At 71.7% G+C, this 56598-nt stretch carries 49 protein-coding genes (1 of these 49 only partly in view); 19 read left to right on the top strand and 30 right to left on the bottom strand.

Annotated elements, in window-relative coordinates:
• A protein-coding gene (locus ABZV31_RS15190) for an ATP-dependent DNA helicase (protein ID WP_355893178.1) crosses the window boundary here: on the bottom strand, window positions 1-3199 show its 5' portion. Its footprint begins 122 nt before the window's first position; the window shows 3199 of its 3321 coding nt (coding positions 1-3199); the start codon lies at window positions 3197-3199; its stop codon lies beyond the left edge, outside the window.
• Between the two features lie 293 nt (window positions 3200-3492).
• Entirely contained in the window at window positions 3493-3879 is a 387-nt protein-coding gene (locus ABZV31_RS15185) for an MGMT family protein (RefSeq protein ID WP_355893176.1), read from the bottom strand.
• 180 nt (window positions 3880-4059) lie between these two features.
• Between ABZV31_RS15185 and ABZV31_RS15180 the strand changes: the two genes are divergently transcribed.
• From ABZV31_RS15180 to ABZV31_RS15170, 3 genes are all read left to right on the top strand, one after another.
• Entirely contained in the window at window positions 4060-6855 is a 2796-nt protein-coding gene (locus ABZV31_RS15180) for a lysylphosphatidylglycerol synthase domain-containing protein (protein ID WP_355893173.1), read from the top strand.
• A gap of 73 nt (window positions 6856-6928) precedes the next feature.
• A complete protein-coding gene (locus ABZV31_RS15175; RefSeq protein ID WP_355893171.1) occupies window positions 6929-8470 on the top strand; it encodes an alpha/beta hydrolase in 1542 nt (513 codons plus the stop codon).
• 133 nt (window positions 8471-8603) lie between these two features.
• Entirely contained in the window at window positions 8604-10160 is a 1557-nt protein-coding gene (locus tag ABZV31_RS15170; protein WP_355893168.1) for an alpha/beta hydrolase, read from the top strand.
• Between the two features lie 71 nt (window positions 10161-10231).
• Here ABZV31_RS15170 and moeZ read toward each other — a convergent pair whose 3' ends face one another.
• The 12 genes from moeZ to ABZV31_RS15110 all read right to left on the bottom strand — a co-directional run bounded on the left by moeZ (window position 10232) and on the right by ABZV31_RS15110 (window position 25308).
• A complete protein-coding gene (gene moeZ / locus ABZV31_RS15165; RefSeq protein ID WP_355893165.1) occupies window positions 10232-11410 on the bottom strand; it encodes an adenylyltransferase/sulfurtransferase MoeZ in 1179 nt (392 codons plus the stop codon).
• Between the two features lie 63 nt (window positions 11411-11473).
• Window positions 11474-12223 carry a spherulation-specific family 4 protein gene (locus ABZV31_RS15160; RefSeq protein WP_355893163.1) on the bottom strand — a complete coding sequence of 250 codons (750 nt, stop codon included), beginning with the start codon at window positions 12221-12223 and terminating at the stop codon, window positions 11474-11476.
• On the bottom strand, window positions 12211-13173 hold the full coding sequence (locus tag ABZV31_RS15155) for an NAD-dependent epimerase/dehydratase family protein (RefSeq protein WP_355893160.1): 963 nt from the start codon (window positions 13171-13173) through the stop codon (window positions 12211-12213). Before ABZV31_RS15155 ends, ABZV31_RS15160 begins: the two co-directional genes overlap by 13 nt.
• Before the next feature lie 250 nt (window positions 13174-13423).
• Complete coding sequence (locus ABZV31_RS15150; RefSeq protein ID WP_355893157.1) at window positions 13424-14764, bottom strand: hypothetical protein; 1341 nt, start codon at window positions 14762-14764, stop codon at window positions 13424-13426.
• Window positions 14761-16533 carry a DUF3492 domain-containing protein gene (locus tag ABZV31_RS15145; RefSeq protein WP_355893154.1) on the bottom strand — a complete coding sequence of 591 codons (1773 nt, stop codon included), beginning with the start codon at window positions 16531-16533 and terminating at the stop codon, window positions 14761-14763. Before ABZV31_RS15145 ends, ABZV31_RS15150 begins: the two co-directional genes overlap by 4 nt.
• 190 nt (window positions 16534-16723) lie before the next feature.
• Window positions 16724-18343: an ABC transporter ATP-binding protein gene (locus ABZV31_RS15140; protein ID WP_355893151.1), complete on the bottom strand. Its 1620-nt coding sequence runs from the start codon at window positions 18341-18343 to the stop codon at window positions 16724-16726.
• Complete coding sequence (locus ABZV31_RS15135) at window positions 18340-19338, bottom strand: ABC transporter permease (RefSeq protein WP_355893148.1); 999 nt, start codon at window positions 19336-19338, stop codon at window positions 18340-18342. The genes ABZV31_RS15140 and ABZV31_RS15135 overlap by 4 nt, the downstream gene beginning before the upstream one ends.
• Window positions 19335-20414 (bottom strand): ABC transporter permease, encoded by a 1080-nt coding sequence (locus ABZV31_RS15130; RefSeq protein ID WP_355893145.1) that lies wholly within the window; start codon window positions 20412-20414, stop codon window positions 19335-19337. The genes ABZV31_RS15135 and ABZV31_RS15130 overlap by 4 nt, the downstream gene beginning before the upstream one ends.
• Before the next feature lie 31 nt (window positions 20415-20445).
• A complete protein-coding gene (locus tag ABZV31_RS15125; RefSeq protein WP_355893142.1) occupies window positions 20446-22164 on the bottom strand; it encodes an ABC transporter substrate-binding protein in 1719 nt (572 codons plus the stop codon).
• 197 nt (window positions 22165-22361) lie between these two features.
• On the bottom strand, window positions 22362-22454 hold the full coding sequence (locus ABZV31_RS15120; RefSeq protein WP_355893139.1) for an Ms4533A family Cys-rich leader peptide: 93 nt from the start codon (window positions 22452-22454) through the stop codon (window positions 22362-22364).
• 56 nt (window positions 22455-22510) lie between these two features.
• Entirely contained in the window at window positions 22511-24097 is a 1587-nt protein-coding gene (locus tag ABZV31_RS15115) for a DUF3152 domain-containing protein (RefSeq protein WP_355893136.1), read from the bottom strand.
• Window positions 24098-24105: 8 nt separating this feature from the next.
• Window positions 24106-25308 carry an alpha/beta hydrolase gene (locus ABZV31_RS15110; RefSeq protein WP_355893133.1) on the bottom strand — a complete coding sequence of 401 codons (1203 nt, stop codon included), beginning with the start codon at window positions 25306-25308 and terminating at the stop codon, window positions 24106-24108.
• Between the two features lie 248 nt (window positions 25309-25556).
• Here ABZV31_RS15110 and ABZV31_RS15105 point away from each other — a divergent pair, with 248 nt between their 5' ends.
• The 4 genes from ABZV31_RS15105 (at window position 25557) to ABZV31_RS15090 (ending at window position 27505) form a co-directional block, all read left to right on the top strand.
• Window positions 25557-25769 (top strand): hypothetical protein, encoded by a 213-nt coding sequence (locus ABZV31_RS15105; protein WP_355893130.1) that lies wholly within the window; start codon window positions 25557-25559, stop codon window positions 25767-25769.
• A 275-nt stretch (window positions 25770-26044) separates the two neighbouring features.
• On the top strand, window positions 26045-26689 hold the full coding sequence (locus ABZV31_RS15100; RefSeq protein WP_355893127.1) for a TetR/AcrR family transcriptional regulator: 645 nt from the start codon (window positions 26045-26047) through the stop codon (window positions 26687-26689).
• 145 nt (window positions 26690-26834) lie between these two features.
• Entirely contained in the window at window positions 26835-27062 is a 228-nt protein-coding gene (locus tag ABZV31_RS15095; protein ID WP_141358638.1) for a DUF3107 domain-containing protein, read from the top strand.
• A gap of 173 nt (window positions 27063-27235) precedes the next feature.
• Window positions 27236-27505 carry a hypothetical protein gene (locus ABZV31_RS15090; RefSeq protein WP_355893123.1) on the top strand — a complete coding sequence of 90 codons (270 nt, stop codon included), beginning with the start codon at window positions 27236-27238 and terminating at the stop codon, window positions 27503-27505.
• 131 nt (window positions 27506-27636) lie between these two features.
• On the opposite strand, the gene ABZV31_RS15085 is transcribed toward ABZV31_RS15090, so the two are convergent.
• Window positions 27637-28383 carry a ferritin-like fold-containing protein gene (locus ABZV31_RS15085; RefSeq protein ID WP_355893120.1) on the bottom strand — a complete coding sequence of 249 codons (747 nt, stop codon included), beginning with the start codon at window positions 28381-28383 and terminating at the stop codon, window positions 27637-27639.
• Window positions 28384-28869: 486 nt separating this feature from the next.
• Between ABZV31_RS15085 and ABZV31_RS15080 the strand changes: the two genes are divergently transcribed.
• On the top strand, window positions 28870-31611 hold the full coding sequence (locus ABZV31_RS15080) for a DEAD/DEAH box helicase (RefSeq protein ID WP_355893619.1): 2742 nt from the start codon (window positions 28870-28872) through the stop codon (window positions 31609-31611).
• Window positions 31612-31868: 257 nt separating this feature from the next.
• Entirely contained in the window at window positions 31869-32759 is an 891-nt protein-coding gene (locus tag ABZV31_RS15075) for an alpha/beta hydrolase (RefSeq protein WP_355893118.1), read from the top strand.
• On the opposite strand, the gene ABZV31_RS15070 is transcribed toward ABZV31_RS15075, so the two are convergent.
• Window positions 32756-33661, bottom strand: a complete 906-nt coding sequence (locus tag ABZV31_RS15070) for an NYN domain-containing protein (protein WP_355893616.1) — start codon at window positions 33659-33661, stop codon at window positions 32756-32758. The two genes, ABZV31_RS15075 and ABZV31_RS15070, sit on opposite strands and share 4 nt — an antisense overlap.
• A 216-nt stretch (window positions 33662-33877) precedes the next feature.
• Here ABZV31_RS15070 and ABZV31_RS15065 point away from each other — a divergent pair, with 216 nt between their 5' ends.
• The gene (locus ABZV31_RS15065; RefSeq protein ID WP_355893116.1) at window positions 33878-34030 is read left to right on the top strand and encodes a hypothetical protein; all 153 of its coding nucleotides are present in this window, start codon (window positions 33878-33880) and stop codon (window positions 34028-34030) included.
• Window positions 34031-34134: 104 nt separating this feature from the next.
• Here ABZV31_RS15065 and ABZV31_RS15060 read toward each other — a convergent pair whose 3' ends face one another.
• From ABZV31_RS15060 to ABZV31_RS15050, 3 genes are all read right to left on the bottom strand, one after another.
• Window positions 34135-34740 (bottom strand): MarC family protein, encoded by a 606-nt coding sequence (locus ABZV31_RS15060; protein WP_355893113.1) that lies wholly within the window; start codon window positions 34738-34740, stop codon window positions 34135-34137.
• Window positions 34741-34798: 58 nt separating this feature from the next.
• The gene (locus tag ABZV31_RS15055; RefSeq protein WP_355893110.1) at window positions 34799-35656 is read right to left on the bottom strand and encodes a PHP domain-containing protein; all 858 of its coding nucleotides are present in this window, start codon (window positions 35654-35656) and stop codon (window positions 34799-34801) included.
• A gap of 176 nt (window positions 35657-35832) precedes the next feature.
• Window positions 35833-36474 (bottom strand): DUF6758 family protein, encoded by a 642-nt coding sequence (locus tag ABZV31_RS15050; RefSeq protein ID WP_355893107.1) that lies wholly within the window; start codon window positions 36472-36474, stop codon window positions 35833-35835.
• A 215-nt stretch (window positions 36475-36689) separates the two neighbouring features.
• Between ABZV31_RS15050 and ABZV31_RS15045 the strand changes: the two genes are divergently transcribed.
• A complete protein-coding gene (locus tag ABZV31_RS15045; protein WP_355893104.1) occupies window positions 36690-37982 on the top strand; it encodes an MFS transporter in 1293 nt (430 codons plus the stop codon).
• A 45-nt stretch (window positions 37983-38027) separates the two neighbouring features.
• On the opposite strand, the gene ABZV31_RS15040 is transcribed toward ABZV31_RS15045, so the two are convergent.
• Window positions 38028-38612, bottom strand: coding sequence for a suppressor of fused domain protein (locus ABZV31_RS15040; RefSeq protein ID WP_355893101.1), 585 nt, complete (start codon window positions 38610-38612; stop codon window positions 38028-38030).
• A gap of 520 nt (window positions 38613-39132) precedes the next feature.
• On the opposite strand from ABZV31_RS15040, the gene ABZV31_RS15035 reads away from it, so the two are divergent.
• Window positions 39133-40248 carry a magnesium and cobalt transport protein CorA gene (locus ABZV31_RS15035; protein WP_355893098.1) on the top strand — a complete coding sequence of 372 codons (1116 nt, stop codon included), beginning with the start codon at window positions 39133-39135 and terminating at the stop codon, window positions 40246-40248.
• Window positions 40249-40280: 32 nt separating this feature from the next.
• Window positions 40281-40793, top strand: a complete 513-nt coding sequence (locus ABZV31_RS15030) for a hypothetical protein (protein WP_355893095.1) — start codon at window positions 40281-40283, stop codon at window positions 40791-40793.
• Between the two features lie 91 nt (window positions 40794-40884).
• Here ABZV31_RS15030 and ABZV31_RS15025 read toward each other — a convergent pair whose 3' ends face one another.
• Entirely contained in the window at window positions 40885-41631 is a 747-nt protein-coding gene (locus tag ABZV31_RS15025; RefSeq protein WP_355893092.1) for a hypothetical protein, read from the bottom strand.
• Window positions 41632-41883: 252 nt separating this feature from the next.
• Between ABZV31_RS15025 and ABZV31_RS15020 the strand changes: the two genes are divergently transcribed.
• Genes ABZV31_RS15020 through ABZV31_RS15010 form a run of 3 tightly spaced genes read left to right on the top strand, consistent with a single transcriptional unit; the run spans window position 41884 to window position 44948 of the window.
• A complete protein-coding gene (locus tag ABZV31_RS15020) occupies window positions 41884-43182 on the top strand; it encodes a CBS domain-containing protein (protein WP_355893089.1) in 1299 nt (432 codons plus the stop codon).
• On the top strand, window positions 43172-43771 hold the full coding sequence (locus ABZV31_RS15015; RefSeq protein ID WP_355893088.1) for a DUF1003 domain-containing protein: 600 nt from the start codon (window positions 43172-43174) through the stop codon (window positions 43769-43771). The genes ABZV31_RS15020 and ABZV31_RS15015 overlap by 11 nt, the downstream gene beginning before the upstream one ends.
• 43 nt (window positions 43772-43814) lie before the next feature.
• Window positions 43815-44948 carry an Mrp/NBP35 family ATP-binding protein gene (locus tag ABZV31_RS15010; RefSeq protein WP_355893085.1) on the top strand — a complete coding sequence of 378 codons (1134 nt, stop codon included), beginning with the start codon at window positions 43815-43817 and terminating at the stop codon, window positions 44946-44948.
• Window positions 44949-45022: 74 nt separating this feature from the next.
• Here the strand turns inward: ABZV31_RS15010 and ABZV31_RS15005 are convergent, their stop codons facing one another.
• From ABZV31_RS15005 to sigE, 5 genes are all read right to left on the bottom strand, one after another.
• Entirely contained in the window at window positions 45023-45694 is a 672-nt protein-coding gene (locus ABZV31_RS15005; protein ID WP_355893083.1) for a hypothetical protein, read from the bottom strand.
• Window positions 45695-45989: 295 nt separating this feature from the next.
• On the bottom strand, window positions 45990-46457 hold the full coding sequence (locus tag ABZV31_RS15000) for a sec-independent translocase (protein ID WP_355893080.1): 468 nt from the start codon (window positions 46455-46457) through the stop codon (window positions 45990-45992).
• A gap of 244 nt (window positions 46458-46701) precedes the next feature.
• Window positions 46702-49119 carry a trypsin-like peptidase domain-containing protein gene (locus ABZV31_RS14995; protein WP_355893078.1) on the bottom strand — a complete coding sequence of 806 codons (2418 nt, stop codon included), beginning with the start codon at window positions 49117-49119 and terminating at the stop codon, window positions 46702-46704.
• A gap of 231 nt (window positions 49120-49350) precedes the next feature.
• Window positions 49351-50370 carry a zf-HC2 domain-containing protein gene (locus ABZV31_RS14990; RefSeq protein WP_355893075.1) on the bottom strand — a complete coding sequence of 340 codons (1020 nt, stop codon included), beginning with the start codon at window positions 50368-50370 and terminating at the stop codon, window positions 49351-49353.
• A complete protein-coding gene (sigE, locus tag ABZV31_RS14985; protein WP_355893614.1) occupies window positions 50367-51068 on the bottom strand; it encodes an RNA polymerase sigma factor SigE in 702 nt (233 codons plus the stop codon). Before sigE ends, ABZV31_RS14990 begins: the two co-directional genes overlap by 4 nt.
• Window positions 51069-51302: 234 nt before the next feature.
• Here sigE and ABZV31_RS14980 point away from each other — a divergent pair, with 234 nt between their 5' ends.
• Window positions 51303-52001, top strand: coding sequence for an O-methyltransferase (locus tag ABZV31_RS14980; protein ID WP_355893612.1), 699 nt, complete (start codon window positions 51303-51305; stop codon window positions 51999-52001).
• A 214-nt stretch (window positions 52002-52215) separates the two neighbouring features.
• On the opposite strand, the gene ABZV31_RS14975 is transcribed toward ABZV31_RS14980, so the two are convergent.
• Window positions 52216-52383, bottom strand: a complete 168-nt coding sequence (locus ABZV31_RS14975; RefSeq protein WP_003966491.1) for a DUF3117 domain-containing protein — start codon at window positions 52381-52383, stop codon at window positions 52216-52218.
• A 374-nt stretch (window positions 52384-52757) separates the two neighbouring features.
• Between ABZV31_RS14975 and ABZV31_RS14970 the strand changes: the two genes are divergently transcribed.
• Window positions 52758-53561, top strand: a complete 804-nt coding sequence (locus tag ABZV31_RS14970) for an enoyl-CoA hydratase-related protein (protein ID WP_355893072.1) — start codon at window positions 52758-52760, stop codon at window positions 53559-53561.
• Between the two features lie 36 nt (window positions 53562-53597).
• Here the strand turns inward: ABZV31_RS14970 and ABZV31_RS14965 are convergent, their stop codons facing one another.
• Both ABZV31_RS14965 and ABZV31_RS14960 read right to left on the bottom strand, forming a co-directional pair.
• The gene (locus ABZV31_RS14965) at window positions 53598-54179 is read right to left on the bottom strand and encodes a DNA-3-methyladenine glycosylase I (RefSeq protein ID WP_355893069.1); all 582 of its coding nucleotides are present in this window, start codon (window positions 54177-54179) and stop codon (window positions 53598-53600) included.
• Window positions 54176-54526: a DivIVA domain-containing protein gene (locus ABZV31_RS14960; protein ID WP_355893609.1), complete on the bottom strand. Its 351-nt coding sequence runs from the start codon at window positions 54524-54526 to the stop codon at window positions 54176-54178. Before ABZV31_RS14960 ends, ABZV31_RS14965 begins: the two co-directional genes overlap by 4 nt.
• 128 nt (window positions 54527-54654) lie before the next feature.
• Between ABZV31_RS14960 and folP the strand changes: the two genes are divergently transcribed.
• Window positions 54655-55515, top strand: a complete 861-nt coding sequence (gene folP, locus ABZV31_RS14955) for a dihydropteroate synthase (RefSeq protein WP_355893066.1) — start codon at window positions 54655-54657, stop codon at window positions 55513-55515.
• 188 nt (window positions 55516-55703) lie between these two features.
• Here the strand turns inward: folP and ABZV31_RS14950 are convergent, their stop codons facing one another.
• A complete protein-coding gene (locus ABZV31_RS14950; RefSeq protein ID WP_355893064.1) occupies window positions 55704-56462 on the bottom strand; it encodes a TIGR00730 family Rossman fold protein in 759 nt (252 codons plus the stop codon).
• Window positions 56463-56598 lie beyond the last annotated feature (136 nt).

Below are 56598 nucleotides of genomic sequence, written 5' to 3'. Positions count from 1 at the left end.
CCAGCAGCTCGCCGACCCACTCCCCCTCCAGCGGCTCCTGGGTCTGCACCTTGGGCAGGCTGTCGCCGCCGTCCCGTTTCGCCGCGCCCTGGCGCAGCTGGACCAGTTCCGCGCCGCCCGGATCGGGGCGTATCCCGTCGAAGGCCTCGTCGACCGCGCCTTCGCGCACAGCGAGCTGGTAGACGGCGAGCTGCGGATGGCGGGCCACCTCGGCTGCGGTGGGTGCCTGCTTGCCGGTCTTGAAGTCGACGACGTAGGCGCGGCCCTCGCGGTCGGCCTCCACACGGTCCATGGAGCCGCGGATGCGTACCTGGTAGTCGCCCGCCCCGAGGGTCACGTCGAAGTCGTGCTCGCTGGCCACCGGGGTACGGCCGGTGCGCTCCAGGACGTGCCACTTCAGGAAGCGTTCGAGCGCCACGCGCGCGTTCTCCTTCTCCTGCGCCGACTTCCATGGCGCGTCGAAGGCGAGCGCGTTCCACACCGACTCCAGGCGCTCCATGAGAACCGCCAGGTCGGCGGGCGTGCGACCGGAGGCGACCTCGTCGGCCAGGACATGCACCACGTTGCCGAAGCCCTGCGCGGCGGTCGCGGGGGCGTCGGCCTTCACCTCGCGGCCGAGGAACCACTGCAGGGCGCAGGTGTTGGCGAGCTGGTCGAGGGCGCTTCCGGACAGCACGACGGGCTGGTCGCGGTCCCGCAGCGGCACCTTGCTCTCGGTCGGCTCGACCATGCCCCACCAGCGGTACGGGTGCGCCGAGGGCACCAGCGGACGGCCGTCCTCGTCGGCGAGCGCGGCGAGCCGGGCCAGTCGGCGGGCGGCGGCCTCCCGGAGGGTGTCGGACACGCGCGGGTCGACCGTCGTGGCCCGCAGCTCGGCGACCAGAGCGGCCACGGACAGGGGGCGGCGCGGGCGACCCGTGACCTCCCTGGGTTCCACGCCGAGCTCGGTGAGGAAGCGGGAGGGCTGGTCGCCGTCGTCCGCGGGGGCCTTCACGGCGGTCACGACGAGGCGTTCCCGCGCGCGCGTGGCGGCCACGTAGAACAGGCGGCGCTCCTCCGCCAGCAGCGCCCCGGGGGTGAGCGGCGCGGCGAGTCCGTCGCGCCCAATGCGGTCGGCCTCCAGCAGGGAGCCGCGCCGCCGCAGGTCCGGCCACAGCCCTTCCTGGACACCCGCGACGACCACCAGACGCCACTGAAGCCCCTTGGAGCGGTGCGCGGTCATCAGGCGCACGGCGTCGGGGCGTACGGCGCGCCGCGTGAGCGTGTCGGCGGCGATGTCCTCGGCCTCGATCTCCTCCAGGAAGTTCAGGGCGCCCCGGCCGCCGGTGCGCTCCTCCGCGCGGGCGGCGGTCGCGAACAGCGCGCACACGGCGTCCAGGTCCCGGTCCGCGTTCCGTCCGGCGGCACCTCCGCGCCGGGCGGCCCGCTCCAGGCGCGCGGGCCACGGCGTGCCCTCCCACAGGTCCCACAGCGCCTCCTCGGCCGTACCGCCGCCCGCCAGGCGCTCCCTGGCCTTCCTGAGCAGGGCGCCGAGACGCTGGGCGCCGCGCGCGTACGTCGGGTCGTGCACGGCCAGCCGCTCCGGCTCGGCCAGCGCCCGTGCGAGCAGCTCGTCCGAGGGCGGCGGCAGGGGGTTGCCCGCGGCCCGCTCCTCCTCGCGCAGCGCGCGGCCGAGGCGGCGCAGGTCGGCGGCGTCCATGCCGGCGAGGGGCGAGCCGAGGAGGGTGAGGGCGGTTTCGGTGTCGAGCCAGCAGGTGTCCGGTTCCGCCTCTTCGGAACGAGGCTCCTCTCCGGGGCGCTGCGCAGCTTCCGCCGTGGCAACCGCGCGCAGCGCCGTCAGCAGCGGCGCCACCGCCGGTTCGTGGCGCAGCGGTAGGTCGTCGCCATCGACGTCCAGGGGTACGCCTGCGGCCGTGAGGGCGCGGCGGACCGTCGGGATGGTGCGGGCGCCCGCGCGCACCAGGACGGCCATCTCGCTCCACGGGACGCCGTCCTCCAGGTGGGCCCGGCGCAGGATGTCGGCGATGTTGTCCAGCTCCGTGCCGGGCGTCGGGTACGTGTAGACCTCGACGCGGCCGCCGTCCCGTACCGGGGTCAGCTCCCGGTGGGCGCGCACCTTGTCGGCCGGGAGACGGGTCAGCGGCATGCGCTGCGCGAGCAGGCGGGTGGCGGCCAGCAGCGCGGCGCCGGAGCGGCGGGAGGTGCGCAGCACCTCCACCGGTGCGGGACGGCCGTCCGCGCGGGGGAACGCCTGCGGGAACTCCAGGATGCCGTTCACGTCCGCGCCCCGGAACGCGTAGATCGACTGGTCGGGGTCGCCGAAGGCGAGCAGGGTGCGGCCGCCGCCGGCCAGGGCCTGCAGCAGCCGTACCTGGGCCGGGTCCGTGTCCTGGTACTCGTCCACGTACACCGCGTCGTACTGCGCGGCGAGCCGCTCGGCGACCTCGGGGCGCCGGGCGAGGAGCACCGCGCGGTGGACGAGTTCCGCGTAGTCGAGCACGCCCTGCAGGTCGAGGACGTCGAGGTACTCGGCGAGGAAGGAGGCCGCGGCCTCCCAGTCGGGGCGGCCGATGCGGCGGGCGAAGGCCTCCAGGGCCTCGGGGCCCAGACCCAGTTCGCGGCTGCGGGCAAGGACCGCGCGGACCTCGTCGGCGAAGCCGCGGGTGGTCAGGCAGGCGCGCAGCTCGTCCGGCCAGCGCACGTGCGCGAGGCCGAGCCGTTCGAGGTCGACCTGGCCCGCGAGGAGCTCGCGGACGGTCACGTCCTGCTCGGGGCCGGACAGCAGCCGCAGCGGCTCGACGAACAGGTCGCTGTCCTGGTGGGCGCGGACCAGGGCGTAGCAGAACGAGTGGAAGGTGGTCGCCCGGGGCGCGCGGGCCGCCCCGGTGCGCAGCGCCATGCGGTCGCGCAGCTCGACGGCCGCCCTGCGGCTGAACGTCAGCACCAGGATGCGCTCGGGGTCGCCGCCGCGGGCGATCCGCGCGGCCACGGACTCGACGAGCGTGGTGCTCTTGCCGGTGCCCGGACCTGCGAGGACGAGCAGCGGACCGGCCTCGTGGTCAACCACGGCGCGCTGTGCGGCGTCCAGACGAGGGGGATCCGGTCGGGCCGGTGGGGTACGCACCAGTCGGTAAGCGCCACGGTTCCCCTGTCGCACCTGGGGGTGCGACGGGCGCCTGGTGGAGGAAGAGGAGCTCACGTGGTTCGCCGGTCCTGGTGGGTGTACTGGGGTCTGTCACTGCCGGCGCGAAGCGCCGTCGTCGAGGGGGCGGACCGCCGTGTGGGGAACGCGGTGGCCGCGGGATGAGGGGGACATGTGCAGCCGACGCTACGCCGACGGCCGGTGCGGAAGCAGGGCTTCCCCTTCTTCCCTCCCAGCGCTTTCGTCACGTGTGTCCCTCGACCCACAAACGTACGACATGCCGCCGACGTGCCCCGATTCCCCCGTACGGGCCACAGGCTCCCCCCGAGGCCGTCCAATGGCGGAAGCTGTCAGATGTGACGCTCCGCACGTTCGCCGCCGTCCCACCGGGCCCGCTTCATGTCGATGCGCGGCAGGTGGCCCTCGGCCGCCCTGCCCGCCTCCTTCAGGGGCGTGCCCTCCGTGCGGTACTGGGCGAGCGCGCGCAGTTCGTGGCCCGGGAGCAGGGCCCCGTCGGCGCGTACGACACGCCACCACGGGACGGCGCCGCCGTAGAGGGCCATGACGCGGCCGACCTGGCGCGGGCCTCCCTCCCCCAGCCATTCGGCGACGTCCCCGTACGTCATGACGCGCCCCGGCGGAATGAGTTCGGCGACCTCGAGGACGCGCTCGGCGTACTCGGGCAGCGCGTCCGGGAACTCCGGGCGAGCCTCGTCCGGAAGGCTCTCTTCGCTCATCCGCCCCATCCTGCCACCACCGACAGTGTGAGCGGCTGGCGACCGTGCGTGGCACTCGCCCCCGAGCGGTGCTTCGGGCAGACTGTGCGCCCCCGCATTTGCACCCTGATGCCCCGTGTGTCGGTGGGTATGCCACCATCGTGCGGGCGGTGACCGGTGATACGAGACCAAGAAGAGACCATGAAGCAGCAGGGTGTGCACCCCGACGACGCGGAGGGCACCTCTGGGGTCTCGTCGCGCCCGGGCACCGACGACGCGGACGGCACGAAGGCTGATGTCAGGTCCGACGACACAGGCGGCACCAAGGCCGACGTCAGGTCCGACGACACGGGTGGCACCAAGGCGGACAGGAAGCGCGCCGAGGACGCCGAGGTGACGCACATCGACGAGCTCGAGGGCGACGAACCGCTGCTCCCCGCGCGCGTGCACCGTCCCTCCGACCTGATGCGGCTGTTGGTGGGCGTGCTCGCCATCGTGGTGCTGCTGGCGGTCGCCGCGTTCGCCCATGGCACCACTTCGGGCCTCGAACAGGACATCAACAAGGGCACCGGGCAGGCGCCCGATCTGCTCATCAAGATCGCCGGGCTGGCGTCCAGCATCGCGATCCTGCTGGTGCCGGTCGCCTTCGCGATCGAGCGGCTGATCAAACGGGACGGGCTGCGGATCGCGGACGGCGTGCTCGCGGCGGTCCTCGCGCACGGGGTGACCCTGGCCACCGACCTCTGGGTGGCCAAGGCCGCCCCGCCCTCGATCCAGGCGGCGCTCACCCAGCCCTCGCCCGGTGACATCCACGCCCTGACCGACCCGGTGCACGGCTACCTCGCCCCGGTCATCGCGTACATGACGGCGGTCGGCATGTCCCGCAGACCGCGGTGGCGCGCGGTGCTGTGGATCGTGCTGCTGCTCGACGCCTTCTCGATGCTGGTCACCGGCTACACGACACCGTTCTCGATCATCCTGACGGTGCTGATCGGCTGGACCATCGCCTACGGCACGCTGTACGCGGTGGGCTCGCCGAACGTCCGTCCCACGGGACGGACGCTGATGGCGGGCCTGCGCACCGTCGGTTTCCACCCCGTGAGCGCGGCTCGCGAGGAGACGGCGGAGACGACGGACAACGGCGACCGCGCCCGACGCTACTTCGTCACGCTGGAGGACGGCCCGCCGCTGGACGTCACAGTCGTCGACCGCGAGCAGCAGGCGCAGGGCTTCTTCTACCGCGTGTGGCGCAATCTGACGCTGCGCGGCTTCGCCACCCGCAGCAGCCTGCAGTCGCTGCGCCAGGCCCTGGAGCAGGAGGCGCTGCTCGCCTACGCGGCCATCGCGGCCGGCGCCAACGCCCCCAAGCTGATCGCGACCTCCGAGCTCGGCCCCGACGCCGTGATGCTCGTCTACGAGCACACCGGCGGACGCACGCTCGACTCTCTGGCGGACGAAGAGATCACCGACGAGTTGCTGCGCAACACCTGGCACCAGGTGCAGGCGCTGCAGTCGCGGCGCATCGCACACCGCAGGCTCGCGGGTGACGCGATTCTGGTGGATCGTTCAGGCAGAGTGATCCTCACCGATCTGCGCGGCGGCGAGATCGCGGCCGGTGACCTGCTGCTGCGCATGGACATCGCCCAGCTGGTGACGACGCTCGGCCTCAGGGTGGGCGCCGAGCGCGCCGTGGCCAGCGCGGTCGGCGTCCTGGGTCCCGACGCGGTCGCCGACTGTCTTCCGATGCTGCAGCCCATCGCCCTGACGCGCGCCACGCGCGCGACCTTGCGGAGGCTGGCCCGGGAGCGGGCGCAGCGGGAGCGCGAGGCGGTCCTGGAGGCGTCCCGGCAGGCCAAGCAGGCCCGCCTGGAGGCGGCCGGCGGGGATGCCGGGCCCGCCGTACTCGAAAAGCCCGACAAGAAGGCCGTGCGCGCGGAGGCGCGGGCGGAGAAGCGGGCCATCGACGAGGCCTTGGAGGAGGCCCGTGAAGAGGATCTGCTCACGCAGATCCGCCACCAGGTGCTGCGGATCAGGCCGCAGGCGCCGGTCGAGCCGGCCCGGCTGGAGCGGGTGCGGCCGCGCACCCTGATCAGTTTCATCGCGGGCGCCATCGGCGCGTACTACCTGCTGACCCAGCTCACGCACATCGAGTTCGGCACGCTCTTCGCCAACGCCCAGTGGGGCTGGGTCGTGGCTGCGGTGCTGTTGTCGGCGCTCAGCTACGTCGCGGCGGCGATGGCACTGCTGGGCTTCGTGCCGGAGCGGGTGCCGTTCCTGCGGACCGTGGCGGCGCAGGTCGCCGGGTCGTTCGTGAAGATCGTGGCGCCCGCCGCGGTCGGCGGCGTGGCCCTCAACACGCGGTTCCTGCAGCGCGCGGGGGTGCGACCCGGGCTCGCGGTCGCGAGCGTCGGCGCATCGCAGCTGTTCGGGCTCGGCTGCCACATCCTGATGCTGCTGTCCTTCGGCTATCTGACCGGCACCGAGAAGACGCCGTCGCTGTCGCCGTCCCGCACGGTCATCGCGGGCCTGCTGACTGTCGCGGTGCTCCTGCTCGTGGTCACCTCGGTGCCGTTCCTGCGGAAGTTCGTCGTCACGCGCGTGCGGTCGCTCTTCGCGGGGGTGGTGCCGCGCATGCTCGACGTGCTGCAGCGACCGCAGAAGCTCGTCACCGGCATCGGCGGCATGCTGCTGCTGACCGCCTGCTTCGTGATGTGCCTGGACGCGTCGATCCGGGCGTTCGGCGACGACTCGACCTCTCTCAGCATCGCCAGCGTCGCCGTCGTCTTCCTCGCCGGCAACGCACTCGGTTCCGCCGCCCCGACCCCGGGCGGTGTGGGCGCGGTCGAGGCGACCCTCACGGTCGGTCTGATCGCCGTAGGCCTCCCCAAGGAGGTGGCCGCGCCCGCGGTGCTGATGTTCCGGCTGCTGACGCTGTGGCTGCCGGTGCTGCCGGGCTGGCTGGCCTTCAACCACCTGACACGGAAGGGCTCCCTGTAGGGCGCGGACCGCGGCGTACCTCGGACGGCCCGCGTCCCGCGCGGGTGGCCGCCGGCAGCGCAAGGATGGAGGTATGCCGAAGCCGCGCGGGCTGCGCGCCGCCGCCCTGACCGCAACCGCCGTCCTGTTGTCCTCCCTGCTGGCGGGCTGCAGCGGCGGCTCCAAAAACGAGGATCGCACGGCCCAGAAGCTGGACTGGACGGACTGCCCGGCCCCGTCCGAGGCGGAGGGTGACGGTGCCGCCCCGTCACCGCTGCCCAACGGCGACAGGTGGCAGTGCGCCACCCTGAAGGCTCCCCTGGACTGGAGCAACCCCAAGGGCGACACGATCGGCATCGCGCTGATCCGGGCGAAGGCGACCGAGCCCGACAAGCGCATCGGCTCGCTGATCTTCAACTTCGGCGGCCCGGGCGGCTCGGGCGTCATCACGCTGCCCGCGTTCGGCCAGGACTACGCCGCACTGCGCACGCGGTACGACCTGGTGAGCTTCGACCCGCGCGGGGTCGGCCGCAGCGCGGCCGTCACGTGCGAGAGCGACGCCCAGCTCGACCAGTACTTCCAGCAGGACGCGACGCCCGACGACACCGCCGAGCGCACCACGTTCCTGAACAACACCAAGCAGTTCAACGCGGCCTGCGAGAAGCACTCCAAATCGATCCTGCCGCACGTGCGCACCACCGACGCGGCCCGCGACATGGACCTGATGCGCCAGGTCCTCGGCGACGCGAAGATGCACTACTTCGGCATCTCCTACGGCACCGAACTCGGCGGCGTCTACGCCCACTTGTTCCCGAAGCACGTGGGCCGTGCCGTCCTCGACGGGGTCGTCGACCCCACGCAGAACCCCGAGCAGGTCTCGCTCGGCCAGGCCAAGGGCTTCCAGCTCGCGCTCGACAACTTCGCGCAGGACTGCACCTCGAAGACCACCGAGTGCCCGATCGGCTCCGACGCGCAGGACGTCGAGAACCGCATCGCCAAGCTGCTGAAGGATCTCGACAGCAAGCCGATCCCGGGCGTCTTCCCGCGCCAGCTGACCCAGACCGCCGCGACCAACGGCATCGCACAGGCCCTGTACTCCAAGGACTTCTGGGAGTACCTCACCGAGGGTCTGGAGCAGGCCTACGACGGTGACGGCAAGATCCTCCTGCTGCTGTCCGACTCGATGAACGGCCGCAACGACAACGGCGAGTACAGCAACATGGCCGCGGCGAACGTCGCCATCAACTGCTCCGACGAGAAGTCGCGGTACACCCCGGACTACGTGCAGCGGAAGCTGCCCGAGTTCCGGGCCGCCTCCCCGCTGTTCGGGGACTTCCTGGCCTGGGGCATGCTCAACTGCACCGACTGGGCCGTGCCCGGTGCGGCCGACCATCCCGACGTGAGCGCGCCCGGATCGGCGCCGATCCTCGTCGTCGGCAACACCGGCGACCCGGCGACGCCGTACGCGGGCGCGAAGAGGATGGTGGACGCGCTGGGCAAGGGCGTCGGCATCGAGCTGACGTACAAGGGGCAGGGGCACGGAGCCTACGACAGCAAGGACAAGTGCGTGCAGGCCGCGGTGAACAGCTATCTGCTCGACGGAAAGGTGCCGGCGGCCGGGGCGGTCTGCTCCTAAGCCGCCTGGAACCACAGCAAAAGTGCAGGTCAGACGGTTATCCACAGGCTGCCGCGGGCTCGACTCGATCCGCTTACTATGGCCTGACTGCTCCCCGCGACCGAGATGCGGAGAGCTCGTGAGGGGGGTGCACATGTCGCGTTGCGTACGGTGGACGGCCGCGGTCGCCGCCGCGGTACTGCTGGCCGGGTGCAGCAGCGGATCGTCCGGCTCGGGCGGGGACGAAGGGAAGGGCCGGTCCGATCGGTCCGATCCGGCGTCCACGTCGCCGACCGCCGCGCCGCCGTCGGGCCTGCCCTCCTCGCTCACCTCGCAGCGGCTCGACTGGGCCCGCTGCAAGGCCACCTCGAACTCCCCCGCGCCGGGCGGCGACTGGCAGTGCGCGACGCTCAAGGTGCCGCTGGACTGGTCCAGGCCGGGCGGGCAGACGATCGGCCTCGCCCTCATCCGCGCCAAGGCCACCGGCGGCCACCGCATCGGCTCGCTGCTGTTCAACTTCGGCGGTCCCGGCGGCTCCGGCGTGGCCGCGATGCCGTCGTACTCGTCCACGGTCAGCGCGCTGAGGGAGCGGTACGACCTGGTGAGCTGGGACCCGCGCGGGGTCGGCGCCAGCGAGGGCGTCCGCTGCCGCAGCGACCGGCAGATCCAGGCCGCCGAGACCATCGACGCGACGCCGGACACACCGGCCGAGGAGCAGGCGTACTTCCAGGACGCCGCCGACTTCGGCAAGGGCTGCCAGAAGACCGCGGGGAAGCTGTTGGCGCACGTCTCGACGACCGACACGGCCCGCGACATGGACCTGATCCGGCAGGTCCTCGGCGACGCGAAGATGCACTACTTCGGCATCTCCTACGGCACCGAACTCGGCGGCGTCTACGCCCACTTGTTCCCGAAGCACGTGGGGCCGCTGGTCCTCGACGCGGTCGTCGACCCGACCGCCGACTCGGTGGGTCACGCACTGAACCAGACGAAGGGCTTCCAGCGGGCGCTGGACGACTACCTGAAGTCCACCGGGCAGGACCCGAAGCGAGGTTCGCAGAAGATCGCGGATCTGCTGAAGCGGATGGACGCCAAGCCGCTGCCGACCTCGTCCGGTCGGAAGCTGACGCAGACGCTGGCGGTCACCGGTATCGTGCTGCCGCTGTACAGCAAGGACAGCTGGCCGACGCTGACCAGCGCCCTGACCGCGGCGGAACAAGGGGACGGCTCCAAGCTGCTGTCGCTCGCCGACGCCTACAACGCGCGTGACACGTCGGGGCACTACGGCACGACGACCCAAGCCCAACGGGTCATATCATGCTTGGACGACAAGCAGCGGCCGACGCCCGCGCAGACGAAGAAGCTGCTGGCAGAGTTCGAGAAGGTTTCGCCCGTGTTCGGCGACTTCATGGGCTGGGACACGGCCGGCTGGTGCCACGACTGGCCGGTGGCCGGGCAGTACGACACCCCGGAGGTCAGTGCGTCCGGTGCGGCGCCGATCCTGGTGGTCGGCAACACCGGGGATCCGGCGACGCCGTACGAGGGCGCCCGGAAGATGGTGGACGAGCTCGGCAAGGGCGTTGGCGTGGAGCTCACCTGGAAGGGCGAGGGCCACGGGGCGTACGGCAGTGGGAGCGACTGCGTGGACTCCACGGTGAACGCCTACCTGCTGAAGGGGACGGTGCCGAAGGACGGCAAGGTCTGCTCATGACGACGGCGGGGGCTTCGGGCACCCGTGGTGCGCGAAGCCCCCGCCGTCGGACAGGCAGGGCGAGCCGTGGCTCAGTAGACCGGCTTGTGCGGCTCGATCTGGTTGACCCAGCCGATCACGCCGCCACCGACGTGCACGGCGTCCGCGAAGCCCGCGGACTTCAGCACGGCGAGGACTTCCGCACTGCGGACACCCGTCTTGCAGTGCAGGACGATCTTCCTGTCCTGCGGGAGGGTCTCCAGGGCGGTGCCCATGAGGAACTCGTTCTTCGGGATCAGCCTGGCGCCCGGGATGGAGACGATCTCGTACTCGTTCGGCTCACGGACGTCGATGATCTCGATGTTCTCGCCGTCGTCGATCCACTCCTTGAGCTGCTTGGGAGTGATCGTGGAGTCGGCGGCCGCCGCCTGGGCCTCCTCGGAGACGACGCCGCAGAAGGCCTCGTAGTCGATGAGCTCGGTGACGGTCGGGTTCTCGCCGCAGACCGCGCAGTTGGGGTCCTTGCGGACCTTGACCTGGCGGTACTGCATCTCCAGGGCGTCGTAGATCATCAGGCGGCCGACCAGCGGCTCACCGGTGCCGGTAAGGACCTTGATCGCCTCGGTGACCTGGATGGAGCCGATGGACGCGCACAGCACGCCCAGGACGCCGCCCTCGGCGCAGGAGGGGACCATGCCTGGGGGCGGGGGCTCCGGGTAGAGGCAGCGGTAGCAGGGGCCGTGCTCGGACCAGAAGACGGAGGCCTGGCCGTCGAAGCGGTAGATCGAGCCCCACACGTAGGGCTTGTTCAGCAGCACGCACGCGTCGTTGACCAGATAGCGGGTCGCGAAGTTGTCCGTGCCGTCGACGATCAGGTCGTACTGGCTGAAGATGTCCATCACGTTGTCGGCCTCGAGCCGCTCCTCGTGAAGGATCACGTTCACGTACGGGTTGATGCCCTTGACCGTGTCGCGCGCGGACTCCGCCTTGGAGCGGCCGATGTCGGACTGGCTGTGGATGATCTGGCGCTGCAGGTTCGACTCGTCGACCTCGTCGAATTCCACGATGCCGAGCGTTCCCACGCCCGCCGCGGCCAGGTACATCAGTGCCGGCGAGCCGAGGCCGCCGGCGCCCACACACAGCACCTTGGCGTTCTTCAGCCGCTTCTGCCCGTCCATCCCGACATCGGGGATGATCAGGTGGCGGGAGTACCTGCGGACCTCGTCTACGGTGAGCTCGGGGGCCGGCTCGACCAGGGGTGGCAGCGACACGGGGACTCCGTTGGTCGGTCAATCACTACAGTTGTTCTCCTCGTAACACTGCCACGGCCTTCTTCATTCCGAGACACCCGTTCCGACAAGCGAGACGATTTCGTCCCAGTAGCCGGGCATGGTCTCCCAGGGGTCGGCGCGGCCGCCCCGGTCCGTCCGGTCGGTGAACCAGATCGTCGCCGCGCCCTGCCAGCGGGCGATGCGCAGCGCCTGGTCGAGGTGGCCGCGCGGGACGCCGTGCACGAAGTGGCAGAAGCGCTCGGGCGGGTAGTCGGCGGTCCACTCGGCGGCCTGCGACCAGCGGTAGCCGCTCCACGGGCCGGAGAAGGTCACCAGCTGGTCGGCGTTCTCGGCGTACCCGGGGTGGGGGTGGGTGCCGTGGCCCAGGACGATGTGGGCGTCGTCACGCAGCGCGCGGAGCGCGGTGACCGTGCGACGGGTCTCGGGCAGAGCGGTGCGGTCGGTCGGGCAGCGGTCCAGGAGGAAGCCGTCGACCTGGTACCACTCGAGATACCGGTGCGCGTCGGAGCTCAGCTCGGTGGAGGCCCGGGCGCCGTGCGCGGTGTCGAGGTGGCCGAGGACGCGGACGCCCCCGTTGCGCAGGCGCCCGGCCGCCTCCAGGCAGTGCGGGTCGGGGCGAGTGCCGGGGCCGTCGGCGACGTTGAGGACGACCCAGCGCAGGGGCGTGCCGGGGCGGGTGAGTTCGCCCCACTCGGCCGGGGCGAGAAGGGGGTGTGCGCAGCCGGGGACGCCGAAGCCGGTGCGGACGTCGGTGCTCGAGGTTCCCGCTGGGGGGCTGGTCAGATACGGCATGCCGCCTCCATCCAGATGTCGGCGAGGGACTCTTCGAGGTTGATCCGTGGCCTCCAGCCGAGCCGGTCGCGTGCCGTGCGCACGTCGGCCTGCTGCCAGCTGCCGCAGCCGTCGGGGTACGGGTATGCGACCGGGGCCGGGTGGTCGGAGTCGGTGCGGGGGTGCCCGATGGTGGCCCTGAGGTGGACGCCGGGCAGGCCGTCGAGTTCGTGGAGGCCGCCGCCGTATCCGGCCACGCGCGCGAGGATGGCGGCGGCGTCGCGCAGGCGGACGGCGCGGCCCGAGCCGATGTTGATCACGCCCTGCGCGGCCGACAGCGAGGCGGCGTGGACGGCGCGGGCCACGTCGCGGACGTCGACGAAGTCCCGCTGGGCGCCCAGGCCGCCGAGCTTGAGCTCGCCGTCACCGGACTGCATGGCGCGGCGCATGGCCTCGGCGAGGCGGCCGAGCGGGGAGCCGGCGGGGGTGCCGGGCCCGGCGGGCGAGAAGACGCGGAGCACGACGGCGTCGAGGCCGGAACTGAGGACCAGCTCGGTGGCGGCGAGTTTGCTGACGCCGTACGGGCCGCCGGGGCGGGGCACGGCGTCCTCGGCCGTGGAGGAGCCGGGCTGGCTCGAGCCGTACTCCGAGCTGCACCCGATCTGCACCAGGCGGGCGCCGCAGCCGCTGCGGCGCAGGGCCTCGCAGACAGTGGCGACGGCCACAGTGTTGTGGCGGGTGAGCTCGCGGGCGCCGCCCCGGGTGGCGCCGGCGCAGTTGATGACGACGCCGGGGTGGACGGCGTCGAGGAACCGGGTGAGTGCGCCGGGGCTGCCCGTCGCGAGGTCGAAGCGGACGTCGGCGTCGTCGCCGCGGCCGAGCGCGGTGAGCTGGACGGCCGGGTCGGCGAGCAGGCGGTCGGCGACGAAGCGGCCCAGGTATCCGTTGGCTCCGATCAGCAGGACTCTCATCGGACGGCTCCCGGGGTGTGCGCTCCGGTGGCTCCGGACGCTCCGGATGCTCCGGATCGGGAGGTGGTCATCTGGTTTTCTCCTTCAAGGGGGTGATGCGGTTGGCTCCGGCGGTGGGGCCGGGTGCCTGCGTGCGACAGGGGGCCGACTCTGCCTGCGGCTTCGGCCCGGTCCGGATGTGCGTCGCCCGTGGCGCGTTCCGGGTCGTGGTGCGGGCGGCCGCTGGTGGGCGGCGCCGGCCCTGTGCCCGTCACGGCTGCTCCTCCGCCTGCGCATGGGCCGAGGCCCGGGTCACGGTGCGGGTCGCGTGGATCAGGAGGGTCAGGGCCGCGGCTCCGCAGGCGAGGGTCGGGATGCTGCCCGGGCCCCAGGCGCCCACGAGGGTGTCGACCGGGGTGGCCAGGAAGCCGAAGCCCGGGAGGCGGGCGGTGAAGGTCGTGGCCAGGGCCGTTGCCTCGGCCAGGGCCGAGGCTGCGAGGGCGACGGGCGGGGCATGGGTGGAGCCGTGCATGGTGAGGAGGCGGGCGAGCATCAGCAGGGCGCCCAGGGTGAGGGCCTGGGCGTAGGCAGCGGGCTCGTGCAGGACCGTGCCGCACGCGGTGAGCAGGGCCGCCAGGGCGCACAGGAACAGGCCGAACGTGCCGAGCAGCAGCGGCCGTACGGAGTCGGCGAACTCCTCCAGGCCGCGGCTGGCCGTCAGTCTGCGCCGGGCGCGTACGGCGAAGAGGTGGACGATCCAGGCCGCCGGGGCGCAGGCGAGGGCGAGGGCCAGGACGGGTGCGGTGGCCAGGGGCCAGGGGCCGGCCGCGGTGCCGTCGGGCAGGCCGTCGGGGCCGCCGCCGACGGCTGCGCCGAGCAGGCCGTCGCCGAGGAGGGCGTAGGCGAGGAGCCAGCACGTCCATGCGCGGGTACCGGGGGCGTGCGCGCCGGTCGACCGGCGTCCCCGAAGGCTCAGCGGGCCTCGGCGGAGTACGGCGCGCACGCCCAGGGCGACCGCGAGGACGCCGCCCGCGGCCACCGCCAGGCGCGGTCGGCCGTGGGTGAGGCGCAGCCCGGTCACGGCCGCCGCGCACAGCGCGCCGGGCAGCAGGGCGAGCACGGCCCAGTCGGCGCCGGCCCGGGGCGTGGCGCCGGCCTCGGGGCGCGGGGGCGTCTCGCCGTCGCGGGGAACACGGGCGTACATCTCCTCGGCGAGGGAGAAGACGTCGCGGTGGCGCAAGCGCGCGGCGGTCCGGTTGGTGACTCCGTGCGCCTCCAGGCCCGCGGCGATCTCCAGGGGGTCGACCGCCCGTTCGCACAGCTCGCGGTGACGGTGCATCAACGACTTCACGGGGTCCGCGGCACCGCGCCGGGGGGTGGCAGGGCGCCGGCCGGTGGCAGGACGGCCTTCCTGTGTGCCTCGCATGTCCGTGGCCTGCGCACTGGCACCCGGTACACCCGTCTCCCCCGCGCGCCACTCCTCCGACCGCGCCTCCCCCGCGCGCCACTCCTCCGACCGCGCCTCCCCCGCGCGCCACTCCTCCGACCGCGCGTCCCACGCGCCGGGGCTGGTCGGGGTGCCGGGGTGGTCCCGTTCTCTGGGGCCGCTCATCGGGCGGCCTCCGTCGCGGTCATCGGGGCCGTGGACCGTGCCGGTGCGCCGGTCGCCCACCCGGGGCCGCCGCGGGCCACGACTCGGGCGCCGGGTACGGCCCAGCGGCCGGGTACGTGGGCCTCGGCCGGGGTGGCGAACGGGAGGGGTTCGCCGGTGTCGTCCAGGACGACGCGCCGGACCGGGCAGTGCGAGACGATCTCCAGGTAAATGCCGTGAAATGCCGTGATGTTCTGCTCGACGGTGAACAGTTCGAGCGCGCGGGCGCGGGCGGCGGCGCCCAGGCGTGCGCGGCGCTCGGGGTCGTGCAGCAGCGCCACGCACCCCTCGGCGAGCGCCCGCGGGTTGCGCGGAGGCACGACGAGGCCCGTGCCACCGATGACCTCCACGACCGCGCCGACGTCCGTCGAGACCGTGGCACGGCCGCAGAACATGGCCTCGACGAGGCCGATCGGAAAGCCCTCGACGACGCTCGACAGGACGATCACGGCGCCCGAGGCGTACGCCTCGGGGAGGGTGGGGACCTCCGGGTCGCCGATCTCCTCGAAGGACACCGGGTTGTCGCCGACGGCGTGCAGCCCCTCGGCCTCGTCGGGGAAGAGCTGGGCGGCCAGCGCCCTGCAGTGGCCCAGGTACGCCGCCCCGTCGGGGCCCGTCCCCGCGCCCACGATCCGCAGGCGCGCCGCCGGCTTTGACTTGCGGATCTCCGCGAAGGCGTGCAGCAGGGACACCAGGTCCTTGGCGGGCTCGACCCGGCCGACCCATACCAGCGTGTTCGGGTCGGCGGCCTCCGGCGACTCGCCGAGCTCGGCGAAGGGGGAGGCGTCCATGCCGGGGTGAACGGTGCGCAGCTTGGCGCGGTCGGCGCCGCAGCGCTCCTGCCAGCGGCGGGCGTGCGCGTTGCCATGGGTGACGACGGCGGCCCGCCGGTAGACCTCGGCGGCAAGCCTGCCGTGGAAGGCGGCGAGCAGGGCGCGTACGGCCGGTGCGGTCCCGTCGGCGCCGGAGGCCAGGTAGTGGGAGCGCAGTTGCACGCCGTACTCGGTGACCAGCAGGGGGACGCCGGAGAAGTGGCGGGCGAGGAGTCCGGGCAGGGCCGCCGTGCCGCCGGCCGCCGCGTGGCAGACGTCGGCCGCACCCAGGCCGCCGTCGTCGTACCAGTCGAGCGAGAGGGGGCGTAGGGCACGTTCCAGATGCGCGGCGACGGCGAGCAGATCGGGTACCCGCGCCTCGCGCGCGGAGCGCAGGGCGCCGGGCGCACGACAGGCACGTTCCAGCGCGCGGACGGCGGGTTCCGAGCGGAGCGCGTCCACCAGTCCGCCCGCGTCGCGGGCGAGCTCGGCGAGCCCGTACAGCGCACTGCCGAAACGGTCCGCCTCATCGTCCGAGCCGCCTCGGCCGACGGAATCACCAAGATCGACACTGCTTGCGGCGCACAGCACGGCCGCCAGTTCTCCGTAGCACTCGGCGAAGCGCCGGCGCGCCCGGCGCCCGTGCACCCACCCGTCGCCCGCCACCACCCTTCCGACGAGGCCCCTCGGGCCGCCCCTCCAGATGTCGTCCTCGGCGGCCCACAGGGGCGCGGTGCGGACCCGGCCGACCTGCGGCGGCAGTTGGACCCAGCCCTCGTCCTCCTGCTGCCGGCTGCGGCTGAGAGCGTAGATGTCGAACTCGTGCTGCCCGAGCCCGCACACGAGCCGGTCGCACCAGTGTCTGGCGTCACCGCTCACATACGGATAGCCACCCTCCGTCACCAGTCCGATGCGCACGAGTACACCCCCGATCTCCCGTATGGGGAGCCGCCGTCGCACCGGCGGCTCGCAGCGGGACGACGGTATGCGGACATGACGGTGGCGCGACGGACGGTTGTCCATCGCGCCACCAAAAGGGGTGAACGGTCGTAACTTTCCCTGGCGGATCGCGTTCCGTCGCGCTAGGAGATCATTCGGACACGCAACGTCACGCCACGGCCAACTGCCGCCGCGCGGCGCGCCGCTGGGCCGCGACCTCGGGATCGAGAGCCGGCACGGCGGCCAGGAGCTGCTGGGTGTAGGGGTCCCGCGGCGACTCGTACACCGCGTCGGCCGGGCCCTCCTCGACGATCCGGCCGCGGCGCATCACCGCAACCCGGTCGCTGACCTGGCGCACGACGGCGAGGTCGTGGGCGACGAAGACCAGCGCGAGCCCGAGTTCCCGCTGCAACTCACCGAGCAGGGCGATCACCTGGGCCTGCATGGTGACGTCGAGCGCGGAGACCGGCTCGTCGCAGACGATCACGCGCGGGTCGGCCGCGAGCGCCCGCGCGATGCCCACGCGCTGGCGCTGTCCGCCGCTGAACTCGTGCGGGTACCGGTCGTAGTGCGCCCTTTCGAGCCCCACACGCTCCAGCAGTTCCTTCACGCGCCCCCGAATGCGCTTCTCGTCCCGCTCCCCGCGCGCCCGCAGCGGATCGGCGATGGACTCGCCCACGCTGCGGCGGGGGTTGAGGGAGGAGACGGGGTCCTGGAAGACCATCTGCACGGCCGGGTTCACGCCGGTCCGGGCACGGCCCTCGAAACGGACCTCTCCGGCCGTCGGCTCCAGCAGCCCGACCAGCATCCGGCCCAGCGTCGTCTTGCCGCTGCCGCTCTCGCCCACAATCCCGAGGGTCTCGCCCCGGTGGATGGTCAGCGACACGTCGTCCACGGCCGCGAACGCCCGCCTGCCGCGCCCGAATTCACGCCGCAGCCCGGTCGCCTCCAGGACGACCTCCTCGGACCTCTCCGAAGCAGCACGCGCCACGTCCACGCGTGGGACCGCGCCGAGCAGTTCCCGGGTGTAGACCTCTGCGGGCGCCCCCAGAACGGCGGAGACCGGTCCGTGCTCGACCGCCCGCCCCTGCCGCATGACCAGCACCTCGTCGACGCTCTCGGCGGCGACGCCCACGTCGTGCGTGACGAGCAGCAGCCCCATGCCGGTCTCCTCGCGCAGGGTGTGCAGCAGGTCGAGAATCTGGGCCTGGACGGTCACGTCGAGCGCGGTGGTCGGCTCGTCGGCGATCAGCAGGTCCGGCTCGCACGCCAGCGCCATGGCGATCAGGGCGCGCTGGCGCATGCCGCCGCTGAACTCGTGCGGGCGCGAACGGGAGCGCCGTACCGCGTCCGGAATCCCGACCCTGTCCAGCACCTCGACGGCACGCGCGCGTGCCGCTCGCCGCGACGCGCGCGTGTGCACGCGGTGGACCTCGGCGATCTGGTCGCCGATCGCGTAGTACGGGTCGAGGGACGACAGCGGGTCCTGGAAGACCATGGCGGCCCTTCCGCCGCGCAGCCGCCGCAGTTCCTCGTCGGACGCCTCCTGTACGTCGATGTCGGCCACGTGAACCGAGCCGCCCATCCGCGCTCCCGTCCCGCGGTGCAGCCCGAGCAGGGCGGAGGCGACCGTGGACTTGCCCGAGCCGGACTCGCCGACCAGACCCAGCGCGGCGCCCTTCGCCAGCCGGAAGGAGAGCCCGTCGACGGCGCGCAGGTCGCCGAACTCGACGCAGAGGCCCGTCACTTCGACGAGGCTCTCCGAAGAGACCTTCTCGAACTCGCTCATGTCAGCACCACCCGTCGGTCGGCCACCGCGTACAGCACGTCCGCGACGGCGTTGGCGACGACCACGAAGAAGCCGATGACCAGGACCATGCCGACGACCACCGGCAGGTCGACGACGTTGACCGCGTGGACCAGTTCCTGGCCGATGCCGGGCAGGCCGAAGAGGGCCTCGGTGAGAACCGCGCCTCCGACGGCCGAGCCGAAGTCGTTCGCGTTCAGGGCGATGACCGGCGCGAGCGCCCCGCGCAGCGCGTGCCGTCCGACGATCGACCGCTCCCCCACGCCGTACGCCCGGAAGGTCCGGATGTGGTCCTCTGCGAGCGTCTCCAGCATCGACGCCCGGGTCAGCCGGGCGAACGGCGCCGCCTCGATGAGGGCGAGCGAGAGCCACGGCAGCAGCAGGTTCCACGCCCACTGCTCCGGGTCGTCGGTGAACTTGACGTACTGCGGGAAGGGCAGCAGCTGCAGCTCGCCGCAGACGACGATCATCAGGATCAGGCCGATGACGAAGACGGGCGTAGCGGTGCCCGCGAGCGTGATGGCGGTCAGTGCCCGCTCGGTGCACCGGCCGCGCCGCCACGCCGAGAGCGCGCCCGTGCCGACGCCGAGGACGAGCCAGATCACCATCGCCCCGAACACCAGCGACAGGCTGACCGGCAGCTTGGCCAGGATGATGCCGGTGACCTGCTGATCGCTCTGGTACGACAGGCCGAGGCAGGGTGCCGAGCAGTGCTGCACCGACGTACCGGTCGAGTAGTCCTGGCCGACGAAGAGGCCTTCCAGGAAGTGCCCGTAGCGCACGTAGAGCGGGTCGTCGAGCTTCAGTTGCTGGGCGACCTGGTGCACCTGTTCCGGTGAGCAGCGCGGGCCGCAGGTGATCTGGGCGACGTTGCCGGGGGTGACGTAGAAGACGACGTAGATGATCAGCGAGATGGCGAACAGGGTGACCACGGTGCCGATCGCGCGGCGCAGGACGAAGCCGCCGAAGCCGCTCACGCGGTGCCCCCCTTCGTGGTGTCGGCCTTGGCCTTCGTGGCGTCGGCCCCGGCCTTCGTGGCGTCGGGCCCGGCCTTGGTGGCGCCCGCCCTGGCCTCCCGCTTGCGGCCCGTGCCGACGCGCAGGCGTGAGGCCGCGCGCGGGTCGAGGGCGGTGCGCACGCCGTCGCCCAGCACGGTCAGCGCGAGGACGGTCACGAACAGCGCGCCGGCGGGGAGCAGCAGGTACTGCGGGGCGGCCTGGTACCAGACGTCGGCGGAGGTGAGCATCTGTCCCCAGGACGGTGTCGGCGGCTTCACGCCGACACCGAGGAACGACAGGGCCGCCTCGACGGTGATGTTCTGCGGCACCAGCAGCGCGGCGTACGTGATGACCGGCGCGGCGAGGCCCGGCAGCAGCTCGCGGCGCGCGATCCGCCAGGTGCTCCAGCCGCTGAGGCGGGCGGCGGAGACGTAGTCGAGCTCCTTGAGGGTGAGTGTCTGCGCACGCACGATCTTGGCGATGGAGCCCCAGGCGACCAGGCCGATGACGAGTGCGACCAGCACCGGCCGCGGGAAGCTCGACGGCACGATCGCGAGCAGTGCCAGCGCCATGATCATCAGCGGCATCGCGACGATGATGTCGGAGGCTCGGCTCAACAATTGATCAACCCATCGGTTGCCGAGCGCCGCGGTGACACCGACCACGACACCGAGGAGGACCTGCACCACGGTCGCCGCGAGCGCGACGCCGAGGGAGACGCGGGCACCGTGGACGAGCCGCGCGAACAGGTCGCGCCCGGTCTGCGGCTCGACGCCGAGCCAGTGGTCGCCGCTGACGCCGCCGAACGACCCGATGGGCACACCTCCGCGCGCGGAGTCGATCAGCGACGGGTGGTACGTGGTCGGGTCCTGGCCCTCCAGAGCGGTGAGCAGCGGTGCGGCGAGGGCGACCAGGACGAGCAGCGCGACGACGACCGCCGCGACGAGGGCGGCGCGCTGCGCGCGCAGCCGCCGCCAGAACTGACGGGCCCCCGAGGCCGCCGGGACGGAGGGGTCCGTCCCGGCGGCCCGAGAGGCCAACAGGGCTTCACTCATGACAGCTTGACCGAATTGACCGGGGCGTCCACTACTTGACCGCGACCTGGGAGATGTCCAGGACGCCGGTCCAGTCGCTGATCACGATGTTCTTGACGTCCTTGCCGTACAGGCGCTTGTAGACGGGATGGAACAGCGGCACGACCAGGGCCTGCTCGGCAATCTTCTTGTCCAGTGCACCCCACCGCTTGGCGGCAGCGTCAAGATCCGTCAACTTGTTGATCGCATCAATCTCGGCATTGACGGACTTGTCGTTCAGCAGGCCGGTGTTGAAGTTCGCGCCGTCCTTGACGATCTGCCGGCCGTCGAAGATCGGGGCGAGGAAGGGGCCGCCGGAGGGCCAGTCGGCACCCCAGTGGGCGAGGAAGAAGCCCGGCTCGGTTTTGATGTTGTGGATCTTGTCGGAGTAGTCGTTCTCCTCCAGCCCCTGGAGCTTGACCGTGATGCCGGCCTTCTTGAGCGCGTCCTGGACAGCGGTCGCGATCTCCGGGCTGGTCTCGAAGTCCTTGCTGTTGGAGTGGGTCAGTGTGATGGTGAGTCCGCTGCCGTAACCGGCCTCCTTCAGCAGTCCCTTGGCCTTGCCCGGGTTGCCGGTCCGGCCCGCCGGGAACAGGTCGTACGGCGTGTAGCCGAAGGACTTCTGGTTCGGCAGGAAGGTGGTCGCGGGCTCGGCCAGCGCGGAGCCGCCCGCAGCGTTGATGACCGACGACCGGTCAAGGGCGTACGAGATCGCCTGCCGCACCTTGACGTTGTTGAACGGCTTGACCGTCGGGTTGAACGCGATGTAGTTCGTGTAGCCGAAGTGGCCCGTGCCGACGCGCGCGGCCAGCTCCTTGTCGCCGGTCACCTTGGCGAGCTCGGCCGGACCGAGGTTGGTGTCCGTGGTGACCGCCGCCGCGTCCGCGCCCTGGGAGGCGGACAGCCGCTGGTTGATCACTGACGAGTCGAGTCCGGACTGTACGTCGATCCGGTCCGGGTAGGCCTTGCGCTCGGCGTCCGTGGCGGCCGACCAGTACGTGTTGCGCTCGAGGACGAGATGCTCGCCGTCGTTCTCGTTCTTCACGACCTTGTACGGCCCGGACGAGATCGGGTGCTCCTCGTACTTGGTGCCCGTGTCCTTGCTCTTCGGGACGGGCGTGAACTGCGTCTGCGTGGCCAGGTACGGGAACTCGCCCTCGGGTTTGTTCAGGTGGAAGACGATGGTCCGGCTGTCCGGCGTCTCGATCGCGTCCAGGCCCTTCTTGTCCTTGTACGGCCCCTGGTAGTCGGCCGCGCCGACCAGCCAGTCCCTCAGGTAGGGCGCGCCGCCGGAGAGCTCGGGGGCGAAGGAGCGCTCGATGCCGAACTTGATGTCGGCCGACGTGATCGGGGTGCCGTCCTCGTACTTCAGGCCCTTCTTCAGGGTGTACGTCCACACGGTCGCGTCCTTGCTGGGGCGCCCGGTGTCGGTGGCGAGGTCCGGGACGACCTTGGCGCCGGCGGCGCCGTTCTCGCGGTTGCGGGTGGTGAGCGTGCGGAAGACGAGGGACGGGACGTTGCCGCCGCCGGAGGTGTACAGGCGCGCGGGGTCGAAGTCCTGCTGCGGCTGCGAGTTCAGGACCGTGAGCGTGCCGCCCTTGTGGGGCTTGGAGTCGCCGCTGGCGCCCTTGGCATCGTTGGTCTTCGGCCCGCAGGCGGCGGTGCCCGCCGCCACGACCAGGCTGACGGATGCCGCGGCCACGCGGCGCGCTATGACGGACGGCTGGCGCATCGGAATGACGACCTCCCGGAGGATGGCGTCTCGAATAGCGAGACGGACTGACGAGAAGTGAGACTGAACAGACGTCCGCCCCGGCGCCGGGTCGTCGGAAAACCGCGAACCGGTCAGCGGCTCAGCGGTGCTGACAGGTCACGGGTCACGGATCACGGAGAAGGTGAGGTCACGACGCGCGCGCCGAAAGGCGGGCGTCAGCGACAGTGGATGTCGGCCACACAGAGGGCGGTCACGCCGATGAGCGCCAGCTCGATGGCGGCGCTGTCGACGGCATGACTGGACCACATGCGCAGAAATATGAACGATCTCTCCGTACCTGTCAACGCGACATATGCGATGCCTGTCAACTCCCGGGATAAGGCCAGGGGTTGGGCAGACAGTGGATCCCGTCGTGGTCGAGGAACTTCGTCTGCTGCTGCATGACCGGCGCCAACTCGCCGTCCTTGTCGCAGGTGACGTGGCCGTGACCGAGCCGGTGGCCGACCTCGTGGTTGATCAGCATCTGCCGGTAGGCGTAGATGTGATCGCCGTACGTCTTCGAGCCCTGCGCCCATCGATAGGCATTGATCATCACGCGCTCGGTGGCGGCCGAGTCGCACGAGACGTTGTCCTCCGTCGTGTCCAGGCCGGACTTGGCGCACCACTTGGCGGTGGTGCCGGGGCTGGCGAGCGTGATGACGAAATCGGGCTTGCCGGAGTAGATGCGCTCGAAGGTGCGGGCGCCGTTGTGCGCCCAGCTGCGGTCGTCGTTGAGGGTCTTCTGCACGGCCTCGGCGAAGAGCTCGCCGTCGAGGCCGAGCCCCTGCTCGACGTCCACGCGGTAGGTGTACTTCTGCCCCTTGCCCGGCGCCTTGGCGAAGCCGGGGACCGCGTCGAACTTCCCCGAACCCTTGAAGGTGGGGCTGAGCGGGTACTTCGTGCTCATCTTCTGCTTGTACGACAGCGTCGAGACGCCCGGCGACGTGGACGGGCTCGCCTGGTCGTCCGCACCTGCGCCGTCGCGGGCGTCGCGGGCCTGGTCGGCGGCGGACTGGGACTGCACGCCGGTGCCGTCGTGGCCGTCGGCGACCTGTCCGGCGACGACGACGGCGAGCACCGTGGTGACGGCGGCGGCCGCGATGCCGGTGAACGTCCGCCCCTTGCCACCCTTGCCCTGCGCGGGCGCGCCGGTCGGCGGCGCGGTGTCATCGGTGTCGGTCTCGGCGTCCCGTTCGGTGACAGAGGCATACGGATCCGCGGAGTGCGCGGTGCCGCGGGACCGGGGCGCGAAGACGTCGTCGTCCTCGTCGAAGGCGTCGAGGTAGGCCTGCCGGGGTCCGGCGGGCGGCGCCTGCCGCTGCCCCGGAATGGACAGGCCGGGGCCGGCGGCACCGGGCCCCTGCAGGCGCCCAACTCCGGTAGGCACCCCCAACTCTCCCCAGCCGCCGCCTGCTTCCCGCTGCTCGGGGTGTCCGCCACGAGCTTGCGGGCCGCCGGGGGCGGGCGCACCGCCGGGCAGACGAGGAGTGCCGTGAGCAGGCGTACCGTCCGCAAATCGCGGCACCCCGTGCGCGGGCGTACCGTCCGGCAGACGGGGCACCCCACGCGCAGGCGTACCGTCCGGCAGATACGGCACTCCGCGGGCGGGCGTGCCGTCGGGGAAGCGCTGTGGCCCGGGGGCAGGGGTTCCGCGGTCGAAGCGCGGCACCCCGTGAGCCGGCGTGCCGTCAGTAGGACGGGGCGCTCCGTACGCCGGGCTCCCACCCCTCGGCTGTTGCTGCCCTGGCACCGGGCCGGAACCCGGTCGGTGTCCCATCGGCACGGCGCCAGGTTGCTGTCGGCCTTCCGGCACCGCACCCGGCCCAGGCTGACCGCCCCGACCGTCCTGAGCTGCAGTTGTGTCCGCGGTGTCGCCCTTGGGAGCGGGCCCGCGGCGGCTGTGGCGTCCCACCTCGCCCCTCAGCCCCCCGCACCCACGCCGGAAGCCCCGCCCTCGGCCCCCGCACCGGCAGCCTCACCGCCTGCCCCCGCACCGGCAGCCTCACGGCCCGCCCGCCCACCGGCAGCCCGGCCGTCGACCTCCACAGCCGCACCCGCAGCCCGACCATCGACCTCCACAGCCGCACCCACGAACCCACCACCGTAGGCCCCCGCGCCCGCCGCGCGCGTGCCGCCGGCCCTCGTGTGCTTCGTCGCCTCCGCGTCCGACTTCCCGGTGTCCGCCAGCAGTTCCCTGAACGCGGTGGCCACCGTCTGTGGGTACTCCATCATCGCCACGTGCCCGGCGTCCGGCAGGGTGAGCAGGCGGGAGTCGCGGAAGGTGCGGGCGGCCTTCTGGGCCATGCGGAAGCCGACGAGCTTGTCCCGGCCGCCGTAGATGAGGAGCGTCGGCGCGAGGACCCGCTCGGCCTGGCGCCACAGCCCGTGCTGACCGCCGACCGTGTACGCGTTCACGATCCCGCGCGCGGAGCGCGCCATCGCGTCCCAGAAGTACGGCAGCTGCAGCCGCCGCTCCATCTCCGCCACGGCATTGCGGAACCCTTCCGGCGTCACCCGCCCGGGGTCGCCGTAGCAGAGCGCCATGACCCCGCGGACCCGCTGCTCGGCCGTCCACTCCCTGGTGAGCCGTGTGAAGACGGCGGCCACGCCCGGCAGCGCGAGCAGCCCCGTCGGCACGGCCGTGCGCTGCACGCGGAGCTCGGGCAGCGCGGGCGAGACGAGGGTGAGCGTCCGTACGAGGTCGGGCCGCACCGCGGCCACGCGCGTGGCGATCGCCCCGCCCATCGAGTTGCCGAAGAGGTGGACGGGCCCGCGCCCGGACGCGTCGAGGTAGCGGATGACCGCGCGCGCGTGCCCGGTGACGGAATAGTCGCCGTCGTCCGGTGGCGGAGAGTCCCCGAAGCCCGGCAGGTCGAGGGCCTCGCCGTCGACGACCCCGCCGAGCAGCGCCATCAGTGCCGACCAGTTCTGCGAGGAGCCGCCGAGCCCGTGGATGTACAGCGCCGGGGGCAGCCCCTCCCGCTCGGGTGGCCGCGACCGCACCGTCAGCGTGATCCCCGGCAACCCGACCGACCGCAGCTGTTCGCCTTCCTCGGCCCTGATGGGCGCCACCTTCGGGAGAACATTGGCGGGCGGCTCGGAGGGCAGCTCGGTCGAAGACATGCGGCAATGTTACGAGACGATCACGCAGTGGTTCATGTGTTCGCCGTCACAGAGGCGGCAACTTCGGCTGCAGAGATGGCGTGCAACTTCCGCCGCACAGACGGCATGCGCCTCCTGCTGCACAGATGACATGCACCTCCGGCCGCGGATGCATGGCGTCCACATCGGGTGTCTCCTACGCTCGTACAGAGGGCACCCGTATGTGGCCCCTGCTTCTTCCAGGGACGTTCGTAGGAAGGGAGCCCAGCATGGCCATTGACCCCACTGATCCCGAGACGTTCGAGGACGACGCCACGGAGATCGACGTCGAGGCCCCCGAGGACGACGCCGCCGAGCAGCTCGCGGACGTCGCGCCGGATCGCGACGACCCCCTCACGGGTGTGGACCCGGATCGCGCGAACGAGGCCGACCTCGTGGAACAGGCGCGCGTCGTCTCCCTCGACGAGGACGACTACCGGTGACGTACGAGTGACGTACGAGTGACGTACGACGGACATACGACGGGACGTAGGAGGTGATGTTCGAGGTGATGTTTGAGGTGTCGTACGGGAGAGATCACCGCTGAGCAGGAGCGAAGCCGCACTTTGCCCGACTTGAACCCGTTTGAAACGTTCTGTAACGCTTTCGTCGCCGTCCGGTCCGTGAAATTCTGCGCTCGCACCGCGCGCAGCACGGTTACCGAAAAGTACGATGGCGACGCGGCGCACACCGCATATGGACGATTTTGGGAGGCGGCGTGACAGCCATCGAGCAGACAGAGGCGGTACGCCCGCGGGGTACGCGCCTGCCGCGCCGTGCCCGACGGAACCAGCTGCTGGGCGCCGCCCAGGAAGTCTTCGTGGCGCAGGGCTACCACGCGGCCGCCATGGACGACATCGCCGAGCGCGCCGGCGTCAGCAAGCCGGTGCTCTACCAGCACTTCCCGGGCAAGCTCGACCTCTATCTCGCTCTGCTGGACCAGCACTGCGAGTCGCTCATCCAGGCCGTGCGCAACGCGCTCGCGTCGACGACCGACAACAAGCAGCGCGTGCGGGCCACGATGGACGCGTACTTCGCGTACGTCGAGGACGACGGCGGCGCCTTCCGGCTGGTGTTCGAGTCGGACCTGACGAACGAGCCCGCGGTGCGCGAGCGCGTCGACAAGGTCACGAACGAGTGCGCCGAGGCGATCTGCGACGTCATCGCCGAGGACACCGGTCTCTCGCGGGCGGAGTCGATGCTGCTCGCCTCCGGCCTCGGCGGGCTCGCCCAGGTGGTGGCCCGCTCCTGGCTGCACAGTGACCGCAGCGTCCCGCGCGACCAGGCGGTCCAGCTGCTGACGTCCCTGGCGTGGCGCGGCATCGCGGGCTTCCCGCTGCACGGCAGCGAGCAGCACCACTGAGGTCCGCCGTCCGGCGTCCTTGTTCCCGCCGGCTGTTCGCTCCTGGCGTTCTTGGGCAGAGCGTGTACGTCCCCTCACGGGCTAATGTGTGCTGGGTACGGCGCGGAAGGTCGCGCACATCACTGACCGTCGGAGGGACATAGCCGTGGAGGTCAAGATCGGCGTGCAGCACGCGCCCCGCGAGATCGTTCTGGAGAGCGGTCAGACTGCCGAGGAGGTCGAGCGGGCGGTGTCCGAGGCGCTGGCCGGGAAGTCACAGCTGCTGACCCTTGTGGACGAGCACGGCCGCAAGGTGCTCGTCCCGGCCGACCGTCTCGCGTACGTCGAGCTCGGCGAGCCGGCGCCGCGCAAGGTGGGCTTCGGCGCGCTGTAGTCACACATCACGTGCGAGGGGCCCGGCGACTCACGGTCGCCGGGCCCCTCGCGCGTTTTTCCTCCACAGATGGAACACAACGGACCCACAGGGGTGGATTGCATTCCGCAGGTCAGGGGTATGACGGGCTACGACCGCGATCCGCAGGTCGGCCGTGTGGGAGGGACCCCGTAATGATCTTGGAAGCGCTCGGCTCCGCCCTGCTCGGTCTCGTGCTGGCCTGGGCGGCGCTGCACCGCCTGGCCCACCGTCTGCCCGCGCGCGCCTTGGTGCTGCCGACGGGCGTCGCCGGCTCCCTCTTCGGCGACTTCGTCACGCACAGCGCGCTGGGTCCCGGCAGCATTCTGCCCAGCCTCCTCGGCGCGGCGGTCGTCTCGGCGGCCTCCCTGTCGCTGCTGCTGCGCCCCGCGGGAAGACTCCGCCGACGATCGGCGCCGGCCTGACCCGACGCCGACGCCGACGGCGGCGCACCCCCTGAAACAGCTCCTGCGAAACAGTTCGAAACAGTTCCTGTGACTTCGAAACAGTTCCTGTGACTGCGAAAAGGCTCCTGTGAAACAGCTCCTGTGGAGCCCTAGGCGGCCAGGCCAAGCGCAGCCATGCGCTTGGTGTGCGCCTCGGTGATGCGGGAGAACATCTTGCCGACCTCGGCGAGGTCGAAACCGTCCGCGACACCGCCGACGAGCATCGTGGACAGCGCGTCACGGTCGGCCACGACCCGTTGCGACTGCGACAGGGCCTCGCCCATCAGACGTCGCGCCCACAGCGCGAGTCGACCGCCCACGCGCGGGTCCGCGTCGATCGCCGCGCGCACCTTCTCCACCGCGAAGCCGGCGTGCCCGGTGTCGTCGAGGACGGCCAGGACGAGGTCGCGCGTGTCCGAGTCGAGGCGGACCGCGACCTCGCGGTAGAAGTCGCTGGCGATCGAGTCGCCGACGTACGCCTTGACGAGCCCTTCCAGCCAGTCCGAGGGCGCTGTCTGCTTGTGGAAGCCGTCGAGCGCGGCGACGAACGGCTCCATCGCCCGGGTCGGCTCCTCCCCGATCTCGGTGAGCCGGTCGCGCAGCTGCTCGAAGTGGTGGAACTCGGCCGATGCCATCTTCGCCAGCTCGGCCTTGTCCTCGAGGGTGGGCGCCAGCTTGGCGTCCTCCGCGAGCCGTTCGAACGCCGCCAGCTCCCCGTACGCGAGCGCGCCGAGCAGGTCCACGACCGCGGCGCGGTACTGCGGGTCGGCGGAGGCCGTCGACCAGTCGCGGGCGGCGACTGACGTCTGTTCGGCGGGTGCGTCGGAGGCGTTGTCAGGCTTGTCAGAGCTCGTCATGAAGCGCACAATAGCCCGCTCGTCGCGTCACGGAAGGACCTGGTCAACCAGTGTGACGACGACTACGTGACCAAATCGGCCATCGCGTGTGCGCGATTCCGGGGTATGGTGGTAATGCGCCTGCTGGTACTTCGTCGTACCTCGACAGGCCGCACGCATGAGGATGCCCGGTCGGTGGCCCGATCGGCTCCGACCCGACAGCCCTCCCTGGCCGTACGCCACCTTGCGTACGACGACCGGAGGGACACCCTCAGCGGTACGAGCGCTAGAGCGTCGGCAGTGGTCCCGTGCCACACGGCCCGCCCGAAGGGGCGGCCCGACGTCCCCGGCACGGTCACACACGACACGACCCCCGCGCTCGCCTCGCGCCGCGCACACAGAAGAGGCAGCACCCTGACTACGACGTTTCGAGAGCTCGGGATCCTTCCCGAGACCGCCGAGGCCCTGGAAGCCGTCGGCATCACCACACCCTTCCCCATCCAGGAGATGACGCTGCCGGTGGCCCTGTTGGGCACGGACGTCATCGGCCAGGCCAAGACCGGCACCGGCAAGACGCTGGGCTTCGGCCTTCCGCTCCTCGAGCGCGTGACCGTCCCCGCAGACGTCGAGGCCGGCCGCGCCAAGCCCGAGGACCTCACCGACGCCCCGCAGGCGCTCGTCGTCGTCCCCACGCGCGAGCTGTGCACGCAGGTGACCAACGACCTGCTGACCGCGGGCAAGGTACGCAACGTGCGCGTCCTCGCGATCTACGGCGGCCGGGCCTACGAGCCGCAGGTCGAGGCCCTGAAGAACGGCGTCGACGTGGTCGTCGGCACCCCGGGCCGTCTGCTGGACCTGGCCGGCCAGAAGAAGCTGGACCTGAAGCACGTCAAGTGCCTGGTCCTCGACGAAGCCGACGAGATGCTCGACCTGGGCTTCCTGCCCGACGTCGAGAAGATCATCGACATGCTCCCGGCCAGGCGCCAGACCATGCTGTTCTCGGCCACGATGCCGGGCGCGGTGATCGGTCTGGCCCGCCGTTACATGTCGCAGCCCACGCACATCCGCGCCACCGCGCCGGACGACGAGGGTGCGACGGTCGCGAACATCAAGCAGTTCGTCTACCGCGCGCACTCCATGGACAAGCCGGAGATGGTCGCCCGCATACTGCAGGCCGAGGGCCGCGGACTGGCGATGATCTTCTGCCGGACGAAGCGTACGGCGGCCGACATCGCCGAGCAGCTGCAGCGCCGCGGGTTCGCGTCGGGCGCCGTTCACGGCGACCTGGGGCAGGGCGCGCGCGAGCAGGCCCTCCGGGCCTTCCGCAACGGCAAGGTGGACGTCCTCGTCTGCACCGACGTCGCCGCGCGCGGCATCGACGTCGAGGGCGTCACCCACGTCATCAACTACCAGTCGCCGGAGGACGAGAAGACGTACCTGCACCGCGTCGGCCGTACGGGCCGCGCGGGCGCGTCGGGTACGGCGATCACGCTGGTCGACTGGGACGACATCCCGCGGTGGCAGCTGATCAACAAGGCGCTGGAGCTGGACTTCAACGACCCGCCGGAGACGTACTCCACGTCCCCGCACCTCTTCGCCGACCTCGGCATCCCCGAGGGCACCAAGGGCGTCCTGCCGCGTTCGGAGCGCACGCGCGCCGGGCTGGACGCGGAGGAGCTGGAGGACCTCGGCGAGCCCGGCGGCCGCAGTGCGCGCGGTCATGGTGGCCGGGGCAGCCGGGACGAGGCGCGCTCCGCCGACCGCGAGCGCCCGGCGCGGACGCCGCGCCGCCGGCGCAGGATGCGTGGCGGTACGCCGCTGGACTCGGCGACCGGCGGGGCGTCGGTCGACACCGCGCCGGCGGCCGGTGAGACCGCCGCGCCGGAGGAGGCCACCGCGACCCGCACGCCGCGCCGCCGCCGGCGCATGCGCGGCGGGGTGCCGACGGAGGCGGCGACGACCGAGGCGGCCACGGCCACCGAGCCGGTCGCGGCCACTGCGCCCGAGGCCGCGCAGTCCGCGGTGACGACGGCGGAGGGCCCGGCCCTCGACGTCCCCGACACCCCGGCGAAGTCGCGGCGCCGCCGCACGCGCAAGTCGGCGGAGCGAGCGGTCACGACGGCCGAGACCACGGAGCCGACCGAGGCCGAGGCCTCCAACTCCCAGGAAACGGCAGCTCCCGAGCCCAAGCCGCGCCGCCGCACCCGCAAGGCGGCGGAGACCGCCGAGGCGGCCGACGCGGCCGAGGCCGTGGTCGCCACGGCCGAGGGCGCCGAGGAGACCGCACCGGAGCCGAAGCCGCGCCGCCGTACCCGCAGGGCTGCCGCCGAGACCGTCACCGCGGAGATCCCGGCGCAGGCCACCGAGGGGGCGGACAGCGACGCCCTGGCGGCGGTCGACTCCGCCGAGGCCAGGCCGCGTCGGCGTACGCGCAAGGCAACCGTCGCGGCACAGACGCCGGATACGGCGACTGCCGCGGACGTCGTGGAGACGCCGGACCCGGCCGAGAGCGCCGCGGCCAAGCCACGCCGCACCCGCAAGGCGACGGCCACCGCCGAGGCCGCTGTCGACACGGCCGAGGGCACGGAGACCACGCCCCGCCGTACGCGCAAGGCGACCGTCGCCGCGGAGACGCCGGATACGGCGACTGCCGCGGACGTCGTGGAGACGCCGGACCCGGCCGAGAGCGCCGCGGCCAAGCCACGCCGCACCCGCAAGGCGACGGCCACCGCCGAGGCCGCTGTCGACACGGCCGAGGGCACGGAGACCACGCCCCGCCGTACGCGCAAGGCAGCCGTCGCCGCGGAGACGCCGGAGACCGCCGAGGCGAAGCCGCGGCGTACCAGGAAGACCGCAGCCGAGGCCGCTGTCGAGACGGCCGAGGGCACCGAGGCCAAACCGCGTCGTACGCGCAAGGCGACCGTCGCGGCGGAGGCTCCGGAAGCCGCCGAGGAGGCGGAGACCAAGCCGCGCCGCCGTACGCGCAAGGCCGCCGAAGCAGCCGAGGCTGCGGTGGACACGGCCGAGGCGGTCGAGGCCAAGCCGCGCCGCCGTACCCGCAAGGCCGCCGCGGAGACCGTCACCGCGGAGATCCCGGCGCAGGCGACCGAGGAGCCGGAAGCCAAGCCGCGTCGCCGTACCCGCAAGGCCGCCGAAGCAGCCGAGGCGACCGGAGACACAGCGGAGGCGAAGCCCACCGCGCGCCGTACCCGCAAGACGGCGGCCGCGGTGGAGTCCGCGGAGGCCTGAGGTCTGAGGCCTGATCCAGCGCCCGTAAAAGACCGGACGACAAGACCGGACGGCCCGGCCCACCTCACGTGGGCCGGGCCGTCCGGGCGTTTCGGGGCCACCGCACACGAACTGGCGGCCAGCGACGGGGAATGACTGGCAGACCGGTCCGGCGCACCCGCCGAAATGGCGAGGCCCACGTCCCTCGCCTGGCCCACATCTGCCAGCCGGCCCATCCGGGGGTGGTCGGCTGGGCGGCGAACGATAGCCTCGGGCACATGAGCAGGCCTCCCACCTTCGTCCCACCGCCCGGCGCTCGCGCCTACCGTCTGCGCACTGCCCGGGGTGAGTTCGCCGTGGTCGACGCCCCCGTGGCCGCCGGTGTCGAGCCGAAGGGCACCGCGCTGCTGCTGCCGGGGTTCACCGGGAGCAAGGAGGACTTCAACCCGCTGCACGGACCGCTCGCGGCGCGCGGGTACCGCACCGTGGCCGTGGACGGGCGGGGGCAGTTCGAGTCGGACGGGCCCGTGCACGACGAGTCCGCCTACGCTCAACAGGAGCTCGCGCGGGACGTGCTGGCGCAGGCCGAGGCGCTCGGCACGCCCGTGCACCTGCTCGGGCACTCCCTCGGCGGGCAGATCGCCCGCGCGGCCGTGCTCCTCGACCACTCCCCCTTCCTCTCGCTCACTCTCATGGCGTCGGGCCCCGCCCAGATCTCCGTCTCCCAGCAGCAGCGCGTGAAGCTGCTGCGGGACGCGCTCGCCGTGATGTCGATGGCCGAGGTGTGGGAGGCCATGCGGACGATGGAACCGCCGGAGGAAACCGACAGCGGCGCCGACCTCGACGCGGGCCTCGACGACCGGGACGACCTGCGGCGGCGCTGGCTGGGCAACAAGCCCGCCCAACTCCTCGCCACCGGACGTCAGTTGTGCACCGAGCCGGACCGCGTCGCCGAACTCGCCGCCGTTCCACTGCCGTTCCACGTCCTGTCGGGCGCGCTGGACGACACCTGGCCGGTGTCGATCCTCGACGAGATGGCCCTGCGGCTGAAAGCACGACGGACGGTCATCGCCGGGGCCGAGCACTCCCCCAACTGCGACCAGCCCCTGGCAACCGCCCGCGCCCTCGCCGACTTCTGGGACAGCACCGCTCCCGGCACCCGGCGCTAGTACTGCGCCTGCAGGTGCTCCCAGAAGCCGTCCCGCAGCGCGCGCCGCAGGTCCGCCTGGCCGCGCAGGGAGTACTGGAGCATGCCCTCGGCCTCCACCAGCAGGTCCTGGTCGACGGAACCGGGCAGGTACGGGTGGCCGGGCAGCAGCTCCACCAGCGCCTCGCGGCCGCGCGCCGCCAGCCACTTCGCCGCAATCTGCGCGCCCACGAACCGGACGTCCTCACGGGTCGGCCGGACCGCGCTCGTCACGTCGTATGCGGGCGCCGTGCGCCGGGACACGTACGGCTTGAAGAAGTCGAGCTCGAGGGTGCGCTGACTGTCGACCTCCCACAGCAGCGGCTCCGCCTGGTTGCGGCCCTCGGGGGCCTCGATGCCCCACAGGTGGACGCGGGCGCCGTAGCCCTGCGCGGCCTCCACCGCGGAGACCAGGTCCTCGTCACCGCCGAGCAGCGCGGCGTCGCTGATGGCGCGGTGCCGGGCCAGTGACTCCAGATCGGTGCGGATGAGGGAGTCGACGCCCTTCTGCTGGTTGTTGGCATTGAGATTGCCGAGGCGGACCTTCACGTCCGGCAGCTCGGCGATCGACTGCTGCTCGGCGGTGTGGATGCGGCGCCGTGCGCCGTCGTACCAGTAGACGCGCAGCAGACGGCTGTCCGCGAAGATCGTGCGGGCCATGTCGATGAACGCGTCGATCAGGCCCTCGGCGTCCAGGTCGAAGGCGCGGCGGTCCTCCGTCCCGGCCACCAGCCGCCCCGCGGCCGCGTAGAGATAGCCGGCGTCGACGAAGATCGCATGGGTCGAGGGCGTCTTGGCCACTTCGGCGAGCATGCGTTGCAGCAGCTCGTTCGTGCGGTCGATGCGGGCGGCCAGCGCCGTGAGGTCGTCGTTCATTGCCTCCATTGTCCCGGCGGTCACGCTGCGAACACAACCGGTCCCGGTCGGTCCCCCGCACTCCCTTACTGGTCAGTAATTAGCCGTTCGAAAAATTTCCTTAGCGTAGGGAATGTTTGTAACACGCGGCCCGTTGAATAGGTACGGAACAGGGGGCACCGCCGCCCCGTGCGCCAGTCACCAAGCAATTCTCCTCAGGAGGATGACCAGACGAAGGGAGAAGCCATGCGCTTCGAGATCATGCGACTCGACGAGGTCGACGGCACCCCCGTGGACAGCACCGTCGTGGACGCCGCCTCCGTCAACCGGATCGTTCAGCAGGCCGCCGCGATCGGTCAGCGGCTGTGGATCCGCCCGGCCGAGACTCCGGCCTCGTAAGACGCGCTCGAGGAAGACACGTAAGAAGCGGTCTCCCCCACTCACACTTCACAGGCCCCGTGCGGCGTTCGCTGCCGCGCGGGGCCTGTGCGCGTACGCGGGCCTCAGGCGCCGCGGACGACCTGCAGGACCCCGTTGATGATCTGCTGCACGGCGATCGCGGAGAGCATCATGCCCGCGAGCCGCGTCACCAGGACCACGCCGCCGTCCTTGATGACCCGGATGATCAGCAGCGAGTAGCGCATGACCAGCCACAGCACGACGTGGATCGCGAGGATCGCCGACCACACCGAGACCTGGGTGGCGACGCTGTCGGCCCTCTGCACGGCGAGGATGACGGACACGATCGCACCGGGGCCCGCCAGCAGCGGCATGCCCAGCGGGACGAGTGCGACGTTGACGTCCTTGGTCTGCTTCGGCTCGTCCGTCTTGCCGGTGAGCAGGTCGAGCGCGATCAGCAGGAGCAGCAGCCCGCCGGCGATCATCAGTGCCGGGACGGACACGTGCAGGTAGTTGAGGATCTGGTGCCCCAGCACCCCGAACACGGCGATGACACCGCCGGCCACGCAGACGGCCTGGAACGCCATCCGCTTCTGCACCTTGGCGGGGCGGCCGGCGGTCAGCGCGAGGAAGATCGGGGTGATCCCGGGGGGATCCATGATGACAAAAAGGGTGAAGAAGAGAGAGCCGAAGACAGCGACGTCGAACATGGGTGAGGAAGGGCCTTGCGAAAGAGGTACGGGACGTGTGAGTGAGTCGGCGTGAGGCTCAGGCCCCGCCGGTCCCGGGCACCGGGAACGCCCCCGTCGCCCGCCGGGTGATCTCCCCGTACACCTCGGGGTCCGTCGTGAACTCTCCGAGCGAGACAGTCTTCCGGCTGCCGTGGTAGTCGCTGGAGCCGGTCACGAGCAGCCCCAGTTCCCTGGCCAGTCCACGCAGCCGCACGCGCGTGTCGGGGTCGTGGTCCATGTGGTCGACCTCGATGCCGTCCAGCCCGGCGGCCGCCATCTCGGCGATGGTGGACTCCGGCACCGTACGGCCCCGCTTGGCGGCCGCCGGGTGCGCGAAGACGCAGACCCCGCCGGCGCCCTTGACCAGCCGGATCGCCTCGAAGGGATCCGTCTCGTGCTTCTCGACGAAGGCCCGGCCGCCGTCGGCCAGCCACTCCTCGGTGAAGGCGTCGCTCACGGTCGGTACGACGCCGAGCTCGACCAGCGCGGAGGCGACGTGCGGCCGTCCGACCGAGCCGTCGCCGGCGATCCGTGCGACCTGCTCCCAGGTGACCGGCACGCCCAGCGCGTTCAGCTTGGCGATCATGCCCTTGGCCCGCGGCACCCGGTCGTCCCGGACCAGCTCGCGCTCGGCGAGCAGCGCGGGCTCCTCGGGGTCGAAGAGGTAGGCCAGCATGTGCATGCTGACGCCGTCGATACGGCAGGACAGCTCGGCACCGGTGACGAGGGTGAGCCCCTCGGGCAGCGCGGCGATCGCCTCGGCGTGTCCGCGGGTGGTGTCGTGGTCGGTCAGCGCGACGACGTCCAGGCCGGCCGCGGCGGCGTGACGCACCAGCTCGGCCGGGGTGTCCGTGCCGTCGGACGCGGTGGAGTGGGTGTGCAGATCGATGCGCACGACACGGACTCCAGGCGGTGACGGTACGGAAGGGGACACCCAAGGATAACGGGAAACCAGGGATGCCTTGTCACACCCGCTGCCGCGATACGCCCCCTACACACCCTACGGTTGCAGGAGCTGCACACCCCGACGGTTGCAGTAGTACACCTCGACGGTTGCAGCGCCACACACCCCTACGGTTTAAGCAGCCGCGGCGACAGCGCCCCGCACGGCACCAGATCGACCTCGGCTCCCGCGTCCCGCAGGTCCGCCAGGACCAGTTCGTCGTACATCAGCAGGCCCGACTGCTCGGGCCACACCACCGCCCACAGCCACAGTCCGCGCGCCTCGCCCGCGAAGACGGCGCGGTCGTCCGGGGCGCCGGAGACGAGCCAGAGCGGGGTCGGGCGGCCGCCGGCCAGAACCTTGGCCTGGGGCGGCTTCTCGACGTTCATGTACGGGCCGGGGTCCGGGCCGTCGATGCCCGCGTACCGCGCGCCGAGGCCGACGCCGATTTCCTCCGCGACGAGGATCAGCTCGCCCATGCCGCCGAGCGGGCCGGGTCCGGAGCAGGCCACGGCCGTGGCGCGGCCGCCGCTGCGGTCGTCGCCGGCACTGGCCACCCCGGTGAACAGCCAGCCGACCGGGAGCGGCCACGGCATCCACACAGGTACCTGTGTGCGATGCACCACGACGTTGAGGGCCTCGACGCTGGGCGGGATCACGGGCTGCAGCGGATGCACGGTGCCGTGCACATCGCACTGCCAGGAATCGCTGAAGAGTCCGGGAGCCCTGACCCGGCCACCGCACTTCGGGCAACTGGGTTCGCCCCTCATAGGGGTCCACGGTCCTACCCCGAATGCGCCACGTCAAGGACGATCACCCGTCCGGGGGGAACGTCCCGCCGTAACCCGGGGAACGTCCCCGCCGCACCCCACCAGGGAAAACTAAATGCACCTTGCATTAATTAGTCGTGCTAACTTATTATGTGTAAACGTCAACGATCCCTGGCCCGCCCCCGGGCCGTCCCCGATCCAGTAATGGAGCAGGCATGCGCAGCAGTACAGGAGGTCCCGCCGACGGCGACCCGTTCGATGTGGACGCGGGCGGTATCCTGCGCCAGCCCAAGGCGGTCTGGGCGACCGCGGGCGCGTCCGTCGTCGCGTTCATGGGCATCGGTCTCGTCGACCCGATCCTGCCGTCCATCGCCCAGGGCCTGAACGCCACCGCCAGCCAGGTCTCCCTGCTCTTCACCTCGTATTTCCTCATCACCGCATTCGCGATGCTGGTGACCGGCTTCGTCTCAAGCCGCATCGGCGGCCGCAAGACCCTGCTGCTCGGCCTCGCCTTCGTCGTGGTCTTCGCGGGTCTCGCGGGCACCTCGGACTCGGTCGCCCAGCTCGTCGGCTTCCGCGCCGGCTGGGGCCTCGGCAACGCGCTCTTCGTCTCCACCGCCCTCGCCGTCATCGTCGGCGCGGCGACCGGCGGCAGCGCAGCGGCGATCCTGCTGTACGAGTCGGCGCTCGGCCTCGGCATGGCGTGCGGCCCGCTGCTGGGCGCGCTGCTCGGTGACGCCAGCTGGCGCTACCCGTTCTTCGGCACCGCGTTCCTGATGGCGGTCGGCTTCCTGTGCATCACGGCGTTCCTGAAGGAGCAGCCGAAGCCGGCCCGCAAGACCTCGCTGCTCGACCCGGTCAAGGCGCTCGGCCACGGCGGGCTCGCCTCGGCGGCGGTCTCGGCGTTCTTCTACAACTACACGTTCTTCACCGTGCTGGCCTTCACGCCGTTCGTGCTGAACATGACCCCGTACAGGTCGGGCGCCGTGTTCTTCGCCTGGGGCGTGCTGCTCGCCGTCTTCTCGGTGATCGTGGCGCCGCGCATGCAGGAGCGGTTCGGTTCGCTGAAGGTGCTCGGCGGCTCGCTGGTGCTGCTTGCGGTCGACGTCGTCGTGCTCGGCTACGGCGACCACACCACGGCCATCGTCTGCACGATCCTGTCCGGCGCCTTCATCGGCGTGAACAACACCGTCTACACCGAGCTGGCCCTGGGCGTGTCGGACGCGCCGCGCCCGGTGGCGAGCGCGGGCTACAACTTCGTGCGCTGGTTCGCGGCCGCGGCCGCGCCGTACCTCGCGCCGAAGATCGAGGAGTGGAGCGACCTCCACATCCCGTTCGTGGTCGCGGGCGTCACCGCGGTGGTGGGCGCACTCGTGGTCCTCGTACGGCGCAAGGCGCTCACCCGCCCCCAAGTTCTCGACTCCGCTCGAACAGGGGGGACCCCCATGGCCGAGGAGCTCCAGCCGCGGCACGCGACGGAGGACGGCGGCACGGTCTTCGCCAACTGACCGTTTCCGGCCGGAGTTTGACGAGCCGGAGGTGGGTGAGCTTGCTCACTCCAGCGGGACGGACGTGCGGGACGGATCCCGCAGGTCCGTCCCGTTCGTCAGCCAGCGCTCCTGGAGGGCCTGCGCGCCGTGCACCCGCTTCCAGGCTGCCTCGTTCGGAGTCATGGGCAGCAGTGGCAGGAACCGTACGGGCTCCAGCGACTCGTCGAGCTCCAGGTCCTCGACCAGGCCACCCGGCTCGGCCACCAGGACCGAGGTGAAGGGGGCGCCGGGCCACAGCGGCTCGCCCACGTCGAGCGAGGCACCCGGGGCCACCACCACGCCCTCGACCTGCGGGGACGCGGCGAGCACGGCGAGCGGACGGAGCACCTTGTCGGTGTCGGCGAGACCGGCTCGGACGGAGAGGACGAGCTCGGCGCGCGGTCCCTTGACGGGGTCGGCGAGCGTCGCGGTGGGGTCCGTCATGGGGTGGGCGGACATGCCGAGCGTCGCGTAGCGGACGATGTCCCCCTCGCGAAAACGCAGCACCTCGATGCGGTCCGTGCCGAGGAAGGTGACCGCCGCGCGCGCGTCCGGCTCGCCCAGTGCGGAGCGCAACCGGGCCTCGGCCAAAGGAAGAACATCAACCATGCGGCGAGCATAGAACTCGTCAGTACCGGGCAAAGCGGCGCCTTGACACGTCGGCCGGCTGATACTATCGGCCGGTGGTTCGGGGCAACACGCAGTGGGGGTCCCCCAGGCGGTCGGCTCCGGGGGAGTCGCCGATCGAGTCCCGACGCCGATGAATTTCCCCTACGGGGGCACCCTTCAAAAGGGAGTGGATCGTCCCTCACGAGGGACCGGCCGGAGGAGGTGGGGCTGTCATGGATCGAAGTCGACCGTGCAGTACCACCCGCTCTTCCGGCCGCTGATGTAGCTGTTCTGGCTCTGGCTGGCTGCCACCTCTCGCATTTCGTGCCACCACGGAAGAGCACTTCGTTTCGTTCTGCCTGATCTGTCCGATCTGTATCAGCAGCGAATCTCGCCACCGCGACGGTGCGGTGCTCCCCGCTTTGTGGACGTGCCAAACATCCGCAGTCAGGACGTCCCCATTCCGGGTAGTTCCAGCCGTCGTAGCGGCCTTCGTTGCTCGTTGCGAAGGAGCCCTGCCATGTCGATGATCCGTGACCTGCGCGCCGTGGTCCGCCCGTCCCGCCCCGCGCCGCGGAAGGACAACGGCACGTACGACGCCACACGCGACCCGGCGTCGCCCTCCGCCGTCGTCGACTGCGCCGTCTACCGCGACGGCACCCGCCTCGAGACGCAAAAGCCGCTCAGCCCGCAGGAGGCGATGCGCCTGGTACGGCGCGACGGAGGCTTCGCGTGGATCGGCCTGCACGAGCCGACCGAGGAGGAATTCGCCGGTATCGCAAGGGAGTTCGGGCTGCACCCACTGGCCGTCGAGGACGCGGTCCAGGCACACCAGCGCCCGAAGCTGGAGCGGTACGACGACTCCCTCTTCACCGTCTTCAAGACCATCCACTACGTCGACCACGACCAGCTCACCGCCAACAGCGAGGTCGTCGAGACCGGCGAGGTCATGTGCTTCACCGGCCGGGACTTCTTCATCACCGTCCGGCACGGCGGCCAGGGCTCGCTGCGCGCCCTGCGGCGCCGGCTGCAGGACGACCCCGAACTGCTGGCCAAGGGTCCCTCGGCCGTACTGCACGCCATCGCCGACCACGTCGTCGACGGCTACATCGCCGTCGCGGACGCCCTGCAGGACGACATCGACGAGGTGGAGACGGAGGTGTTCTCGCCCGGACGGAAGGGGACGCCGCGCGGCACGGACGCCGGCCGCATCTACCAGCTCAAGCGCGAGATCCTGGAGTTCAAGCGGGCGGTGTCGCCGCTGCTGCGGCCGATGCAGCTGCTGAGCGAGCGGCCGATGCGGCTGATCGACCCGGACATCCAGAAGTACTTCCGGGACGTCGCCGACCACCTGGCCCGGGTGCAGGAGCAGGTCGTGGGCTTCGACGAGCTGCTGAACTCGATCCTCCAGGCCAACCTCGCGCAGGCGTCCGTGGCGCAGAACGAGGACATGCGGAAGATCACGTCGTGGGCCGCGATCATCGCCGTACCGACGATGGTGTGCGGGGTGTACGGCATGAACTTCACGTACATGCCCGAGCTGCACTGGAAGTACGGCTACCCGGTGGTCATGAGCATCACCGTCGCCATCTGCCTCGGCATCCACCGCACGCTGAAGCGGAACGGCTGGCTGTGAGCGAGACCGTGCGGCGTCGTTAGTCTTCTGTCATGACTAGCGAGCTGCTCGACCAGGCCCTCGTCGAGGAGGCCACGAAGAAGTCCGGCCTCATCTGGGTCAAGGGCCCCGGTGTCCCGACCCGTGCCCTGTGGCACGTCTGGCACGAGGGCGCGGCATGCCTGGTCGGCGACGGGCCCGGTGAGCAGCCGCTGCCGGGGCTGGCCGACGGGGCCGAGGCCGAGGTGACGGTGCGCAGCAAGGACAAGGGCGGCCGGCTGGTCACGTGGACCGCGAAGGTCGTGGAGCTGGCGCCGGAGTCGGAGGCGTGGGAGGCGGCGGTGGCCGAGCTGAAGGGCAAGCGCCTCAACGCGCCCGACGGCGAGGCCATGACGGAGCGGTGGCGCCGCGAGTGCCGGGTGCTGCGCCTGGAGCCGACGGGGACGACGCGCCCCCTGCCCGACGGCTCCCTGTCTGAGGCACCGCTCCCCACCCCGGCGACAACCCGCGAGCCCATCCCGGCGGGACTTCCGCGGCTCCTTCTGAAGAGGCGCCGACGGAAGTAACGGGGCGGGCAGGGTTCGACACCTCGGGACCGCCGTCGTACACCGCCGGAGACCGCCGTCACGGGTGGGCGCCGTTGTGGCGGAGGGGAGGTCAGGACGTCGGGAGCTGCTTGCCGTAGTCGACCGTCTCGCTCTTCTCCGGTTCTGCCAGGGCGAAGCCCTTGCCCCAGTCCGAGAAGCTCAGGGTCCCCGCGTCTCCCGCGCGTACCAGGCGGAGGGGATACGGCGTGCCCTCGAGGGAGACGTCCAGGGTGCCGCCGGCGCCCTTGTCGCCGGTGATGCGGATCGTGCGGACACCGGACTGCTCGTGATGGCCGTCCGTCGCCAGCGTGCCGTGCAGCGTCAGCAGACCGTCGAGGAGCACGTCCTTGTCCGTGAAGCCGCTGAACCGCTTGTACGAGGGGTCGCCCTGCGGCACCTTCACGTACTTGCCGTCGAGCTTGTCGGCGGTCGCGGTGTCCTTGCCGCTGCCGTCGGCATGGTTCCAGAACTCCGCGTTCGCCTTCAGGTACAGCTGCGCACCGATCCGCAGCAGCCCGAAGGTCACCCCCTGCGAGGTGACCGAGCCGAAGCCACCGTCGGACTTCAGTCGCATGTCGAGTGTGTACGTGCGGCCGTTGGTGACCACGTTTCCGGACAGGTGCACGGTGTCGGCGGAGTCCGCGGCCGCCCGGGTCCGCGCCTGGATCTTGGCGGCCGGCAGCTTGCCCACCCCGTTCGTGCCCGCGTCCGGATCCTCGCCGGAGCACCCCGTCAGACCTGTCCCCGTGACGACCAGAGCGCACAGCGCGCTCACCAGCGCGGCCCGGCGGGTACGGCCCTGGGGAATCGCAGTCACAGGTGGGGCTGCCTTTCTGACGGGTGTCCTGAGCGGCGTACGGCAGCGTACCGGGGCCGCGGGGCACGGGCGGAGCCAGTCCGTCCGGACCGCTCACCAGGGCGTATCCGGACGGGACGAGCTAGCCTGAAGCGCACCGGAGCGGGCATTGGGGGAAAAGACCCCACCACACACAAAGACAGGCATCACACAAACCACGCATCACACAAACCACGCATCACCCATCACAGAGCACACAAAGGAGGCGCGGCCATGGCAGCGGGCGCCCCCCGGATCTTCGTCTCGCACCTCGCCGGCGTCGCCGTCTTCGATCCGACCGGCGACCAGGTGGGCCGCGTACGCGACCTGGTCGTCATGCTGCGCGTCGGGCGCCGGCCGCCCCGCCTGCTCGGGCTGGTCGTCGAACTCGCCAACCGGCGCCGCATCTTCCTGCCCATGACCCGGGTGACGAGCATCGAGTCCGGCCAGGTCATCACCACCGGTGTGCTCAACGTCCGGCGTTTCGAGCAGCGGCCCACCGAACGGCTCGTCTTCGGCGAACTGTTCGACCGGCGGGTCCGGCTCGTGGAGACGGGGGAAGAGGTAACCGTCCTGGACGTGTCGGTGCAGCAGCTGCCGGCCCGCCGGGACTGGGAAGTCGACCGCGTCTTCGTGCGGAAGGGAAGGAAGAGCGGCGCCTTCCGGCGCAGCAAGGGCGAGACCCTGACGGTGGAGTGGTCCGCGGTCACCGGCTTCTCCCTGGAGGAGCACGGTCAGGGCGCCGAGACCCTGCTCGCCACCTTCGCGCAGCTGCGCCCCGCCGACCTCGCCAACGTCCTGCACCACCTCTCCCCGAAGCGGCGCGGCGAGGTCGCCGCCGCCCTCGACGACGACCGCCTCGCCGACGTCCTGGAACAGCTGCCGGAGGACGACCAGATCGAGATCCTCGGCAAGTTGAAGGAGGAGCGCGCCGCCGACGTCCTGGAGGCCATGGCCCCGGACGACGCGGCCGACCTGCTCGGCGAGCTCCCCGAGGAGGACAAGGAGCGGCTGCTGGCCCTGATGCAGCCCGCCGACGCGGCCGAGATGCGCCGGCTGATGTCGTACGAGGAGCACACGGCGGGCGGTCTGATGACGACGGAGCCGATCGTGCTGCGCCCGGACGCCACCGTCGCCGACGCCCTGGCCCGCGTCCGCAACCCCGACCTCTCCCCCGCGCTCGCCGCCCAGGTCTACGTCTGCCGCCCGCCCGACGAGACCCCGACCGGCAAGTACCTCGGCACGGCGCACTTCCAGCGCCTGCTGCGTGACCCGCCCTACACCCTCGTCAGCTCGATCGTCGACGACGACCTGCAGCCGCTCGCCCCCGGCGCCACCCTGCCGCTCATCGCCGAATTCTTCGCGACGTACGACATGGTGGCGGCGCCCGTCGTCGACGAGTCCGGGGCGCTGCTCGGCGCGGTGACCGTGGACGACGTACTGGACCACATGCTGCCCGAGGACTGGCGGGAGACGGAGTTCCAGCTCGACCAGGGGGCGGCCGACCAGGGGGCGACCCCGCATGGCTCCTGATCGCGACAACACCCGCGAGCGCCTCCCGGCGGGAGCCACGGCCGCCACCCGGCTGCGGACCGCTCGGCTGGACCAGCCGCGCCCGCCCCGGCGCAGGCTGCTGCCCGAGTACGACCCGGAGGCGTTCGGGCGGCTGTCCGAGCGCATCGCACGCTTCCTCGGCACCGGGCGGTTCATCGTCTGGATGACGGTGGTGATCATCCTGTGGGTGGTGTGGAACGTGGCCGCGCCGCGCCATCTGCGCTTCGACGAGTACCCGTTCATCTTCCTGACGCTGATGCTGTCCCTGCAGGCCTCCTACGCCGCCCCGCTGATCCTGCTCGCGCAGAACCGGCAGGCTGACCGCGACCGGGTCAACCTGGAGCAGGATCGCAAGCAGAACGAGCGGTCGATCGCCGACACCGAGTACCTGACCCGCGAGGTCGCCGCGCTGCGCATGGGCCTCGGCGAGGTGGCGACCCGCGACTGGCTCCGCTCGGAGCTGCACGACCTGGTCAAGGAGCTGGAGGAGGTGCGGGTCGACGGCCACCACGACCGCGGTGTATTCCCGGCAGAGCACCCGCGCGGACGTGACAAGGACGACCGCTGACGGGGGTCCCGGGCCCGCCGCGGGGCGCCGTACCATCGTTCTTATGGCTACGGAAGACGCGGTGCGCGAAGCGCTGGCGACGGTGAACGACCCTGAGATCCATCGACCCATCACCGAGCTGGGGATGGTCAAATCGGTGGAGATCGGTGCGGACGGTGCGGTCGCGGTCACCGTGTACCTGACGGTCTCCGGCTGCCCCATGCGCGAGACGATCACCCAGCGGGTGACCGAGGCGGTCTCGCGCGTCGAGGGCGTCACCCGTGTCGACGTCACGCTCGACGTGATGAGCGACGAGCAGCGCCGTGAGCTGACGACCGCCCTGCGCGGCGGCCAGGCCGAGCGCGAGGTCCCCTTCGCCAAGCCGGGCAACCTGACCCGGGTGTACGCGGTCGCGTCCGGCAAGGGCGGCGTCGGCAAGTCGTCGGTGACGGTGAACCTGGCGGCGGCGATGGCGGCCGACGGCCTGCAGGTCGGTGTCGTGGACGCCGACATCTACGGCCACAGCGTGCCGCGCATGCTGGGTGTGGACGGCCGCCCGACCCAGGTCGAGAACATGATCATGCCGCCGTCCGCGAACGGCGTGAGGGTCATCTCGATCGGCATGTTCACCCCGGGCAACGCGCCGGTCGTCTGGCGCGGCCCGATGCTGCACCGCGCGCTCCAGCAGTTCCTGGCAGACGTGTACTGGGGTGACCTGGACGTGCTGCTGCTGGACCTCCCGCCGGGCACGGGCGACATCGCCATCTCGGTGGCCCAGCTGATCCCGAACGCCGAGATCCTGGTCGTGACGACGCCTCAGCAGGCCGCGGCCGAGGTGGCCGAGCGGGCGGGCTCCATCGCCGTCCAGACCCACCAGAAGATCGTCGGCGTGGTCGAGAACATGTCCGGCCTGCCCTGCCCGCACTGCGGCGAGATGGTCGACGTCTTCGGCACGGGCGGCGGCCAGGTGGTGGCGGACGGTCTGACGCGCACGACGGGCACGAGCGTTCCCGTCCTCGGCTCCATCCCGATCGACGTCCGCCTCCGCGAGGGCGGCGACGAGGGCAGGCCGGTGGTCCTGACCGACCCGGACTCCCCTGCGGGCTCGGCCCTGCGGGCGATCGCCGGGAAGCTCGGCGGGCGGCAGCGGGGGCTTGCGGGACTGTCGCTGGGGATCACTCCGAAGAACAAGTTCTGAACAAGTTCCAGGACTGCTACGACGCCGGGGGCGCCGTCTTTCGCAAGGCGGCGCCCCCGGCGTCGTGATTTCGGCTACGCGTACGCCGAGATGTCCTTGATCATGGCGAAGCCCAGTCCGTACGCGCTCATCCCTCGCCCGTACGCACCCACGTGCACCCCCTCCGGAGTCGACCCGGCGAGGACCCAGCCGAACTCGGACTCGCGATAGTGGAAAGGCGTCGGGACGCCGTCCACGGGAAGGGAGAGCGTGGACCACGCCGGGCCGGACAGGTCGTCGGCCAGCACCCACGCCGTCTCGGTCTGCTGCTCCAGCCAGTCGTCGCGCAGGCTGTGGTCCATCTGCCCGGGCCAGGTGAAGGACAGCAGCCCCACCCCGGCGAGCCAGGCCGCCGAGGACACCGAGGTGGCCTCCAAAAGACCCGTGCCGTCGGCGCTGCGCCGTACGGGGTTGGCCGCGACGGTGACCACGACCGCGAACTTCTCCTTCGGCTCGTCCGGGGACCCGGACACGTACTCGTTGCGTACGGAGGGCTCGTCGCCGTGTCCGATGGAACCGTGTTCCACGGTCCCGTCGGCCGAGGTGCCGACCTGCATCAGCCAGCGCGGCCCCGTGAAGGCCTCGTCGAGGCCGTACCACGGGAAGGGCGCCAGCAGGTAGCCGTCGACCGTACGCCGGCCGGAGGGGACCTGCTGTCCGCCCTCCGCGGCCGGCGCCTGCGCGACTGCCCGACTTGTCGTCTCCATGTACCCGGACGCCTCCTCGCTCTCGTCGGACCGGGGTGGCCCGCCCCCCTTCGGGCGTACTCGTCCGGTCCGCACAACAACTCGGCAGCATATCGACCCCGCTTCGGGCAGCCGGGAAACCGCCCGGCGCGTGGGCCGCTCGGACGACGGGTTCAGGCCTCCCACGGCGCGCACGCGGTATGAAACGCGTCACGTCCGACGGCGCCGCACCCACCCCGACGTGCGGCTCACCGGCCTGTGCCGCTCAGGGACATCCGTCCTACGCCGCTCAGGTGGCGTCCGTCCTACGCGACGCTCAGGTGGCGTCCACGTCGAAGGGCGGACGGTCGTCGCGGTCGGAGCCCTCGGGCCTCTTGGTCATGTCGACCCGGCTGCCGGAGGACCCCAAGGACGCCGGAGAGGAGGACGCCGAAGAGGACGAGGAGGACGGGGAGTCGGACTCGCGGCTGTGCGCCGCGTCCTTGATCTCGGCCATTTCCTTCTTCAGGTCGAAGCCGTTGCGAATCTCCTTCAGCCCCAGGTCGTCGTTGTCGATCTGCTTGCGGATGAACGTCTTGAGGTTGAGGTCCTCGAACTCGAAGTCCTTGAACTCGGGGCCGAGTTCGTTGCGGATGTCCTGCTTGGCGCTCTCCGAGAACTCACGGATCTTCCGGATCGTGCGCATCACGTCCTGGATGACCTTCGGGAGCTTGTCCGGACCGAACACGAGCACGGCCAGGACGATGATCGTCACCAGCTCGAGCGGTCCTATGTCATTGAACACCTGAAGCTCCTTGCGATGTCCTCGGTCCTCGGCCCTCGGGTGGTCTGTGCGGGTCTTCCGTGGTCCGGGCCGGGTCCACGGTACCCGGCGTACGTGTCCGACCGGTACCGTCCCGAGGTGTCCGAGTGCGTGTACACGACGGGTTTCTCGGCTTGTCTGCCTTGGTGAGTGGTGCGTTGAGGCTTCACCTGCGAGCCTGTCGGTCGCCGCCGGACGGGTCGGCTTCCGGGGTGTCCAGGGCGGGTCAGTTGCTGTTCGAGGACCCGAGCACGAGGGAGACCGTTCGCTCCTTTCCGTCGCGTTCGATGGTGAGCTCCAGGCGGTCGCCGGGGCGGTGGGCGCGGGTCTTGACGATCAGCTCCTCGCCGGAGTGGACGCGCCGGCCGTCGACCACGGTGATGACGTCACCGGCCTTGATGCCGGCCTTGGCGCCCGGGCCGCCCGGGGTGACCGGGGATTTGCCGTTGCGGCCCTTGGTGCCGACCCGGGCACCGTCGCCGGTGTAGTTCATGTCAAGGGTCACGCCGATCACCGGGTGAGTGGCCTTACCGGTGTTGATCAGCTCCTCGGCGACGCGCTTGGCCTGGTTGATGGGGATGGCGAAGCCGAGGCCGATGGAGCCGGCCTGGGCGCCCTGGAGGTCGGAGCCGCTGTCGGCGGAGCGGATGGCGGAGTTGATGCCGACGACGCGGGCCCGGGAGTCGAGGAGGGGGCCGCCGGAGTTGCCGGGGTTGATCGCGGCGTCGGTCTGCAGGGCGTCGACGTACGACAGGTCGCTGCCGTCGCCCTTCTCGCCGCCGGCCGTGATGGGCCGCTCCTTGGCGCTGATGATGCCGGAGGTGACGGTGTTGGCGAGGTCGAAGGGGGTGCCGATGGCCACGACCGGGTCGCCCACCTGCACGTTGTCGGAGTTGCCGAGGGGTATGGGGGTCAGGCCGCGCACGCCGCGCACCTGGACGACGGCGAGGTCGTAGCCGGTGTCGCGGCCGACGATCCTGGCCTTGGCGGTCTGGCCGCCGCTGAAGGTCACGGATATGTCGCCGCTGGAGGCGGCGGGCTCGACGACGTGGTTGTTGGTGAGGATGTGGCCGAGGCGGTCGAGCACGAAGCCGGTGCCGGTGCCCTGCTCGCCGGAGCCGGTGACGTGCAGGGTCACGACGCTGGGCAGCGCACGGGCGGCGATCCCGGCGACGCTGTCGGGGGCGCGCCCGGTGGGCTCCTTCCCGGCCTGCGGCAGCTCCACGGCCCCCACGCCCCCATTGCGCTCGATGTACGCCCCGACGAGCCCGCCGAGCCCGCCGGACGCGAGCGCGAGCACCACGGCACCACCGACGAGGGCCCGCCTGACCCGCCTGCGCCGCTGCTCCGGCGTGGGCACACCGACCCCGCTCTGCTGAAGGGGGGCAGGGATGGAGGTGGCGGCCCAGGGGTCGTAGCGGTGCCAGGGGTCGGTGGCGGGCGGGGTGTCGGCGGAGGGGGCCGCGTGGCCGTGGGGTGGAGAGTCTGCGGGGGCGGGCCCAGCAGGTGGGGCCGAGGCCGCCGGAGCAGATATGCCCTGGACCTCGGGAGCCGCCAGGACAGGCGCCCCAGGAGCAGAGGGCGGCGCCTGCGTCACGGCCGAGGCCGACACGCCCTGGACCTCAGGAGCCGCCAGGACAGACGCCCCAGGAGCAGAGGGCGGCGCCTGGATCACGGCCGAGGCCGACACGCCCTGGACCTCAGGAGCCGCCAGGACAGACGCCCCAGGAGCAGAGGGCGGCGCCTGCGTCACGGCCGGGGCCGGCACGCCCTGGACCTCAGGAGCCGCCAGGACAGACGCCCCAGGAGCAGAGGGCGGCGCCTGCGTCACGGCCGGGGCCGACACGCCCTGGACCTCAGGAGCCGCCAGGACAGACGCCCCAGGAGCAGAGGGCGGCGCCTGCGTCACGGCCGGGGCCGGCACGCCCTGGACCTCAGGAGCCGCCAGGACAGACGCCCCAGGAGCAGAGGGCGGCGCCTGGATCACGGCCGGGGCCGGCACGCCCTGGGGGACGGGGCTCGTTGGTATGGGGGCGCCGTGGGGCGTGGCCCGGGGTGCCGGGACCGACGGAGCTTGCGACGAAAGGGCGGGCGCACCCGGGGCGGCCGCGGGCGTCGGTACCGCCGTGCCGTGAGCAGGAGCAACCGCCGGGTGCTGCACCGGCGGGGCGGGTGCCCAGGGGCCCGGCTCGCCGTACGGCGGGGTGTTGTAGGGGTCGGGGTCGTGCAAGGGCTTGGGACGCTCGGCGGGCGGGAGGGCAGGGCCGGAGGCTGCATCCCCCGGCTCACCGGCCCCGGACGCGACGGACTCCCTGCCGGAAGGGCTCGGCGCGGTGTCCGCCTCGCTGCCACCAGGCGCTTCGCCCGGCTGTCCGAGCTGGAAGTCGCCCTCCCCTCCCCGGCCGCTCAGGACTGCGCCCGGACGCTCCAGCTCGAAGTCACCGTCACGGTCCCCACGGTCCCCACCCGGGCCTGCGGCCCCCGCAGACCCCGGCGTCGCGTCCCGGCCCTCGGGCGAACCCGGCGTCTCGGCCTCCGGCGTCGTGGGCGTCGTGGAAGCCCCCTCCGTCTCCCCCGGAGGTACTGGCCGGGGCCGGCTCCACCACTTCGGGCGGGTGGACTTCGCGGGCATCCCCTCGTTCATGCTCTCCCCACAGCTCAGGCCTGTCTTTCGAATCGCTCCGGGGCCGCGGGGTCTGGCACGCGCCTGCTGCCATGTGCCGTCTCTCGAGTCGGACCGATCCGAAAGACAAGCCCTGGCCGCGGCACGACTCGTCGGCGGCGGCCGCGCGTCGTCGACTCCGCGCCCGGATCCATGTCATGGGCGCGACCACCTGGATTCAACCAGGTTCGCGGACCACCGCGCAGAGGCCGGTCAGTGCGCCGTGCGCAGGGAGGCGGTGGGAGATGCGGCGGGAGAAGCGGTGAGAGAGGGAGCGGGAGCGGATGTCGTGTCGGGGGCGGGCGCGGCGAGGAGGCCCGGCGCCGCGTACCCCGGGGCCGTGGACCAGGAGGTCAGGAGGGTCGGCGGGGTCGTGGCGAGCGGCCGTATCAACGGGGACATGACGGCGGCACCGGCGACCACCGGGGTGGTCAGCGTGTGCATCACGTCCTGTGCCTGCCCGGCGGCGGGGGACGGCGCCCCGGGCAGCAGCGGCGCGGACAACGTGGTCGGCGCCACCGGGGTGCCACCGGACGACCGCTGCCCCTGAGCCAGCAGCGGCCCGGCCGAGCGCCGCCGCTGGGCCTCGGGCGCCGTCACCGCTTCCGTGCCCGCCGAACCCGCCGGCGTCACATTGCTGCCGGCCCCTGTGCCGCCGCGCGCATCCGCGGCCGTGTCGCCCGGGATGCCGGTGGTCACCCCGCCCAGCGCGAGCGCGGCCAGTGACACCGCCCCGGCGGCGACGAACGCGAACCGCAGCCCGCGCGAGGCCGACCGCTCGCTGTCGTGACGGCCGACGGGGTGGATCCGGTAGCCGCGGTCCGACGAGGCCGCGGCCGGGTCGGAGATGTGCGGTCGCGACGGGACGTAGCCGAACTCGAACTGCTCGCCCCGCTTCACTCCGAACACGCCGGATCGTCCGGAGAGCCCGCCGGGGAATGCTCCCCCGCTCAGCGGCGAGCCGCCGCCGTCCGTGTCACCTCCCCCGGGGAGCCCCTGGAGGCGGGCCAGGAAGCTCTCGGAGGGGGGCGGCGGGGCCGCCTCCGCGAAGACGTTCTTCAACCGTCGCTGCGCGTCGACCTCCGCCTTGCATTTCGGGCAGGTGGCCACGTGCGCCAGGACGCGCTCGCGCGTCTCATGACCGAGCTCTCCGTCGACGAGGGCGGAAAGGCGGTCTCCCAGGTGCTGTTCCGCAAGGAGCCTCGCGGCAGGGTTGGGTCGTGATCCACTCACGCGGTCGCGCCCCCTCCCCCCAGTGCGGGAACACCGGGCATGAGGGCGCGGCGCTCGGCCCGGGCCTCCGGCGAGCGGTGCGCGAGGGCCTTGCGCAGTTGGGAGCGGCCGCGGTGGATGCGGGAACGGACCGTGCCGAGCTTGACGCCCAGGGTCGCGGCGATCTCCTCGTACGACAGTCCTTCGATGTCGCACAGGACGACCGCGGCGCGGAACTCCGGCGCCAGGGTGTCGAGGGCCTGCTGGACGTCCGCGTCGAAGTGCGCGTCGTTGAAGAGCTGCTGCGGGGTGGGCTCCTTGCTGGCCAGCCGCTCGGCGGCGTCCTCGCCGAGCGCGTCGAATCGGATGCGCTGCTTGCGGCGGACCATGTCCAGGAAGAGGTTCGTGGTGATGCGGTGCAGCCAGCCCTCGAACGTGCCCGGCGTGTACGTCGACAGGGAGCGGAAGACGCGGACGAAAACCTCCTGGGTGAGGTCCTCGGCGTCGTGCTGGTTGCCGGTGAGGCGGTAGGCCAGGCGATAGACGCGGCCGCTGTGGGTGCTGACGATCTCCTCCCAGGTGGGCGGAGTCCACGCCTGCCCGTCCGCGTCGGTGGAGAAAGTCGCGGTCTGGGCGAAGTCGGTGGCGTGGCTCGGGTCAGCAGCGGTGTCGTTCACGGATTTCGGCCTGCCCGCCGATCCGAGAAAGCGCCGCAGCACTCTTCCCCGATCCACAGGCGCAGCCGCACCTCCCCTGTTGGCTCTGGTGGTGTCCAGTGGAGCCCCTACCATAGCCACCTCGCCCGTTAGCTCCGGATAAGCGGTTTTACGAGAATTTGATACGCGCTGGCACGGCTCATGCGGCTGCGTCAGCACTTGCTCGGTGTCCCGATCCACCTCATACCCCCCCTCGTGTCCGCCGTCACTCGCTCATCCCTTCAAACGACCGGTCCCATCTGCGGGTTCCCGACGCCAACGGATACAGTCACGCCCAGGCAACCATGGGGACAGGAGAGGGTCATTACCGGCAACCGGCAGACGAGCTGGGCGTTCGCCGACGCCTATGTCGCCGAGGACGACGCGCTGCGCTGGGCCCGCGACCGGGCCCGCGAGGCAGGGCTGCGCTCGGTGTCGCCCAGCGCGGGTGCCGCGCTGCGGTTGCTCGCCGCCACCGTGGACGCCAAGGCGGTCGCGGAGATCGGGACCGGTACCGGCGTCTCCGGGATCCATCTGCTGCACGGCATGCGGCCGGACGGGGTGCTGACCACCGTCGACCCCGAGCCGGAGCACCAGCAGTTCGCCCGCCATGCCTTCCGCGCGGCCGGCTTCGCCAGCAACCGCGCCCGCTTCATCCCCGGCCGCGCCCTGGACGTCCTGCCCCGCCTCGCGGACGCCGGATACGACCTCGTCTTCTGCGACGGCGACCGGCTGGAGTTCCCCGACTACCTCGCCGAATCGTTGCGCCTGCTGCGCCCCGGAGGGCTCGTGGTCTTCGAGGGTGTCTTCGCGCACGGCCGGACGGTGGACTCCGGGCCGCAGCCGACGGAGGTGCTGCGGCTGCGGGAGCTGCTGCGCACGGTACGGGAGAGCCCGGACCTGGTGCCGTCGCTGCTGCCGGTGGGCGACGGCCTGCTGTGCGCGGTCAAGCGCTGACAGCGGGCGCTGCGCCGGAGGGGCGCCGGACGGGGTGACCGCCGCGGTCGCGTCGCCGGACGGGGCCGGACCGTGTGACCGCCGTTCGCGTCGCCCGGAGGGGCGCCGGAGAGTGTGACCGCCGGTCGCGTCGGTGCGCGTACCCCGGAGAAATCAGCAACCCCGGCACCGCCTACGATGCCGGGGCAGCTGAAAGGGCATGGTCGCTTGCGCGTCAGCCGACGACCTTCTTGAGGGCGTCGCCGAGCGCGTCGGCCTCGTCAGGAGTCAGCTCGACGACGAGCCGACCGCCGCCTTCGAGCGGAACGCGCATGACGATGCCCCGCCCCTCCTTGGTCACCTCGAGCGGGCCATCGCCCGTCCGCGGCTTCATGGCCGCCATGCTCGTTCCCCTTCCTGAAACCAGCTCATTGTCAGCCGACGGCCCATGGAGGGCACGCGCGGTCCGTACAGGACACGCGACACCGGCATCGAACACATTGCTTCCAGGCCATTATCCCGCATCTCAGGACCCGATGACCAACATCAGTCGGCATCGCTTGGGCAACGCACGCGAGCAAAACCACTCAATTCGGCAATGTGGCTGCGATACTGCGCGGCCCCGCAGACGTCCGCCGACCGAAAACGGAGTGGAATTCTTTGACGCAGGTCACACGTCCGGTCCGTTCCTCCGCTGGTGATCTCCGCCATGCTGTCCTTCAGACGAAGGACGTACCGACCGGTACGTCCCAGCCGCGACACCGGAGGGGATGCCCCATGACCGACACCGTGCTCTACGAGGTGAGCGACGGGCTCGCGACGATCACGCTGAACCGCCCCGAGGCGATGAACGCGCTGAACGTCGCGACCAAGGTCGCCCTCCGGGACGCGGTCCAGTCCGCGGCGGCCGACAACGCCGTACGGGCGGTGCTGCTGACCGCCGCCGGGGACCGGGCGTTCTGCGTGGGGCAGGACCTCAAGGAGCACATCGGGCTGCTGGCCACCGACCGGGAGACCGGCTCGGGGCAGACGATGAGCACCGTGCGGGAGCACTACAACCCGATCGTGCGGGCGCTGGCGGGGGCGCCGAAGCCGGTGGTCGCCGCGGTGAACGGGGTCGCGGCCGGGGCGGGCTTCGGCTTCGCGCTCGCGGCGGACTACCGGATCGTGGCGGACACGGCGGCCTTCAACACGTCGTTCGCAGGCGTCGCCCTGACCGCCGACTCCGGCATCTCGTGGACCCTCCCACGGGTCGTCGGGCCCGGGCGCGCCGCCGACCTGCTGCTCTTCCCGCGGAGCATCACGGCGCAGGACGCGTTCGAGCTGGGGATCGCCAACCGGGTCGTGCCCGCGGCCGAACTGCGGGCCGAGGCCGAGAAGGTGGCGCGAGCGCTGGCCGAGGGGCCGACGGTGGCGTACGCGGCGCTGAAGGAGGCCGTGTCCTACGGGCTCACGCACTCCCTCGAGGAGACGCTGGAGAAGGAGGACGAGCTCCAGACGCGAGCGGGGTCCTCGGAGGACCATGCGATCGCGGTGCAGGCCTTCGTGAACAAGGAGAAGCCGAAGTACCTGGGCCGCTGACCTGCGGTGCCAAGGCGCCGCCCCTCGCCGGGCAGGTCAGGGGCGGCGCGCGAGGCAATCCTCCAAGTGATCGTCGACCAGGCCGCACGCCTGCATCAGTGCGTACGCCGTCGTCGGGCCGATGAAGCGCAGGCCCCGCTTCTTCAGGGCCTTGGACAGGGCCGTGGACTCGGGGGTGACCGCCGGGACGTCGGACAGGGTCTTCGGGGCCGGGCGGGTGGCCGGGTCGGGGGCGTGGGACCAGATGAGGGCGTCCAGCTCGCCCGGGGACCACTCGGCGAGCACGCGCGCGTTGGCGAGGGTCGCGTCTATCTTGGCGCGGTTGCGGATGATGCCCGGGTCGGCGAGGAGGCGCTCGCGGTCGGCGTCCGTGAAGGCCGCCACCGCGGAGATCTTGAAGTCGGCGAAGGCGGCGCGGAAGCCGGGGCGGCGGCGCAGGATGGTGATCCAGGACAGGCCGGACTGGAAGGCCTCCAGGCTGAGACGTTCGAAGAGCACGTCGTCGCCGTGAACCGGGCGGCCCCACTCCTCGTCGTGGTACGTCACGTACTCCGGGGCGGACAGGGCCCAGGGGCAGCGCAGGGCACCGTCGGGGCCGGCGATGGCGCCGGTGCTCACTCCTGGTCCTCCTGCGCGGGCTTGTCCATGCGGACGTGCGCCGCCGCGGCCTGGGCGCCGGCGAGGGCGGACTCCAGGTCGGCGATGCGGGCGTCGCGCTCGGCGAGCTCGGCGCCGAGGCGGCTGAGGGCGTCGTCGACGTCCGCCATGCGGTAGCCGCGGGCGGCGAGCGGGAACCGGAGGCTCTCCACGTCGGCGCTGTTGACCGGGCGGTCCGCGGGCAGCGGGTCCTGGAGCCGGTCGGGCGCCGCTTCCGGCAGCGGGCCGGTCCCCTCGCCGCCGCCCACCACGGCCAGGGTCACCGCGGCGACCACGACGGCGAGCGCGACGACCAGGAACAAGAACATAACCATCGCTGGGGTCCCCACGAACGTGTCGAAGCCGAATGTGTCAGGGTCCGATCGTGCCATGCGAGTCTGACAGTTAGGGTCGCAGCCGGCCGAAGACCGGGACGTACTAGGAGAGGTCACAGGGGATGCTCAGGCTGGGCAGGCGTGAATTCCACGCGCACGAGCCGGTGATCATGGCGATCGTGAACCGGACCCCCGACTCCTTCTACGACCAGGGGGCGACGTTCCTCGACGAGCCGGCCCTCGCACGCGTGGAGCAGGCGGTCGCCGAGGGGGCCGCGATCGTCGACATCGGCGGCGTCAAGGCGGGGCCGGGCGAAGAGGTGACGGCCGAGGAGGAGGCGCGGCGGACGGTCGGGTTCGTCGCGGAGGTGCGTCGGCGGTTCCCGGACGTGGTCATCAGTGTGGACACCTGGCGGTCCGAGGTCGGGGAGGCGGTCTGCGAGGCGGGGGCGGATCTGCTGAACGACGCGTGGGGCGGGGTGGATCCGCGGCTGGCGGAGGTCGCGGCGCGGTACCGGGTCGGGTTGGTGTGCACGCACGCGGGCGGTGCGCAGCCGCGGACGCGGCCGCACCGGGTGACGTACGACGACGTCATGGCGGACATCTTGAGGGCGACCGTGGGGCTGGCGGAGCGGGCGGTGTCGCTGGGTGTGCCGCGGGAGTCGGTACTGATCGATCCCGGGCACGACTTCGGGAAGAACACGCGGCACAGCCTGGAGGCGACGCGGCGGCTCGGGGAGATGGTGGCGACCGGGTGGCCGGTGCTGGTGTCGCTGTCCAACAAGGACTTCGTCGGGGAGACGCTGGACAAGCCGGTGAAGGAGCGGGTGCTCGGGACGCTGGCGACGACCGCGGTGTCGGCGTGGCTCGGAGCACAGGTGTACCGGGTGCACGAGGTGGCCGAGACGCGGCAGGTGCTGGACATGGTGGCGTCCATCGCCGGGCACCGGCCTCCTGCCGTCGCCCGACGGGGGCTGGCGTAGGGCTCCGCGCCGTACCAGAGGGCTCCGCCCTGCCGTACCTGGGGGCTCCGCCCTGCCGTACCAGGGGGCTCCCCGCCGCACCAGGGTGCTCCGCCCCCTGGGCCCGGGCCTGTGCCCACCCACCACCGACTCGGCCGGTCAGCCAGCGAGCCCGAGGGCCTTTCGGGTCCCGTCGGCCAGGCCCCGCGCTAGCGGCCCGCCTCCTTCGACACCAACGCCACCGCCTCCTCCACGTCGTCCGTCATGTGGAACAGCGTCAGGTCCGCCTGCCTCGCCTTGCCCTCGGCGATCAGCGTGTTCTCCAGCCAGTCGACGAGGCCGCCCCAGTACGCGCTGCCGAAGAGGACGATGGGGAAGCGGGTGACCTTCTGGGTCTGGACGAGAGTGAGGGCCTCGAAGAGTTCGTCGAGGGTGCCGAGGCCGCCCGGCAGCACCACGAAACCCTGGGCGTACTTCACGAACATCATCTTGCGGACGAAGAAGTAGCGGAAGTTGAGGCCGATGTCGACGTAGGGGTTCAGGCCCTGCTCGAAGGGGAGCTCGATGCCCAGGCCGACCGAGATGCCGCCCGCTTCGCAGGCGCCCTTGTTCGCCGCTTCCATCGCGCCCGGGCCGCCTCCCGTGATCACCGCGAAGCCGGCCTCCACCAGGCCACGGCCCAGCCGCACGCCCGCTTCGTACTCCGGCGAGTCCACCGGCGTACGTGCGGAGCCGAACACGCTGATCGCGGGCGGGAGTTCGGCAAGTGTGCCGAAGCCCTCGATGAACTCCGACTGGATGCGCAGGACGCGCCAGGGGTCGGTGTGGACCCAGTCCGTGGGGGCGCGCTCGTCCAGCAGCCGCTGGTCGGTGGTGCTCTCCTGGACCTGCCCCCGCCTCCGGAGGACCGGTCCCAGGCGCTGTTCCTCCGGTAGCCGCTTCTTGCCCTCGGGGTTGCCGGTAGCCATGTGCGCTCCCTCCGCATCGGGGTCTCCCCTGCTCATGTGGCCCCCCCCCCCCGCTCGAGCGAAGTCGGGAGTGGGGGGAGAAGCCGAGAGCCTGGGGAAGGGTCGTTCCTCCTCAGCGTAGATCTAGGCGGGTTAC

Source organism: Streptomyces sp. NPDC005202, assembly GCF_040608235.1.
Taxonomy (GTDB): Bacteria; Actinomycetota; Actinomycetes; order Streptomycetales; family Streptomycetaceae; genus Streptomyces.
This window is presented reverse-complemented; position numbering and strand designations above follow the sequence as displayed.

What these genes read in the sequence shown, in the direction of transcription:
- ABZV31_RS15185 (WP_355893176.1), bottom strand. Translation starts at nt 3,879, where the DNA reads ATGAGCGAAGAGAGCCTTCCGGACGAGGCTCGCCCGGAGTTCCCGGAC.
- ABZV31_RS15180 (WP_355893173.1), top strand. Translation starts at nt 4,060, where the DNA reads ATGAAGCAGCAGGGTGTGCACCCCGACGACGCGGAGGGCACCTCTGGG.
- ABZV31_RS15175 (WP_355893171.1), top strand. Translation starts at nt 6,929, where the DNA reads ATGCCGAAGCCGCGCGGGCTGCGCGCCGCCGCCCTGACCGCAACCGCC.
- ABZV31_RS15170 (WP_355893168.1), top strand. Translation starts at nt 8,604, where the DNA reads ATGTCGCGTTGCGTACGGTGGACGGCCGCGGTCGCCGCCGCGGTACTG.
- ABZV31_RS15160 (WP_355893163.1), bottom strand. Translation starts at nt 12,223, where the DNA reads ATGCCGTATCTGACCAGCCCCCCAGCGGGAACCTCGAGCACCGACGTC.
- ABZV31_RS15155 (WP_355893160.1), bottom strand. Translation starts at nt 13,173, where the DNA reads ATGAGAGTCCTGCTGATCGGAGCCAACGGATACCTGGGCCGCTTCGTC.
- ABZV31_RS15150 (WP_355893157.1), bottom strand. Translation starts at nt 14,764, where the DNA reads ATGAGCGGCCCCAGAGAACGGGACCACCCCGGCACCCCGACCAGCCCC.
- ABZV31_RS15140 (WP_355893151.1), bottom strand. Translation starts at nt 18,343, where the DNA reads ATGAGCGAGTTCGAGAAGGTCTCTTCGGAGAGCCTCGTCGAAGTGACG.
- ABZV31_RS15130 (WP_355893145.1), bottom strand. Translation starts at nt 20,414, where the DNA reads ATGAGTGAAGCCCTGTTGGCCTCTCGGGCCGCCGGGACGGACCCCTCC.
- ABZV31_RS15125 (WP_355893142.1), bottom strand. Translation starts at nt 22,164, where the DNA reads ATGCGCCAGCCGTCCGTCATAGCGCGCCGCGTGGCCGCGGCATCCGTC.
- ABZV31_RS15120 (WP_355893139.1), bottom strand. Translation starts at nt 22,454, where the DNA reads ATGTGGTCCAGTCATGCCGTCGACAGCGCCGCCATCGAGCTGGCGCTC.
- ABZV31_RS15110 (WP_355893133.1), bottom strand. Translation starts at nt 25,308, where the DNA reads ATGTCTTCGACCGAGCTGCCCTCCGAGCCGCCCGCCAATGTTCTCCCG.
- ABZV31_RS15105 (WP_355893130.1), top strand. Translation starts at nt 25,557, where the DNA reads ATGGCCATTGACCCCACTGATCCCGAGACGTTCGAGGACGACGCCACG.
- ABZV31_RS15090 (WP_355893123.1), top strand. Translation starts at nt 27,236, where the DNA reads ATGATCTTGGAAGCGCTCGGCTCCGCCCTGCTCGGTCTCGTGCTGGCC.
- ABZV31_RS15085 (WP_355893120.1), bottom strand. Translation starts at nt 28,383, where the DNA reads ATGACGAGCTCTGACAAGCCTGACAACGCCTCCGACGCACCCGCCGAA.
- ABZV31_RS15080 (WP_355893619.1), top strand. Translation starts at nt 28,870, where the DNA reads ATGACGCTGCCGGTGGCCCTGTTGGGCACGGACGTCATCGGCCAGGCC.
- ABZV31_RS15075 (WP_355893118.1), top strand. Translation starts at nt 31,869, where the DNA reads ATGAGCAGGCCTCCCACCTTCGTCCCACCGCCCGGCGCTCGCGCCTAC.
- ABZV31_RS15070 (WP_355893616.1), bottom strand. Translation starts at nt 33,661, where the DNA reads ATGGAGGCAATGAACGACGACCTCACGGCGCTGGCCGCCCGCATCGAC.
- ABZV31_RS15065 (WP_355893116.1), top strand. Translation starts at nt 33,878, where the DNA reads ATGCGCTTCGAGATCATGCGACTCGACGAGGTCGACGGCACCCCCGTG.
- ABZV31_RS15060 (WP_355893113.1), bottom strand. Translation starts at nt 34,740, where the DNA reads ATGTTCGACGTCGCTGTCTTCGGCTCTCTCTTCTTCACCCTTTTTGTC.
- ABZV31_RS15050 (WP_355893107.1), bottom strand. Translation starts at nt 36,474, where the DNA reads ATGAGGGGCGAACCCAGTTGCCCGAAGTGCGGTGGCCGGGTCAGGGCT.
- ABZV31_RS15045 (WP_355893104.1), top strand. Translation starts at nt 36,690, where the DNA reads ATGCGCAGCAGTACAGGAGGTCCCGCCGACGGCGACCCGTTCGATGTG.
- ABZV31_RS15040 (WP_355893101.1), bottom strand. Translation starts at nt 38,612, where the DNA reads ATGGTTGATGTTCTTCCTTTGGCCGAGGCCCGGTTGCGCTCCGCACTG.
- ABZV31_RS15035 (WP_355893098.1), top strand. Translation starts at nt 39,133, where the DNA reads ATGTCGATGATCCGTGACCTGCGCGCCGTGGTCCGCCCGTCCCGCCCC.
- ABZV31_RS15030 (WP_355893095.1), top strand. Translation starts at nt 40,281, where the DNA reads ATGACTAGCGAGCTGCTCGACCAGGCCCTCGTCGAGGAGGCCACGAAG.
- ABZV31_RS15020 (WP_355893089.1), top strand. Translation starts at nt 41,884, where the DNA reads ATGGCAGCGGGCGCCCCCCGGATCTTCGTCTCGCACCTCGCCGGCGTC.
- ABZV31_RS15015 (WP_355893088.1), top strand. Translation starts at nt 43,172, where the DNA reads ATGGCTCCTGATCGCGACAACACCCGCGAGCGCCTCCCGGCGGGAGCC.
- ABZV31_RS15010 (WP_355893085.1), top strand. Translation starts at nt 43,815, where the DNA reads ATGGCTACGGAAGACGCGGTGCGCGAAGCGCTGGCGACGGTGAACGAC.
- ABZV31_RS15005 (WP_355893083.1), bottom strand. Translation starts at nt 45,694, where the DNA reads ATGGAGACGACAAGTCGGGCAGTCGCGCAGGCGCCGGCCGCGGAGGGC.
- ABZV31_RS14995 (WP_355893078.1), bottom strand. Translation starts at nt 49,119, where the DNA reads ATGAACGAGGGGATGCCCGCGAAGTCCACCCGCCCGAAGTGGTGGAGC.
- ABZV31_RS14975 (WP_003966491.1), bottom strand. Translation starts at nt 52,383, where the DNA reads ATGGCGGCCATGAAGCCGCGGACGGGCGATGGCCCGCTCGAGGTGACC.
- ABZV31_RS14970 (WP_355893072.1), top strand. Translation starts at nt 52,758, where the DNA reads ATGACCGACACCGTGCTCTACGAGGTGAGCGACGGGCTCGCGACGATC.
- ABZV31_RS14960 (WP_355893609.1), bottom strand. Translation starts at nt 54,526, where the DNA reads ATGTTCTTGTTCCTGGTCGTCGCGCTCGCCGTCGTGGTCGCCGCGGTG.
- folP (WP_355893066.1), top strand. Translation starts at nt 54,655, where the DNA reads ATGCTCAGGCTGGGCAGGCGTGAATTCCACGCGCACGAGCCGGTGATC.
- ABZV31_RS14950 (WP_355893064.1), bottom strand. Translation starts at nt 56,462, where the DNA reads ATGGCTACCGGCAACCCCGAGGGCAAGAAGCGGCTACCGGAGGAACAG.